General features: G+C 64.8%; 58 protein-coding genes, 1 other RNA gene and 1 pseudogene (2 of these 60 only partly in view). 16 read left to right on the top strand and 44 right to left on the bottom strand.

Annotated features, from left to right (window positions below; genetic code table 11):
* The 17 genes from ASC45_RS11850 to nth all read right to left on the bottom strand — a co-directional run.
* Window positions 1-574, bottom strand: partial view of a nucleotidyl transferase AbiEii/AbiGii toxin family protein gene (locus ASC45_RS11850; RefSeq protein ID WP_072243051.1) — the 5' portion only. The gene continues 341 nt to the left of window position 1, outside the view; the window shows 574 of its 915 coding nt (coding positions 1-574); its start codon is at window positions 572-574; the stop codon falls past the left edge of the window.
* Entirely contained in the window at window positions 571-1,170 is a 600-nt protein-coding gene (locus ASC45_RS11845) for a type IV toxin-antitoxin system AbiEi family antitoxin domain-containing protein (protein WP_055451243.1), read from the bottom strand. The genes ASC45_RS11850 and ASC45_RS11845 overlap by 4 nt, the downstream gene beginning before the upstream one ends.
* Before the next feature lie 348 nt (window positions 1,171-1,518).
* Window positions 1,519-1,878: a transfer-messenger RNA gene (ssrA, locus tag ASC45_RS15550) on the bottom strand.
* 46 nt (window positions 1,879-1,924) lie between these two features.
* A complete protein-coding gene (locus tag ASC45_RS11840) occupies window positions 1,925-2,593 on the bottom strand; it encodes an HAD family hydrolase (RefSeq protein ID WP_055451242.1) in 669 nt (222 codons plus the stop codon).
* Entirely contained in the window at window positions 2,590-3,303 is a 714-nt protein-coding gene (gene ubiG, locus ASC45_RS11835; RefSeq protein WP_055451241.1) for a bifunctional 2-polyprenyl-6-hydroxyphenol methylase/3-demethylubiquinol 3-O-methyltransferase UbiG, read from the bottom strand. The genes ASC45_RS11840 and ubiG overlap by 4 nt, the downstream gene beginning before the upstream one ends.
* 26 nt (window positions 3,304-3,329) lie before the next feature.
* Entirely contained in the window at window positions 3,330-4,088 is a 759-nt protein-coding gene (locus ASC45_RS11830; RefSeq protein WP_055451240.1) for a YdcF family protein, read from the bottom strand.
* A 5-nt stretch (window positions 4,089-4,093) separates the two neighbouring features.
* Window positions 4,094-5,257, bottom strand: a complete 1,164-nt coding sequence (locus ASC45_RS11825; RefSeq protein ID WP_055451239.1) for a glycosyltransferase family 4 protein — start codon at window positions 5,255-5,257, stop codon at window positions 4,094-4,096.
* Window positions 5,254-6,102 (bottom strand): polysaccharide deacetylase family protein, encoded by an 849-nt coding sequence (locus ASC45_RS11820; protein WP_055451238.1) that lies wholly within the window; start codon window positions 6,100-6,102, stop codon window positions 5,254-5,256. The genes ASC45_RS11825 and ASC45_RS11820 overlap by 4 nt, the downstream gene beginning before the upstream one ends.
* A gap of 3 nt (window positions 6,103-6,105) precedes the next feature.
* Window positions 6,106-7,272 carry a glycosyltransferase gene (locus ASC45_RS11815; protein WP_245610047.1) on the bottom strand — a complete coding sequence of 389 codons (1,167 nt, stop codon included), beginning with the start codon at window positions 7,270-7,272 and terminating at the stop codon, window positions 6,106-6,108.
* Window positions 7,256-8,788: an O-antigen ligase family protein gene (locus ASC45_RS11810; protein WP_055451236.1), complete on the bottom strand. Its 1,533-nt coding sequence runs from the start codon at window positions 8,786-8,788 to the stop codon at window positions 7,256-7,258. The genes ASC45_RS11815 and ASC45_RS11810 overlap by 17 nt, the downstream gene beginning before the upstream one ends.
* Before the next feature lie 74 nt (window positions 8,789-8,862).
* Window positions 8,863-9,669: a polysaccharide deacetylase family protein gene (locus ASC45_RS11805; RefSeq protein ID WP_055451235.1), complete on the bottom strand. Its 807-nt coding sequence runs from the start codon at window positions 9,667-9,669 to the stop codon at window positions 8,863-8,865.
* Window positions 9,666-10,796 carry a glycosyltransferase family 2 protein gene (locus tag ASC45_RS11800; RefSeq protein ID WP_055451234.1) on the bottom strand — a complete coding sequence of 377 codons (1,131 nt, stop codon included), beginning with the start codon at window positions 10,794-10,796 and terminating at the stop codon, window positions 9,666-9,668. Before ASC45_RS11800 ends, ASC45_RS11805 begins: the two co-directional genes overlap by 4 nt.
* A complete protein-coding gene (locus ASC45_RS11795; protein WP_055451233.1) occupies window positions 10,793-11,704 on the bottom strand; it encodes an alpha/beta fold hydrolase in 912 nt (303 codons plus the stop codon). The genes ASC45_RS11800 and ASC45_RS11795 overlap by 4 nt, the downstream gene beginning before the upstream one ends.
* A complete protein-coding gene (locus ASC45_RS11790; RefSeq protein ID WP_245610046.1) occupies window positions 11,697-12,509 on the bottom strand; it encodes a serine aminopeptidase domain-containing protein in 813 nt (270 codons plus the stop codon). Before ASC45_RS11790 ends, ASC45_RS11795 begins: the two co-directional genes overlap by 8 nt.
* 5 nt (window positions 12,510-12,514) lie before the next feature.
* On the bottom strand, window positions 12,515-13,306 hold the full coding sequence (locus ASC45_RS11785) for a 4'-phosphopantetheinyl transferase family protein (protein WP_055451231.1): 792 nt from the start codon (window positions 13,304-13,306) through the stop codon (window positions 12,515-12,517).
* 273 nt (window positions 13,307-13,579) lie between these two features.
* Window positions 13,580-14,479, bottom strand: a complete 900-nt coding sequence (locus ASC45_RS11780; RefSeq protein WP_055451230.1) for a cobalamin-binding protein — start codon at window positions 14,477-14,479, stop codon at window positions 13,580-13,582.
* Entirely contained in the window at window positions 14,476-15,117 is a 642-nt protein-coding gene (gene nth, locus ASC45_RS11775; protein ID WP_055451229.1) for an endonuclease III, read from the bottom strand. Before nth ends, ASC45_RS11780 begins: the two co-directional genes overlap by 4 nt.
* Before the next feature lie 134 nt (window positions 15,118-15,251).
* Here nth and smc point away from each other — a divergent pair, with 134 nt between their 5' ends.
* From smc to ASC45_RS11755, 4 genes are read left to right on the top strand one after another with little or no spacing between them, the layout of a single operon-like run.
* A complete protein-coding gene (smc, locus tag ASC45_RS11770; RefSeq protein WP_055451228.1) occupies window positions 15,252-18,779 on the top strand; it encodes a chromosome segregation protein SMC in 3,528 nt (1,175 codons plus the stop codon).
* A gap of 31 nt (window positions 18,780-18,810) precedes the next feature.
* Complete coding sequence (locus tag ASC45_RS11765) at window positions 18,811-19,866, top strand: cell division protein ZipA C-terminal FtsZ-binding domain-containing protein (protein WP_055451227.1); 1,056 nt, start codon at window positions 18,811-18,813, stop codon at window positions 19,864-19,866.
* Between the two features lie 16 nt (window positions 19,867-19,882).
* Window positions 19,883-21,952: an NAD-dependent DNA ligase LigA gene (ligA, locus tag ASC45_RS11760; RefSeq protein WP_055451226.1), complete on the top strand. Its 2,070-nt coding sequence runs from the start codon at window positions 19,883-19,885 to the stop codon at window positions 21,950-21,952.
* Window positions 21,945-22,907, top strand: a complete 963-nt coding sequence (locus ASC45_RS11755; protein WP_055451225.1) for an ROK family protein — start codon at window positions 21,945-21,947, stop codon at window positions 22,905-22,907. The genes ligA and ASC45_RS11755 overlap by 8 nt, the downstream gene beginning before the upstream one ends.
* On the opposite strand, the gene msrB is transcribed toward ASC45_RS11755, so the two are convergent.
* Window positions 22,877-23,293: a peptide-methionine (R)-S-oxide reductase MsrB gene (msrB, locus tag ASC45_RS11750; protein ID WP_425427628.1), complete on the bottom strand. Its 417-nt coding sequence runs from the start codon at window positions 23,291-23,293 to the stop codon at window positions 22,877-22,879. The two genes, ASC45_RS11755 and msrB, sit on opposite strands and share 31 nt — an antisense overlap.
* A gap of 26 nt (window positions 23,294-23,319) precedes the next feature.
* Window positions 23,320-24,846: a protein adenylyltransferase SelO gene (locus tag ASC45_RS11745; protein WP_055451263.1), complete on the bottom strand. Its 1,527-nt coding sequence runs from the start codon at window positions 24,844-24,846 to the stop codon at window positions 23,320-23,322.
* Window positions 24,847-24,903: 57 nt separating this feature from the next.
* Between ASC45_RS11745 and ASC45_RS11740 the strand changes: the two are divergent.
* From ASC45_RS11740 to ASC45_RS11720, 5 genes and pseudogenes are all read left to right on the top strand, one after another.
* A pseudogene (locus ASC45_RS11740) lies at window positions 24,904-25,389 on the top strand (methylated-DNA--[protein]-cysteine S-methyltransferase); the annotation flags it as partial.
* Window positions 25,390-25,486: 97 nt separating this feature from the next.
* On the top strand, window positions 25,487-26,440 hold the full coding sequence (gene xerD, locus ASC45_RS11735) for a site-specific tyrosine recombinase XerD (protein WP_055451223.1): 954 nt from the start codon (window positions 25,487-25,489) through the stop codon (window positions 26,438-26,440).
* A gap of 15 nt (window positions 26,441-26,455) precedes the next feature.
* Window positions 26,456-27,052, top strand: coding sequence for a MarC family protein (locus tag ASC45_RS11730; protein WP_055451222.1), 597 nt, complete (start codon window positions 26,456-26,458; stop codon window positions 27,050-27,052).
* A 71-nt stretch (window positions 27,053-27,123) separates the two neighbouring features.
* A complete protein-coding gene (locus ASC45_RS11725; protein WP_055451262.1) occupies window positions 27,124-27,624 on the top strand; it encodes a Crp/Fnr family transcriptional regulator in 501 nt (166 codons plus the stop codon).
* A gap of 16 nt (window positions 27,625-27,640) precedes the next feature.
* Window positions 27,641-28,174, top strand: coding sequence for a DUF924 family protein (locus tag ASC45_RS11720; RefSeq protein ID WP_055451221.1), 534 nt, complete (start codon window positions 27,641-27,643; stop codon window positions 28,172-28,174).
* Between the two features lie 181 nt (window positions 28,175-28,355).
* On the opposite strand, the gene ASC45_RS11715 is transcribed toward ASC45_RS11720, so the two are convergent.
* The 3 genes from ASC45_RS11715 to ASC45_RS11705 are packed head-to-tail and all read right to left on the bottom strand — an operon-like array spanning window position 28,356 to window position 30,601.
* Entirely contained in the window at window positions 28,356-29,174 is an 819-nt protein-coding gene (locus ASC45_RS11715) for a ferritin-like domain-containing protein (protein ID WP_055451220.1), read from the bottom strand.
* The gene (locus ASC45_RS11710; RefSeq protein WP_055451219.1) at window positions 29,171-30,076 is read right to left on the bottom strand and encodes an SPFH domain-containing protein; all 906 of its coding nucleotides are present in this window, start codon (window positions 30,074-30,076) and stop codon (window positions 29,171-29,173) included. Before ASC45_RS11710 ends, ASC45_RS11715 begins: the two co-directional genes overlap by 4 nt.
* 39 nt (window positions 30,077-30,115) lie before the next feature.
* A complete protein-coding gene (locus tag ASC45_RS11705; protein WP_055451218.1) occupies window positions 30,116-30,601 on the bottom strand; it encodes an NfeD family protein in 486 nt (161 codons plus the stop codon).
* A gap of 92 nt (window positions 30,602-30,693) precedes the next feature.
* On the opposite strand from ASC45_RS11705, the gene ASC45_RS11700 reads away from it, so the two are divergent.
* Window positions 30,694-32,958: an arginine/lysine/ornithine decarboxylase gene (locus ASC45_RS11700; protein ID WP_055451217.1), complete on the top strand. Its 2,265-nt coding sequence runs from the start codon at window positions 30,694-30,696 to the stop codon at window positions 32,956-32,958.
* A 149-nt stretch (window positions 32,959-33,107) separates the two neighbouring features.
* On the opposite strand, the gene ASC45_RS11695 is transcribed toward ASC45_RS11700, so the two are convergent.
* From ASC45_RS11695 to mltG, 6 genes are read right to left on the bottom strand one after another with little or no spacing between them, the layout of a single operon-like run.
* Window positions 33,108-33,782: an ankyrin repeat domain-containing protein gene (locus ASC45_RS11695; protein WP_055451216.1), complete on the bottom strand. Its 675-nt coding sequence runs from the start codon at window positions 33,780-33,782 to the stop codon at window positions 33,108-33,110.
* Window positions 33,783-33,816: 34 nt separating this feature from the next.
* A complete protein-coding gene (locus ASC45_RS11690) occupies window positions 33,817-34,599 on the bottom strand; it encodes a TatD family hydrolase (protein WP_055451215.1) in 783 nt (260 codons plus the stop codon).
* A gap of 11 nt (window positions 34,600-34,610) precedes the next feature.
* A complete protein-coding gene (locus tag ASC45_RS11685) occupies window positions 34,611-34,985 on the bottom strand; it encodes a PilZ domain-containing protein (RefSeq protein ID WP_055451214.1) in 375 nt (124 codons plus the stop codon).
* A gap of 3 nt (window positions 34,986-34,988) precedes the next feature.
* Window positions 34,989-35,996, bottom strand: coding sequence for a hypothetical protein (locus tag ASC45_RS11680; protein ID WP_055451213.1), 1,008 nt, complete (start codon window positions 35,994-35,996; stop codon window positions 34,989-34,991).
* On the bottom strand, window positions 35,993-36,640 hold the full coding sequence (gene tmk, locus ASC45_RS11675) for a dTMP kinase (RefSeq protein WP_055451212.1): 648 nt from the start codon (window positions 36,638-36,640) through the stop codon (window positions 35,993-35,995). Before tmk ends, ASC45_RS11680 begins: the two co-directional genes overlap by 4 nt.
* Window positions 36,637-37,638, bottom strand: coding sequence for an endolytic transglycosylase MltG (gene mltG, locus ASC45_RS11670; protein ID WP_174514720.1), 1,002 nt, complete (start codon window positions 37,636-37,638; stop codon window positions 36,637-36,639). The genes tmk and mltG overlap by 4 nt, the downstream gene beginning before the upstream one ends.
* A gap of 80 nt (window positions 37,639-37,718) precedes the next feature.
* Here mltG and ygfZ point away from each other — a divergent pair, with 80 nt between their 5' ends.
* Window positions 37,719-38,663: a CAF17-like 4Fe-4S cluster assembly/insertion protein YgfZ gene (gene ygfZ / locus ASC45_RS11665; protein WP_055451210.1), complete on the top strand. Its 945-nt coding sequence runs from the start codon at window positions 37,719-37,721 to the stop codon at window positions 38,661-38,663.
* Between the two features lie 7 nt (window positions 38,664-38,670).
* Here ygfZ and ASC45_RS11660 read toward each other — a convergent pair whose 3' ends face one another.
* From ASC45_RS11660 to ASC45_RS11635, 6 genes are read right to left on the bottom strand one after another with little or no spacing between them, the layout of a single operon-like run.
* Window positions 38,671-39,648, bottom strand: a complete 978-nt coding sequence (locus ASC45_RS11660; protein ID WP_055451261.1) for an alpha/beta hydrolase — start codon at window positions 39,646-39,648, stop codon at window positions 38,671-38,673.
* Window positions 39,636-40,502, bottom strand: a complete 867-nt coding sequence (locus ASC45_RS11655; protein WP_055451209.1) for a CoA transferase — start codon at window positions 40,500-40,502, stop codon at window positions 39,636-39,638. Before ASC45_RS11655 ends, ASC45_RS11660 begins: the two co-directional genes overlap by 13 nt.
* A gap of 11 nt (window positions 40,503-40,513) precedes the next feature.
* Window positions 40,514-40,912 (bottom strand): RNA-binding S4 domain-containing protein, encoded by a 399-nt coding sequence (locus tag ASC45_RS11650; RefSeq protein ID WP_055451208.1) that lies wholly within the window; start codon window positions 40,910-40,912, stop codon window positions 40,514-40,516.
* A 2-nt stretch (window positions 40,913-40,914) separates the two neighbouring features.
* Window positions 40,915-41,913, bottom strand: a complete 999-nt coding sequence (locus ASC45_RS11645) for an LLM class flavin-dependent oxidoreductase (RefSeq protein WP_055451207.1) — start codon at window positions 41,911-41,913, stop codon at window positions 40,915-40,917.
* Between the two features lie 43 nt (window positions 41,914-41,956).
* A complete protein-coding gene (locus tag ASC45_RS11640) occupies window positions 41,957-42,325 on the bottom strand; it encodes a RidA family protein (protein ID WP_055451206.1) in 369 nt (122 codons plus the stop codon).
* A gap of 39 nt (window positions 42,326-42,364) precedes the next feature.
* Window positions 42,365-42,832: a winged helix-turn-helix transcriptional regulator gene (locus tag ASC45_RS11635; protein ID WP_055451205.1), complete on the bottom strand. Its 468-nt coding sequence runs from the start codon at window positions 42,830-42,832 to the stop codon at window positions 42,365-42,367.
* Between the two features lie 72 nt (window positions 42,833-42,904).
* On the opposite strand from ASC45_RS11635, the gene ASC45_RS11630 reads away from it, so the two are divergent.
* The gene (locus ASC45_RS11630) at window positions 42,905-44,254 is read left to right on the top strand and encodes a D-amino acid dehydrogenase (RefSeq protein ID WP_342665704.1); all 1,350 of its coding nucleotides are present in this window, start codon (window positions 42,905-42,907) and stop codon (window positions 44,252-44,254) included.
* Between the two features lie 7 nt (window positions 44,255-44,261).
* Here ASC45_RS11630 and ftsH read toward each other — a convergent pair whose 3' ends face one another.
* Window positions 44,262-46,100 (bottom strand): ATP-dependent zinc metalloprotease FtsH, encoded by a 1,839-nt coding sequence (gene ftsH, locus ASC45_RS11625; RefSeq protein WP_055451260.1) that lies wholly within the window; start codon window positions 46,098-46,100, stop codon window positions 44,262-44,264.
* Between the two features lie 508 nt (window positions 46,101-46,608).
* Between ftsH and ASC45_RS11620 the strand changes: the two genes are divergently transcribed.
* Both ASC45_RS11620 and ASC45_RS11615 read left to right on the top strand, forming a co-directional pair.
* Window positions 46,609-47,850, top strand: coding sequence for a molybdopterin-dependent oxidoreductase (locus ASC45_RS11620; protein ID WP_055451203.1), 1,242 nt, complete (start codon window positions 46,609-46,611; stop codon window positions 47,848-47,850).
* Window positions 47,851-47,864: 14 nt separating this feature from the next.
* On the top strand, window positions 47,865-48,209 hold the full coding sequence (locus ASC45_RS11615; RefSeq protein ID WP_055451202.1) for a hypothetical protein: 345 nt from the start codon (window positions 47,865-47,867) through the stop codon (window positions 48,207-48,209).
* 75 nt (window positions 48,210-48,284) lie between these two features.
* On the opposite strand, the gene ASC45_RS11610 is transcribed toward ASC45_RS11615, so the two are convergent.
* The 9 genes from ASC45_RS11610 to ASC45_RS15545 all read right to left on the bottom strand — a co-directional run bounded on the left by ASC45_RS11610 (window position 48,285) and on the right by ASC45_RS15545 (window position 54,340).
* The gene (locus ASC45_RS11610; RefSeq protein WP_055451201.1) at window positions 48,285-48,647 is read right to left on the bottom strand and encodes a c-type cytochrome; all 363 of its coding nucleotides are present in this window, start codon (window positions 48,645-48,647) and stop codon (window positions 48,285-48,287) included.
* Window positions 48,648-48,658: 11 nt separating this feature from the next.
* A complete protein-coding gene (locus ASC45_RS11605) occupies window positions 48,659-49,003 on the bottom strand; it encodes a c-type cytochrome (protein ID WP_055451200.1) in 345 nt (114 codons plus the stop codon).
* Between the two features lie 224 nt (window positions 49,004-49,227).
* Window positions 49,228-49,746, bottom strand: coding sequence for a hypothetical protein (locus ASC45_RS11600; RefSeq protein ID WP_055451199.1), 519 nt, complete (start codon window positions 49,744-49,746; stop codon window positions 49,228-49,230).
* Between the two features lie 102 nt (window positions 49,747-49,848).
* Complete coding sequence (locus tag ASC45_RS11595) at window positions 49,849-50,601, bottom strand: cytochrome c oxidase assembly protein (RefSeq protein WP_055451198.1); 753 nt, start codon at window positions 50,599-50,601, stop codon at window positions 49,849-49,851.
* Window positions 50,601-51,266: an SCO family protein gene (locus ASC45_RS11590; protein ID WP_082454383.1), complete on the bottom strand. Its 666-nt coding sequence runs from the start codon at window positions 51,264-51,266 to the stop codon at window positions 50,601-50,603. Before ASC45_RS11590 ends, ASC45_RS11595 begins: the two co-directional genes overlap by 1 nt.
* Before the next feature lie 4 nt (window positions 51,267-51,270).
* Window positions 51,271-52,974, bottom strand: coding sequence for a cbb3-type cytochrome c oxidase subunit I (locus ASC45_RS11585; RefSeq protein ID WP_055451197.1), 1,704 nt, complete (start codon window positions 52,972-52,974; stop codon window positions 51,271-51,273).
* Window positions 52,971-53,507, bottom strand: coding sequence for a cytochrome c oxidase subunit II (locus ASC45_RS11580; protein WP_055451196.1), 537 nt, complete (start codon window positions 53,505-53,507; stop codon window positions 52,971-52,973). Before ASC45_RS11580 ends, ASC45_RS11585 begins: the two co-directional genes overlap by 4 nt.
* Before the next feature lie 8 nt (window positions 53,508-53,515).
* Window positions 53,516-53,710: a hypothetical protein gene (locus tag ASC45_RS11575; protein ID WP_055451195.1), complete on the bottom strand. Its 195-nt coding sequence runs from the start codon at window positions 53,708-53,710 to the stop codon at window positions 53,516-53,518.
* A gap of 84 nt (window positions 53,711-53,794) precedes the next feature.
* Window positions 53,795-54,340 (bottom strand): group III truncated hemoglobin, encoded by a 546-nt coding sequence (locus ASC45_RS15545; protein ID WP_211263363.1) that lies wholly within the window; start codon window positions 54,338-54,340, stop codon window positions 53,795-53,797.
* 67 nt (window positions 54,341-54,407) lie between these two features.
* Between ASC45_RS15545 and ASC45_RS11565 the strand changes: the two genes are divergently transcribed.
* Together ASC45_RS11565 and ASC45_RS11560 are read left to right on the top strand one after the other, a co-directional pair.
* Window positions 54,408-54,872, top strand: coding sequence for an RrF2 family transcriptional regulator (locus ASC45_RS11565; protein ID WP_055451193.1), 465 nt, complete (start codon window positions 54,408-54,410; stop codon window positions 54,870-54,872).
* An 11-nt stretch (window positions 54,873-54,883) separates the two neighbouring features.
* Window positions 54,884-54,952: the 5' end (the start) of a DUF2214 family protein gene (locus tag ASC45_RS11560; RefSeq protein ID WP_055451258.1), read on the top strand. Its footprint extends 390 nt past the window's final position; 69 of the gene's 459 nt are visible here — the first part of the coding sequence; it begins with the start codon at window positions 54,884-54,886; its stop codon lies beyond the right edge, outside the window.

Below are 54,952 nucleotides of genomic sequence, written 5' to 3'. Positions count from 1 at the left end.
TGTTGGCGATACCCAGCGAGGCCAACGCCTCCAGCTTTTCTGCCACCACGGTGTAGCGCGGATAGACGCGCAGTTTCGGTGCCGCGAACTCCGACAGCATCACGGGGTACTGGACATCTTCCGGCCCTGGTGTGACGGCATCGCCGAAACCGATGTCGACCTGAATCGGGCAGCGTGCTCCATCGATCAGTCCGAGCAAGGTGACGCGCACGCCGGCGTAGTTGGCCTCCTTGCGGATCTCCGCCGCTTGAACGGTGTCCGGTCGAAACGTAACACCGTCGTCAGTCTCCATCGCGCAGACTTCCTTGAAGACGGCCTCCAGGTGCGGCAACTCGGCCGAACCAAAACCCAGAAAGTCCGCATCCCGCGTCGGCCGGTGCGGGATGTCGAACCACAAGTCGAACAGCAGTGCGCCTTTCAGCAGGAACTGGTCGGCATGGGGCGAGACGCTGAGCCGGTACAGCAGCCGCTCAAGGGCGTAGCGGGTCAAGACCAGATTGAAGTCTTGGCGGGTCTCGCGGGCGCGGGTGAGCAGGCGAGCCCGCACCGAAGCGGCCGTGTTGCGCTGGTTCATGACAGGCTTTCCATGTAGGAGCGCATCACATTGGCCACTCGGCAAAGCGATGCATAGCGCCAGAGTTCGTCCATGCTCACGCGCTTGGCTCGCCAGGCTTCCTGCAGGGCTTCCATCGCGACATCAAGGCCGATCTTGTTGCGGAACTTGAAGCAGTCGGCCACGGTCCGGGCGACGTTGGTCACGCGCACGGTCACGCCATCGATCTGGTGCTCTTCAATCCCATCGGTCAGCGCAGCGCCGGAGAAGCGCACGATGCGCAGCGGCGGATAGTCCATCTTCGGTGCACGCGCCTTGTTGGGAATCGCCAGCCAGACCTCGAATGGCGACTGCGTGGTGAGGTCGTGCACCCGCAGTGCTGACAGCAGGCAGACGATGGCTTGCGGGTGTTTGCGGGCCACCTCGGCCAGCGTGCCATGCTCGGATACGCTGCGATCGGGACGGGCATACAGACCGCGACCCACGCGGACGAGCAGGCCCTGCCGAACCAGCCGCGTGAGGGCGACACTGGGCAGACCCAGCGCGTCGAGATCTCGCGGGCGTATGAGGCCGCGCTGGGCGGCGAGATCGAGAATGGTCTGGTGTGAAGTTTCCATGCCACCATGATGTTGCATTACGTCGGTAGTTGTCAATATATACCGACAAAACACAACCAATGCGGTTTCCTTTGCTCCACGATGCTGCAATCCAACCGCTTGATTCGTCCGCGCGTAACTCTTTGATCTGTATGGCGCTGACTTATGGCCTTTGCGGACTTCGGGCCAGTTCCGGGGAGCGAGGCCGGAGCGAGGAATGGCCAGGAGAGAGTGGAATGTGGCCCGGAACGGGCTGATCGGCTGATCGGTGCAGTCCGCAGGCTTCCGCAGGAACCTCCAAGAACACGCGGGAACCGGTGCGATCGGGCAAGAAAAAACCCCAACCGAGAACGGTTGGGGTTTCATTATTGGTGGAGCCGGGGGGAATTGAACCCCCGTCCGCAAATACTCCACAGCAGGATCTACGTGCTTAGTAACGCCTTTTGGTTTTAACCCCTATGACGCGGGTGTACGCGCTTCATTTGGGGCGATCCACTGAGTTTAGGGCTGAATCGCGTGGCGAAATTCAACTCGAGCCAATGTGTATGACCTCGCAGGTGTTGCCACCCCGGCCCATCGGCCAACCGTTGCGAGGCTCACCGGTATTAAGCGGCGAGGGCGTACGAAGAATCGTTCGCAGTTACTTAGTTTCCAGTGTTTTATCGAGCGTACTGGGGCTCGGCATGCACCTGTCTGCTTTGCTATCCACGTCGAAACCGGGTCGGCCCCATGGAGTACTCATTGTACGGCGACACCCGGTTGAGTGCCGCTATGTTCAGGATATGAAGTCAAGAGTCAGGAAATCAAGGGGGTGGTGAATGATGGCGTCTGCGCCCCAATCGTTGGGAGAGCTTGGGCCGCAGTAGCCGTAAGCGGCGGCGATGGATCGCATGCCTGCGGCCTGGGCCGATTGAATGTCGCGGAGATCGTCACCCACATAGACACAATCGGCTGGCTCGACGTTCAGCGCGGCAGCGGCGTGCAAAAGGGGGTCAGGCGCGGGTTTGGGTTTTGCCGCGGTGTCGCCACTGACAATGCAGCCGGGGGGCGCTGGCCACGGGAGTTGCGCGACGAGAGGTTGCGTGTAGGTACTGAGCTTGTTGGTGACGATGCCCCAGGGCAGGGCACGCTCATGGAGTTGTTCGAGCAACGCGAAAACGCCATCGAACAGATCGGTTTCGACGCGTATGGCCTCGAGGTAATACGCCAGGAAGTCGTCTTTTAGCTGGTTGTAGCGCGCATCGCCGGGCGCAACCTGCATGCCGACGCCCAGCAGACCGCGCGCGCCGTGCGAGGCCATGGGGCGCAAGGCATCGAGGGGCATGGGGGGCAGGCCGTGATCGGCTCGCACCCGGTTGAGCGCCGCGGCCAGATCGGGGGCAGTATCGGCCAATGTGCCGTCGAGGTCGAACAGACAGGCCCGCACGGGGCGTCCGCTCTTCATTGCGCGGGGCGGCGCAAGGCCATGAGGTAGTTGACGCTGGGATCTTGTGTGATGCGGAACTTCTGGGAGAGGGGTTGGTATTCGAGCCCCGCGATATCGGCCACTTCCAGCCCGTAGCGACGGCCCATGGCGGCCAGTTCCGAGGGTTGAAGGAATTTGGCGAAGTCGTGCGTGCCTTTGGGCAGCAGCTTCATGATGTATTCCGCGCCAAGGATGGCGAAGAGGTAGGACTTGGCGTTGCGGTTGAGGGTAGACAGGAAAACCCATCCGCCCGGGCGAACGAGGGTGGCGCTGGCCTGAACGATGGAGGCCGGATCGGGCACGTGTTCGAGCATTTCCATGCAGGTCACGACGTCGAATTGCGCGGGCGCCTCCTCCGCGTATCGCTCTGCGCTCACAAGCCTGTAATCGATCTCGAGTTGGGCATCCAGCGCATGCAGGCGTGCAACCTGCAGCGAGGCATCGGCCAGGTCGATGCCGGTCACTCTGGCACCGGCACGCGCCATCGATTCCGAGAGAATGCCACCGCCGCAGCCGATGTCCACGACCGATTTGCCGTGCAGATCGACGTGGTCGCGAATCCACTGCAGTCGGTGCGGATTGAGTTGGTGCAGGGGACGGAACTCGCCGTTTTCGTCCCACCAGCGGTGGGCGAGGGCGCTGAATTTATCGATTTCTTCGGGGGCGACGTTGTGATCGATCGGGTTCATGGACGGCATGGGCCAAGGCGTGGCCCTCACTGAAACTTGACGAGCCTGTAGTAGAGCATTCCCAGTAATTCGTGCACCACGCGCGAGGTCTTCTCCAGGGCGCTGATCTGCGGCGTCAGCATGTCCAGGGGTTGGATGGGAAGCGCCTCGAAGTCTACCGGCCAGGCGCAGATCGCCACGCCTTCGTGGGCAAAGGCCATCAACGCACGGGGCATGTGGTCTGCAGACGTGATGAGGTAGCGACGCGCGGGAGGTGTGTGCAATAGTCGGTCTCGCAGATTCACCGCCGTCTGAAAGGTGGTGCGAGAGGCGGTGTCCAGCGTGATGCGCTGGCGGGGAAAGCCCATTTGTTCGGCCAGCGCGCCCATAAGGTTGGCTTCGCGCACGGCCTTGCCCCAGCCGCCGGAGATCAGAAGGGAACTGTCTGGCGTGCGCTGCGCGAGTTGGACTGCGGCAATGAGGCGTTTGAGGCTGGCTGTCTTCAGGGCGGTGTAGTCCTGCGCATCGGGTGGGTTGCCGTCAACGCCACCGGCGAGTACCACAAACACGGCGCCCGGCGGAGGAGCAGGGCAGGTTTGAGCCTGACGTGCGCGCTGTTCGAGCGCGCCCAGCGCGAGGTTGGCGAACAGCGGCATGCTGGACAGCACGAACAGCACGGTGATGGCATAGGTCAGCCATCTCAGACCCAGCGGCGGACGCCGCCAGGTCACCAGCGCGGAAAGCACGACCAGGCCGAAAGCCGTCAGCCCTACCGGCGAAAACAGCAGTTCGAGGGTGAGTTTCAAGGGCGTCAGGAAAGCGCAACCGAGGCTGCAGCGGAGGCGGGCAGTCGGGCCCAGTCGAGGTAAACCTTCTCGTCACCTTCGACCCAGACCTGACGCGAGAACAGACGCTCGGCTCGCTGCCGAGCAGCTCGGCTCATGGCCGCAACGGTGTCGCGGTCGCAGAGGGTGAGCATTTTCGCGTTCAGGTCGTCCACGTCGGCTGAGGTGAAAAGCAGGCCGGTGACACCATCATCGACGACTTCGCCGCAGCCGCCGATGCGCGGCGCGATCACGCAGCGGCCAGCGGCCATGGCCTCGCGGGCCGAGAGCGGAAACGATTCGCGCGTGGAAGACAAAACGAATACGTCGAGCAGAGCGAGATGCGAGGGAATGTCGCGCTGCATGCCGGCGAAGATCACCGTGTCTTGAAGACCGAGGCGCTCGACCTGCGCCTTGGTCTGATCGAGCAGCGGCCCGTCACCGACGATGAGCAGACGCGCCTCGGGCTGACGCTGCACGACCTTGGAAAACGCCTCGACCAGGTAGTTGTGACCCTTTTCTTCGGACAGACGGGCGACGATGCCGAAGATCAGGTGCCTGCCGGGTTCCAACCCGTACTGCCGGGCGAAATCGGCGGTTCGAGTGGCGGTGGCAAAGCGGTCGAGGTCGATGCCGCTGTGGATGACGGTGGACTGCTTCGCGGGCAGGCCGTGCGCCAGCAGGCGGTTGCGCTCGTAGTTCGACTCGAAAATGATGAAGTCCGCGCTCTTTCGGAGGATGCGGCCCGCCCACTTGAAATTCTTGGGGTTGTGAATATTGTGGATGGTGGTGACGATGGGCACCCGGCGCCCTGTGGCGGCCACGCGGTAGCCATAGGGCGTGACGCGCAGTGCCGCATAGGCCACCATGGAGGAGCGCACCGATTGCGGCGCGACCAGCTCGATGCCTTCGCGCCTGACGACTTCGCGCAATTGCCTAAGCGCCCGCATGAACTGGGAGGGCGAGCTGAAGTGGAAATCGATGTCCACATGAATGGCGCCCTTGCCGATCAGTTCGTTCAGCAGCACGCCGTCGGTGGTGGCGACATAGACAATATGGCCTTTGGCGGTGAGGTCTTCGGTCAGGGTCAGGACATCGGACTGCACACCACCGATGCCGAACGGCTCGGTCATCAGATACAGAATCTTCATAGCTTCGTGGCCTCGTAGGAGGTGCTGGGTTTGAGATGCTTTTGCGCAAAGCGGCGGGTGCGCCGGGCATGGAGCAGCTGGTGAATCGGATCGAAGGCCCCGGCGAGCTTCAGGCGGAACTGGGCCTCGTCGTCACGGTCGGTGATTTCGGTGCGCCTGAGCTGGAACAGATCGGCGTTTGCGTGGTTGACACCGGGCGCGACACTGACCGCCGCCGCATAGCCCGCCTGTCGCACCAGCGCCAGTTCGCGCGGGCCAAGGTCGCCTGATGGATAGCAGAAAAACGGCACCGGCGCTTGGATCTGCGCGGCGATTTCGGCCCGGCTCAGCTCGATCTCTTGCTGCGCGAGTGAGTCGCTGATGGTGGGCAGGTAAGGATGGGTGCGGGTATGCGAGCCGATGCTGATGCCTGGGGTTCGTGCCAGGCGGCGCACTTCGTCCCAGTCGAGATGCAGCCGCTGCTCACCAATGTCGCCATAGCGCGGATGGCTGAGCGCCTTATCGCAGAACTGGGTGGTGACAAAAATGGTGGCCGGAATGCGATGGCGCTCCAAAATGGGCGCGGCTGCGGTGAGATTGTCGAGATAGCCATCGTCGAACGTGACGGCGAACATGGGCTCGCGCAGAGGCCCGGCACGAAGGGTGCGCAACCCTTCCTCGAGGCTGACGACCTTGTGCGCGGCCAGTTGCTGCATTTGCCGCTCGAAGCGCTCGGGCGATACGGTGAGCTGGTCGTAGGCTGGCAGCCGGGCGACCCGGTGATACATGAGGATGCGAAGCCCCGGGCTGAGCGCATTGCGCAGCTTGGCATAGGGGAGTAGCGCGGTGGCAAGGAGGCGACGCATGACTTACTCCGCCGAGGCGACCCGAGCCGGTCGTGGGGATGTCGGCAGCCCCAGAGCCTGCTGGTGAAGCCGGTTGTAGGCCTCTGCGGTGCGCGAGACGTCGAATCGGGCGATGACCGTCTCACGCGCGCGCTCCCCCAACCGGCGGCGCAGGGCTGCATCGTGCAGCAGGTTTTCGAGGCGGCGGGCAAACTCCGGTACGTCGCGCGCATCGACTAGCAGGCCGTTGTCGCCATCGACGACGACATCGGGGATGCCGCCCACACGGGTACACAGCACCGCCTTGGAACTGGCCATGGCTTCGAGCAGAGCGATGGGCAAGCCCTCCCAGTGAGACGACATCACGAACACGTCCATCGCCGCGACCAGCCGGGGAACGTCGGTGCGCATGCCGGTGAAGATCACGCAGTTCTGCAACCCGAGGTCTTTGACCTGCTGTTTGAGCGCATCTAGCAGGTCGCCCGTGCCGACTACCAGACAATACAGCGTGCCGTCGCGCACCTGCGGGAGTTGGGTCAGCGCTTGAAACAGGTCGCCATGCGCCTTCTGCTCGTGCAGCCTGCCGACGATGCCGATGAGCAGCCTGTCCTCCGGCAGCCCGAATTCGGCGCGCACACCTGCACCCGAAAAACTCGAGAACTTCTGCAGATCGATGCCATTGGGAATGGAGACCAGCTTGCGCTGCGGAATGCCGTCGCGCGTGGCCAGCGTTTGCGTGACCTCCTCGCTGCAGCCAACCACCGCAGTGCTCAGGCGGGCGAACAGCCGGTCGATCAGCTTGCGGCCCGCGCCTTTCCAGGGATTGACGATGTTGTGCACCGTCGAGAACACCGCAGGAACCCCAGCCAACCTTGCCGCAAGACGGCCATAGGTGTCGGCGGTGAACAGGTGCGTATGCACCACCGCCGCCTTCTCCCGTTTCAGCCAGGAGGCGACTCGAAACACCAGACCCAGATCGAATTTACCCTTGCGCCCGAAAATCACCACGGGCACACCCAGGCGCTCGAACTCCTGCTCCAGAGGGCCGCCCTTGATGAGGCAGACGATCGCATAGCGGTAGCCCGGAATACGCAAGCGCACTAGATCGACCAGGAGCATCTCCGCACCATCGCGGGGCAGCTCGTCGATCATGTGGACGATGAGGGGAGGGCTTTCAGCGTGGCTTGGCATGGGTCTTGTACGGGGAAAGGGCTGCATTGTTGGGACGGATCAAATGCGCAATGGCGGCGATGTAGATCCAGAGATAAATGTCCACCGCAGTATCGATGACGTGGGTTCCAAACATATTCACGCCGACAAGACCAGCCACCAGCGTAATGCCGCCAAGGCCGATGATGCGGTCGATATCCACCGTACCCGTGCGGTAGAGACCCCAGCCACGAAGCGCCAGCGCGCCGAGGATCAACAGCAGGGTGATGAGACTCGGCAATCCCATAGTAGACGCCGCGTAAAGAAACATGTTTTGATTATCGGTGGCGCCGCCCGTCGAGCCATCGTAAAAACCAGGAACGTAACTTGGAACGAGGCTGTGGAACTGATCGAACCCTTTGCCGAAAATGGGCGACTCCTTGGTCATCTCGATGGCTGCGTCCCACAGCAGGAAACGCGAATCGGCACTTTTGTCGATGGTCGATCCAGGCGCACGATCTTGATAGGTCTGATCCACCCGGGCTTTCATCGAATTGGGCACCAGAGAGGGAATGAAAAAATAGATCGAGCCGATGACGAGCAGCACCAGGACAAAGAATTTCTTGCTTTTCACGAAAGACAGTGTGAACAACTCCATCGCAAATGCGAGATAGGCACCGCGCGAGAATGCCGCAAGTAGCACTCGGAGCCCGATCAGAAGAATCGGCGCCATGCGCCAGGATTTCCATTTGGGAAAATAATAGGCGCCGTAAGCCAAAATGGGAGCCAGCGCGTAGATGGTTTGTGCAGCGAATTCGTTGGGCTGCCCGATGGGGCCCAAGAGCCTCGATTTTTCAATACTGCTGGCTCCGCGGCTGAACCACCATTCCTGGATGCCGTAGAGAAACACCACGGTGGCAGAAAACATCATGTAAACGATGAATCTGCGCGCCATGTTCTTGTCTTGAATCAGGTTAACCAGAAGAAAAAAGATGATGAACTGATCGAAAAATCCGCGAACCGATAGCAGATAATTCCAGATGAAATTGTGCAGGCCGATATGAAGAATCGCAGTAAATACGGAGATCACGCTGAACAAGAACCACAGACCGACAAGTCTTGTAAACGGATAAGGATTGAACAGTTTTCTGCGATTCTTGAAGCTGTGAATCATCCAGAACGCAATCAGAAATAATTCGAGAAGATTGGTGCCGTTGACGCCGGGCGCAACCAGAAAAGGATAGAGCTTGCTCAACGGGTAATAAATCGCCACCAGAGCCAGAAGTGGCTCTGGGCCTTTGCGCAATTGCACCAGAAGCAGAATTCCGAAAATCAGGGCAAAGCCGTAAAGGCCGATTTTTCCGGGATGCAGCTTGAAGACGACGATGCTCAATACAAACAGCGCCGGTACCGCGAGCAATCGGAGCGTCGAATAAAGCTCTTTCCCCGCCCAGTCTGCCGATTCGGTGGCATCCGAAACCGGGGGCGGGGTCGTCGGCACCCTGCGGTTGCTCACGACGCCGGGCTTTTGTCGGGGATGCGGGGTTGTTACGCTCATTGGACGACCCTCCTCGCTACGCTCGACTCCCCGAGGGAGTGGAGCGCCACCTTCGGGCGGCCGTGGAGTGGCGCTCATGGCTGTTGGCGGGGCACGCCTTTGACCCGGGCATAGAGTTGGTGATAGGCGGCATTGCCGATCAGTAGCTTGGCCAGGGTTTTCGCTTGTGACAAGGTCCGGGCACGCAAGAGGGTGAAGGCATCGGCTCGGGCGTAGGCCAGAACGGTGGCGTCGGAGGTGCTGTCACGAATGGCCAGACGCGGCAGTACGTCAGCGTGGAGCGAATTCTGCGGACTCAGTACGCCGATGTCCGAGCCGTGGAGCAACGGATAGCCCGCGTCATGTGCCATGCGCAGGCAGCGGTCGTCGTAGCGTCCGCCGGGGAAGGACATCTGCCGAATTGCCGTCTGAAGCTCTTGCGTAAGTCTGGAGTGCGATTGCCGCAGTTCTGCCTGCAGCGCGGCATCGGGCAGATCGCTGAGAAAACGGTGGGTCTGGCCGTGGCCGCCCACGACCATGTCGTTGCGGGCTAGTTCACGCACCTGATCCCAGGTGCAGAATCCCGGCCTCTGGCCGATGAAGTCGGTGGTGACGAAGAACAGTGCGCTGAGCCCGCGTTTTTTCAGCAGAGGCAAGGCGAGTTCGGCGTTGCTGGCGTAGCCGTCGTCAAAGGTGAGCAAAACCCCTGTGGGCGTGGCAGCACCAGGACGCTCGAGCTCTAGCGGATGCACTACCGGAATGCCAGCGGCAAGGATCAGGTCGAGTTGACGGGCGAAGGCCTCGGTCGAGATGGCGTAGGGGCGGTCGATCGGGTCGATCGCCAGACGCTGGGCCTCGGAAGCGTACAGCCCGTGATACATCAGGATGCTCAGCCGCTTCATGTCTTTTCCCATTTCGCGTCGGCACGACCCTGCACGAATCGCAGCAAGGCCAGCATGGCCGCGGCATTCATGTCGACAAAGACCTGCGCAAAGCTGACGAATTTGTTGCGGCGCAGCGTCGGCGCCCAGTAGCCAGCTGCAGCCAGTAGATAAAACGCCACCTGGGCCAGAAAGGCCAGACGATAGAACGGCGCCGAGAGCAGGGCGCTGGTCAGAAGGGTGATGACGAGGGCGTAGGGCACGACAAGACGGAACACCTTGTGCGACAGAAACTGGAACCATACCGGGTTCTGCGCCGGGTTGAACAGCCAAAAATTTCTCGAAAAGGTCTGGAAATTGCCCGTCAGCGTCCGGATTTTGCGTTTTTGCTCCGCGGATGACTCGGTCTGCAGCACATCGTAGACATGGGCCTGCGGCTCCAGCAGCGTGCGCTTGCCCATGCGGGTGATGCGCATGGGGATCTCGAAATCGTCGAGGATGGTGTCGGGCGGAATCGGCGAAAAGTCGCGGGTGCGAATCGCGTAGAGCGCACCGGTGGCGCCGACGGTGGAGTGAAATCGGCTTTCCGCCTTGCGGATCGCCTTTTCGTAGCGCCAGTACAGACCGATGTTCTGTCCGGCCTGGGTACTGCTGGGACGATGCACGAGTTCCCCGCTGACCGCGCCCACGGCGGGGTCGCAAAAATCGGACAGCAGCCTGCGCACCGAACCGGGTTCGAGATCCTGTCGCACATCGCAGAACACCACAAATTCAGTCTGAACCTGAGCGAGAGCGAGATTGAGCGCATAGGCCTTGCCCTGGCGCTGCGGATAGCTCAGCACCCGCACCCCTGCGAGCTGGCCCAGCACCTCCGTGGTGGCGTCGGTCGAGCCGTCGGAGACGACCAGAATGTTGATCTTGTCCTGCGGATAGTCGAGCGCACGCAGATTGGCGATCTTGCCCGGCAGGCGCGCCGCCTCGTTGTAGCCTGCCATCACCACGGTGAGGCAAGGCAGAGCATCGTCGGTCAGCAGCGGGCAGGAAACCTGCGGCCGCCGCCGTGCGAGCAGGCCGATCAGCGCGGGGTAGCCGACGTAGGTGTAGAGGATGAACAGGGCTGCGCCCCAGAAAAGGATGAGCAGAATCATGACGAAGGCGCGACGGCAGGCGAAACGGGAGCGAGTTGGAGCAGGCCGCCCCGCACGGCCTCGACCCACTGCTGCTGCGCAACCCGGGTGGTCACCGCATGGTCGATGTCGTGCAGATGGGCGAAGAGCAGGCGGGCATGGTCGACCCCGCGCAGGCCCAGGGTCTGGCGCAACTGATCGGCATAGTTGACGGCGCTGAAGTCGGTGCCGGCGCTGAGCACCATGACGCCGACGCCGCGCTCGGCCAGGGCGAGCAGACCGCGTCCCAGGGTGAGACGGTCGATGCTCTGGTCGTCGTCAGATTCGGCGCCGCCCGAGGGAGATGGGGCCGTTGGCCTGCTGCGCGTCAGCCGCCCGACGATCTTGTGGCCGACCGCGCCAACGCCTCGAAGACCTAGCTGCAACCATTTCCACCAAGCGCGCGGGCCGAAGCCATGGCGCATCAGCCGCAGGCCCAGGTAACGCAGCACGCTCCAGGGCGTGGCGTAGCTCAGCGCGTCGTACAGCACGATGACGCTCACGCGGGGATCGACCTGGGCGCTCCAGTAACTGGGCAGGGCGCCGGAGCAAAAGCCCACCAGGGCGAAGTGCTGCGCGCCGGTGTGGTTTTGAAGCAGATCCATGGCGGCGCGCAGGTCGGCGACAACCTGCTCCTTGTACGACAACTGCCCGTCGGCGCGCAGGCTGTCGCCCATGCCGTGGAGATCGAAACGCAGGCTGGCCACACCGTCTGCGGCAAGCGCCCGCGCGAGCTTGACATTGACACGGTGTGCGCCGACGCGGTGGATCACCCCGGCATTGAACAGCAGCACGCCAATGGGCGGATTCGACGAGGTTTGCGCGCTGGGAAAGGTGACGGTTCCCAGCAAGTCGTCGTGCGCACCAAAGGTCAAAGTGGTCTCACGCATATTCGGCGGGGGCGAGGTGGTCGATCAGATCGCGGATCCAGTGCATCGGCACGATCGCCGTTGCGGCGGCGTTGTCGGTGGCCCAGTCGATGCGCGATTGGGCGTCGATGATGTCGACACGGTCCGAGCGCAGCCCGGCCGCATCGAGCAGGCGTTGCGCTGCCGTCGGGTCGGGTACCAGCAGGCGCAGGGCCGCGGCCGGGGCCTGCAAGCAGCCGGGCGAGATGGCCTCGATCTGTGCACGCGCCTGCGGGCTCAGAAAGAAACCCAGCGCCTCGGACTCGGGCGTGGGCAGCAGGGTCTGGCGCAGGCGGGCACTCAGGGGCCAGCGCGCGCCATAGCCTCGGTTGAGCGCTTCGAGGCTGGACGCCGCCAGACCGCTCAGATAGGCCCGGCCATCGAGCACCGGCTCGATAAGCATGAGCAGGCGAGGCGGCAAGGGCGCGCGACGGGCCAGATCGAGGGCAACATTGGCGCCCAGACGCAGACCGACGGCCGACCACTCCGGCGCATGGCTGCGGCGCAGCAGTTCCATCAAGGCGGCTTGGGCGTCGCCCACGCTGCCGAAAAAATCCCATTCCTCGTCGGAGCCGGCCGAGTCTCCGCTACCGTAATAGTCGAAGCGCAACACGTGATAGCCGGCGGCGGCCAGACGGTCGCTCATCACCCGGTAAAGCCGGTGAGCGCGAATGCCTTCCTGGCCGAACGGGTTGCAGAGCAGCACCGCATGTTGCCTCGGGGCGGCCGACCCCGTGGGTTCGAGGTAGATGCCGACCAGCTCACGACCGCCGTTGAGGATGCGCACGGGGATCAATCGGGCCTCCCGGAGGCTGTGGCCTGACGGTAAAGCACCTTGCCGAAACCTCCTAGGGTGGCGAGCGCGGCGGCATGGCCGGACGGACTCGGCAGCGGGGACACATCGATGAAATCGTCGGCCTCGTCGGCGATCACGCGCTGGCGAGCCGGCATCATGCCCACATGCAGGGTCTTGGGTTCGAGCGCCAGGCCGAGGCCGAGCGCCTTCATGCACGCCTCCTTGCGCGTCCAGCAGGAGAAAAAGACGGCGGTCTGCTGCCTGGGAGGGAGTTGCGCGAGTTCGTCCAGTTCTCCCTCGGTCAGCACGCCCGCGGCAAGCGCGCTGTCGGGCAGGTCGGGCCGGATGGCTTCGATGTCCACGCCCACCGGCATACCGTTGCTCACCGCGAGCAAGGCCTTGTCGAGGCTGTGACTGAGGTTGAAACAGAGGGAGACATCGTCTCTTCTTCCGATCAGCGCGGGCTTGCCGTGAGGGCCGAAGATAAAGGTCAGGTCTTGTGGGGCACGGCCGAGATAGCGGCCGAGAATCTGCCGCATCCAGCCATGCGCGGCGATGTAGCGCGTCTGGTCGATGGCGAAAACGAAGCGCCGGGCGCGCTCCTGCTCGCCAGAGTCGAGCAGATCGAAGGCGTGGGCCGGCGGGTGACGCAGATCGAGCTCCCAGATGTGCACGTCGCGCAACTGCGGACGCGCCAGCGGTGCCGCGGCTTCTCGCGGCCGGGGCGTACCCCCCGGGCGCATGGCTTGGCGTAGCTGTTGCGACAAAGGCGGGGACAAGGTTTTCACGCGGGCAGGTCTCCGACCATGCGCCGAAAACGCGCCTGGAGGCCAGCGGCGCGGTCGGCGAGGTGTCGGGAAAAGTGTTTCAGTTGCATGGCCCGACATGATGCGTGCGCTATTGCTGAAGGGGCAATCCCGTCAAGCGGGGGCAAATGGACTCCGCAGATGGCCGACAAGCCTCTGATCGAGACGACACGACGATCATAGGCAAGCCCGTCACAATCGCTGTGACAACTTCCTCACATTTCCTTGCAGAACCTGCCAGACGGGCTCCAAGGCTCAGTGCGAGGTCGATCTGCGGGCGGTGGCGATGGCGGAGCAGAGTTGCTGGACGCCGTCGAGCACATTCACGCCCATGCGCGGCAGCGCATCCGGGGAGAGCGCCACCAGTTGATCGTGCCTTACCGCGCTGATCTGCGGAAATCGCTTCCAGGCCTTGAGCCATTGCTCGCCCCTCGGGCTGGCCGTGACGATGATCTGCGGATCGGCTTCGACGACGGCCTCGGCGCCGATGGTGGGTGCAAGGACGGACAAATGGCCGAACACGTTGCGCCCCCCGCATGCGCTGATGGCCTGGCTGATGATCTGCTGGCCACCGACCGTGATCAGAGGTTTTTCCCAGACCTCGTAAAACACCCGCACGGTTGGCTTGCGGTCGGCGTAGCGCTGGCGGATCGCTTTCAGCCGACGATCGAAATCAAAGACCCAGCGCTCGGCCTGTCGCGAGGTTCCGGCCAGAATGCCGATGCGGCTGACCGTGGCCGCCAGCGATTCGAAAGTGTTGGTCTGACTCCAGAAAACGGGAATGCCCAGCGCCTTCAGCCGTGCGGCCTCGCGCGGCGGTGTGCCCGATGCCCAGGCCAGAATGAGATCGGGTTTGAGACGAACGATGGCTTCGAGGTTCAGTGCGAAGGCGTCGCCGACGATGGGCAGCTTGCGCGCCCAGGGCACGTCGGATGCACCTTGGATCGTTCCCACGACCTGACGGCTCGCCCCGGCGGCGGAGCTGAGTTCGAGCACTTGCGGCGACAGCGCGACGATGCGCCTAGCCGGGGAGGGCAGGCTGATGCTCTGCCCGGTATCGTCGGTGACCTGCACCGGCGCCGCCAGCACGACCGATGCAGCCATCCAGAGCGCCGCGGCAAGCGCAAGTAACAAGACCTGGCGCAGCGTGCTCATTGCGGCGCCGCCGTCTTGGGCTTGAATGCGCACAGGTCGGCCACGCTGCAGCGCCAGCACTCCGGCTTGCGCGCCTTGCAGACATAGCGTCCGTGCAGAATCAGCCAATGATGCGCGTGCAGGCGATAGTCCGGCGGTATCACCTTGGCAAGCCGGGTCTCCACTTCCAGCGGCGTCTTGCCGGGCGCCAGTCCCAGGCGGTTCGCCACGCGGAAGATGTGCGTGTCCACCGCGATGGTGTCCTGCCCGAACGCCACATTGAGCACCACATTGGCCGTCTTGCGCCCCACGCCGGGCAGGGCCTCCAAGGCCTCGCGTGTTTGCGGCACCTCGCCGCCGTACTGGTCAATCAGGATGCGGCAGGTGGCGATGATGTTCTTGGCCTTGGTCTTGTACAGGCCTATGGTGCGGATGGCCTCGCGCAGCCGGTCTTCGCCCAGGTCGAGCAGCGCCTGCGGGGTGTTGGCTACCGCGAACAGCGGCCTTGTCGCCTTGTTGACGCTGACATCGGTGGCCTGCGCAGACAGCATGACGGCGATCAACAACTCGAAGGGCGTGTTGTATTCAAGCTCGGTGCGCGGCTGCGGGTTGGCCGCGGCGAAACGCTCGAAAAGGGTTTTGATCTGGGCTGGCTTCATGCAGCACGATGATAGGCGCCCGCCTGGGACACTCTTCGGGCGAAACCGCGGTGACACAATGGGGCGATGGTATGATTCCCTCTTGCCGTGAGAAGCGTAAAGTCTTAGTTAAATCAAATAGTTAGACAGCATAGATGCGTTTGACCTCTCTTCGCCTGGCCGGGTTCAAGTCGTTTGCCGAACCTGTGACGCTGCCGTTTCCCGGTCGCATCAGTGGCATCGTCGGGCCCAACGGTTGCGGAAAATCGAACGTGATCGACGCGGTGAGGTGGGTGCTGGGCGAGAGCAAGGCGAGCGAACTGCGCGGCGAATCCATGCAGGACGTCATCTTCAATGGCAGCGGCCAGCGCAAGGCGGCCAGCCGTTGCAGCGTGGAAATGGTGTTCGACAACAGCGATCACCGCATTGGCGGGCAGTGGGGCCAGTTCACCGAAATCGCCATCAAGCGCGTGCTCACCCGCGACGGCACGTCGAGCTATTTCATCAACAACCAAGCCGTGCGCCGCCGCGACGTGCACGACATTTTTCTCGGCACCGGCCTGGGGCCGCGCTCCTACGCCATCATCGGTCAGGGCACCATCACCCGCATTCTGGAGTCGCGTCCGGAAGATCTGCGCATGATGCTCGAAGAAGCCGCCGGCGTGTCCAAGTACAAAGAGCGCCGCCGCGAAACCGAGAACCGCCTGCAGGACACCCGCGAGAACCTCACCCGCGTGCAGGACATCCTGCGCGAACTCGGCAGCAACCTTGGGCGGCTGGAACAACAGGCCGAAGTCGCCACCCGCTATCAGGGCTTGCAGGCCGACGCGACCCGGGTGCAACACCAGCTCTGGCTGCTGCGCCAAGACGAGGCGCAGGCCAAACGCCAGCAGATCACCCTGGCCGGCGGCGAGGCGATGAATGCGCTGGAGGCCCGCATCGCCGAGCAGCGTGGCATCGAGGCGGAAATCGAGGCTCTGCGTCAGGCGCAGTTCGCCAGCAGCGACGCGCTCAACCGAGCGCAGGCGACGTTTTACGCCGCGCAGTCGCGCGTCAGCCAGCTCGAAGCCGAGATCCGTTTCGTGTTCGAAGGGCGACAGCGTGCCCAAGAGGCGCTGCAGGGCATCGACGCGCAGGTGCAGGAATGGCAACAGCGGCACGATGCCGCCGTGGAGCAGGCCACCCATACGGCCGAGCGTCTGGCCGATGCCGAGATTCAGGCCGAAGTGGCGCAGGCCCGCGCGCAGGAACATGGCGAAACCCTGCCCGCGCTCGAAGCCGCGCTGAGCGAGGCGCAGTTGCGCGCCGCCGACGAGCGCGCCCAAGCCGTGGGCGCGCAGCAGGCGCTGCAGGCCGAGGCCGAACGGCAGCGCAGCCTGAGCCAGCAGCTCCAGCAGTTGCAGCAGCGCGCCGAGCGGCTGCGCGCCGAACAGCGCACGGTGGTCGCGCCCGACAGCCTGCGCCTGGCCGATCTGAAACGCCAGCAGGAGAGCCTGACTGAAGAGCTCGACGCCACGCGTGCGCAGCGCGAACATCTCGAAGACGCCCTGCCCGAATGGCAGCAGGCGCGGCAGGAGGCGCAGCAGGCCCAGCAGGCCGCCGCGGCGCAACTCGCCGCCACGAGTGCGCGCATTGCCGCGCTCAAGGCCCTGCAGGAGCGGGTGCTCACCGAGGGCAAGCTGCGTCCCTGGCTGGCCAAGCATGGGCTCGACGGCCTGTCGCCGCTCTGGTCGCGCCTGCAGGTCGAAACCGGGCTGGAAACCGCGCTCGAAGCCGTATTGCGCGAGCGTCTGTCCGCCCTTGAGCTGCGGCAGCTCGACATGGCCGCAGGCTTCGGCGGCGATGTGCCGCCGGCCAAGCTGGCGTTCTATTCAGCGGCGGTGCAGGCGCCGGGCGCCGTGGCATCTGCCGCTGCACCCGAGGGCTACCGCCCCTTGCGTGAAGGCGTGCGCAGCGGCGATGCGGCGCTGTCCGGCCTGCTCGACGACTGGCTGGGCACGGTGTTTCTCGCGCCTACTCTGCAGCAGGCGCTGGCGCTGCGGGCGGGTCTGCCACCGCAGACTCTGCTGGTAACCCGCGAAGGGCACGCCGTGTCGCGCCAGAGCGTGAGCTTCTACGCCCCCGACTCGGAGCAGTCGGGCGTGCTCGCCCGCCAACAGGAAATCGACAACCTCGAGCGCCAGATCAAGGCCGAGCAGCTCATCGCCGAGCAAAGCCGGACGCAGCTTCACCAGGCCGAGCACGAACTCGGGCAGGCGCAGGAGCAGCTCGCCGCGTTGCAGCGTCGCCAGCAGCAGGACACGCAGCAACTCCATACCGTGCAGGTCGAATTGCTCAAGCTCACCCAGCAGGCCGAGCAGAGCGCCGCGCGCCACGGCCAAATCGAAGCCGATCTGGCGGACATCGACGCCCAGACGGAAGAACTGCTGGCGCAGCAGACCGAGAGCGAAGCCCGGTTCGAGACGCTAGATGCCCGCTTGGCCGACCAGCAGCAGCTTCAGGCCGACCTCGACACGGTGGTGATCGACGCCCAGCAGGCGCTGGCCGATGCCCGCGCGCAGCAGCGCCAGCTCGAATCGCAGGCGAGCGAGGCCGGCTATGCGGTGCGCAGCCTGCAGCAGAAACTTGCCGATCTGCAGCGCGAAGCGCAGACGGCTCAGGCGCAACTCGCCCGTCAGCACAGCGCCCGCGAGGCGGCGCAGGCCGAACTGGCACGGCTCAATGAACAAAGCGCCCAGACCGGGCTGCAGACCGCGCTGGCCGAGCAGGAGAGCGCGCAGGCCGTCTTGGGCGCGCGGCGCAGCGAGGCCGACGACATCGCCCAGCAACTGCGCCTGCGCGAGGAGGCCCGGCTCACCCTCGACCGCGACCTCGACCCGCTGCGCCAGCGCATTACCGAGCTGCAGCTCAAGGAGCAGGAATTCCGACTGCAGGCCGAGCAGTTCGCCCAGCAGCTCGCCGACGCGCAGGCCGACATCGACGCGGTGCGCGCCAGTCTGCCCGAAGACGTGCAGGCTGCAGCGCTTGGGCGCGAATTCGACCGGCTGCAGCGCGACATCGCGGCGCTGGGCGCGGTCAATCTGGCCGCGCTCGACGAGCTCGGTCAGGCGCGCGAGCGCAAGCAGTTTCTCGACGCGCAGCACGACGATCTGCAAACCGCCATCACCACCCTCGAAGACGCCATCCGCAAGATCGACGCCGAAACCCGCGACATGCTGGCCACCACCTTCGAGCAGATCAACGACCACTTCGGCCGCATGTTTCCGCTGCTGTTCGGCGGCGGCAACGCTCGGCTCATCATCACCGGCGAGGAAATACTCGACGCCGGGGTGCAGGTCATGGCGCAGCCGCCGGGCAAGAAGAACAGCTCGATTCACCTGCTCTCCGGCGGCGAAAAGGCGCTGGTCGCCATTGCCCTGGTGTTTGCCATCTTCCAGCTCAACCCGGCGCCTTTCTGTCTGCTCGACGAGGTGGACGCGCCGCTGGACGACGCCAACACAGAGCGCTACGCCCGGCTGGTCAAGGACATGTCGGCCAGCACCCAGTTTCTTTTCATCTCGCACAACAAGATCGCCATGGAAATGGCCGACCAGCTCATCGGCGTGACCATGCAGGAGCAGGGCGTCTCACGTACCGTTGCCGTGGAAATGGACGCGGCGCTACGCTTCGCCCAGGCCGCCTGAGCCCTCACATCACACCCCGAAGGATTCCTGGATGGGACAGTTGCAAACCGCCCTGATCGTCATCGGCGCCATTATCATTGCCGCCGTCGTCGCCTACAACACCTGGCAATCGAGCAAGTTCAAGCGCCAGCGTGCAACCCCGGGCGACGATGTGCAGACCGCCATCGAGCCCGCCGGGCTCGACACCCTGCAGATCGCCACCGACAGTCCCATGGTGGAGCCAGTCTCGCTGGGGCCGGACGTCGGCCCGCGTCCCCGGCTGGTGCCGCTGCAGATCGACCCGCTGATTGACGCCATCGCCAGCTATCAGCTCGAACCGGTGCGCTCCGGCGACGTGCTGCTGCCGCGCCTGCCCAAGACCGCGCGGGCCGGCGCCAAGCGCATGTTGTTCGAGGGCCGTCACGCCGAAACCGGCAAGTGGGAGCCATTGCAGGCTCAGGGGCAGTACGCCGAGTTGCAGGCTGCCGTGCAGTTGTGCAACCGGGCCGGGCCGATCAATGCCATCGAGTTTTCCGAGTTCATCGCCAAATGCCACGAGCTCGGCGACGCGCTCGGGGTGGCGCCCGACCTGCCCGACATGGCCGAGGCGCTGGATCAGGCCCGTTCGCTCGACGCATTCGCCAACGACAACGATGCCCAGCTCTCCATCACCCTGCGCGCCCGCAGCGTGCCGTGGGGGATGGACTTCTTGCGTCAGCGCGCCCAAGCGGTGGGCTTCGTGCCCGGGGCCGAAGCCGGGCGCATGGTCCTGCTCTATCAGGACGTCGAACAGACGCCCACGCCGCTGGTTCATCTGCAGTTCGATGCCCGCGCCGATTTATCGGACGGCGCCGCCGCCGTGAGCCACGCCACGCTGCTGCTCGAAGTGCCGCAGGCGCCGGCCGCGCAAAAGCCCTTCAGCCGCATGCGCCAGGTCGCCCGCGAACTCGCCACCGCCCTCGACGCCGCCGTGGTCGACGACAACAACGCGCCGCTGTCCGACGCCGCGCTCGATCACATCGAAAAGCAGCTCGACATGCTGTACGAGGTGCTCGATCAGCACGGCCTGCCCGCGGGTTCCGCCGCTGCGCAGCGGCTGTTTTCGTGACGCGCCGACCAGCCCGATGCCTCCACCCGATCTGTTCGCGCAGCCCGCCGAGCGCGCCGCGCAACTGCGCGCCGATTTGGCGCGCTACGACCATGCCTATTACGTGCTCGACGCGCCGCTGGTGCCCGACGCCGACTACGACGCGCTGTTCCAGGAGCTCCAGCGGCTGGAAGAGGAACACCCCGAGCTGCGCACGGCCGATTCGCCCACCCAGCGCGTAGGCGGCTCGCCGCTGCCGGCTTTCGCCCCGGTGCGGCATGCCGTGCCCATGCTGTCGATCCAGACCGAGACCGACACGACGCTGCAGGGCGCCGTCGCCTTCGACCTGCGGGTGCGCAACAAGCTCGGTCTCGGCCCCGACGATCCGCCCGTGACCTACGCGGCGGAGCTCAAGTTCGACGGCCTGGCTATCAGCTTGCGCTACGAGCGCGGCGTGCTGGTGCAGGCCGCCACGCGCGGCGATGGCGAAACCGGCGAAGACGTCACGCAGAACGTGAGAACCATCCGCAGCGTGCCGCTGCAACTCAGGGGCAACCCGCCGGAAGTGCTCGAAATTCGCGGCGAGGCGCTGATGAAACGTGCCGACTTCGAACGCTACAACGCCCGCCAGCGCGAGCATGGCCTGCCCACCCTGGTCAACCCGCGCAACGGCGCGGCGGGTAGCATCCGCCAGCTCGACCCGAGGGTTGCCGCGCAGCGGCCGCTGGCCTTCTACGCCTACGGCTGGGGCGAGATCGTCGGCTGGTCCGACCAGCCCGACACCCACCATGCCATGCTCGACGCCTTCGAGGCTTTCGGCCTGCCGGTGGCGCCGCAGCGGGTGCATGGCGCAGGCCCGCAGACGCTCATCGACTTCCACGCCCGCATCGCCGCCGAGCGCGACAGCCTGCCCTTCGACATCGACGGCGTGGTCTACAAGGTCGACAGCCTAGCGTTGCAGCGCGAACTCGGCTTTCGCAACCGCGAGCCCGTCTGGGCCGTGGCGCACAAATACCCGGCGCAGGAGCGCAGCACCCGCGTGCTGGCCATCGATATCCAGGTGGGCCGCACCGGCAAGCTCACTCCGGTGGCCAAACTCGAGCCGGTGTTCGTCGGCGGCGTGACCGTCACCAACGCCACCCTGCACAACGAAGACGAGGTGAGGCGCAAGGACGTGCGGGTGGGTGACTCCGTCATCGTGCGCCGCGCCGGCGACGTGATTCCCGAAGTCGTCGGCGTCATCCTCGACGCCCGTCCGGCCGATGCTGGCGAACCGTTCGACCTCTACCAGCAACTCTGCGGCAAGTGCCCGGTGTGCGGTTCAGCCATCGTGCGTGAGGAGGGCGAGGCCGACTGGCGCTGCACCGGCGGTCTGTTCTGCGCGGCGCAGCGCAAACAGGCCATTCTTCACTACGCCAGCCGCCGCGCCATGGACATCGAGGGCCTGGGCGAAAAGCTGGTCGATCAGCTCGTTGACGGCGGCATCGTGCGCGTGCTGCCCGATCTTTACCGCCTCGGCCTGATGAAACTCGCCGCGCTCGACCGCATGGCCGAAAAAAGCGCGGCCAATCTGCTGCAGGCTCTTGAACGCAGCAAGTCCACGACCCTGGCCCGCTTCCTGTTCGCGCTGGGCATCCGGCATGTGGGTGAGGCCACCGCCAAGGATCTGGCCCGGCATTTCGGCAGTCTGGATGCCATTCTCGATGCGTCGCTGGAACAGTTGCTGGCGGTGCCCGATGTCGGACCGGCGGTGGCGCAGAGCATCCGCACCTTTTTCGACCAGCCGCACAACCGCGAGGTCGTCGAACAATTGCGCGCCTGCGGTGTGCACTGGGACGAGACCGCGCCCGATGTCGATGCGCCCAAGCCCTTGAGCGGCAAAACCCTGGTGCTCACCGGCACCCTGCCCACCCTCAGCCGCGAGCAGGCCAAGGCCCTCATCGAAGCGGCGGGCGGCAAGGTGGCGGGGTCGGTGTCGAAAAAGACCGATTTCGTCGTCGCCGGTGCCGAAGCGGGGAGCAAGCTGGCCAAGGCCGAGGAACTGGGGGTGACGGTGCTCGACGAGGCCGGGTTGCAGTCTCTGCTGGCGGGTACGTCGCATGGCTGAGCCCGCGCCGCTGATCGGCCTCGACCTCGGCGGCACCAAGATCGAAGTGGCGGTGCTCGATGGGCAGGGCCGTTTTCTGCTGCGCGAGCGCAGGCCCACGCCGCAGGGCGACTACGCCGCAACGCTGCGCGTCATGGGCGAACTGGTCGCCCAGGCCGATGCCCATCTGGCAGCCATGGGGGTCGGGCGCTTGCCGGTCGGCGTGGCGATACCGGGGTCGATTTCGCCGAACAGTGGGTTGATTCGCAACGCCAATTCCACGGTGCTCAACGGCAAACCCTTGCTGGCCGATCTCCAGGCGCTGCTGGCGCGGCCGGTGCGGCTGCACAACGACGCCAACTGTCTGGCCGTCAGCGAGGCCATCGACGGCGCAGGGCAGGGCGCGCGCCTGGTGTTCGCGGTCATCCTCGGTACGGGCGTGGGCGCGGGCATCGCCATCGGCGGACGCGACTGGCTGGGCTGCAATGCCGTGGCCGGCGAATGGGGGCACAACCCGCTGCCGTGGCCGCGAACAGCATCGGCCTGGGGCGAACTGCCCGGCCCGCGCTGCTGGTGCGGCCTTCAGGGTTGCATCGAAACCTGGTTGAGCGGCCCGGCTTTCGCCGCCGACCATGCCCTGCACACCGGGCAGCAGCTTGCGGCGCATGACATCACCGCGGCCATGCGCAGGGGCGATGCGGCGGCGCGCGCCAGTTTCATCCGCTATTGCGACCGCCTGGCGCGGGCGCTGGCGCATGTCATCAACCTGCTTGACCCGGAGGTCATCGTGCTGGGCGGCGGCATGAGCAATGTGGGCGAGCTTTACACCGAAGTGCCGCAGCGCTGGGGCGCGTGGGTGTTTTCAGATGAGGTGCGCACCCGGCTGCTGCCCGCGATGCACGGCGATTCGTCGGGAGTTCGCGGTGCAGCCTGGCTGTGGCGCGATCAGGCGACCCCGTTCTCGTCAGTCCCCTGACGCTCGGCAAAGTCGAGCGCGGCCGAATTGATGCAGTAGCGCAGCCCCGTGGGGTTGGGGCCGTCGGGGAAGACATGGCCGAGATGCGCGCCGCAATGGCTGCATTGCACCTCGGTACGCACCATGCCGTGGCTGGTGTCGCGCACCTCGCGGATGACGGCCTGGGCGGTAGGCTGCCAGAAGCTCGGCCAGCCGCTGCCCGACTCGTACTTGGTCTGCGAATCGAACAGCGGCGTACCGCAGCACACGCAGCGATACACGCCGTCGCCGTGGTAATTCCAATACAGCCCGGTGAACGGCGGCTCGGTGGCGCTGCAGCGCGTCACGCGGTACTGTTCTTCGGTGAGTTTGTCGCGCCAATGGGCATCGTTGGCGTCTTGGGGCATCGGCTTGGACATGATGTGTCTCCTTTTTAGGACGAGCAGGACAGGCAGGCGGGCGGCGCATGCTCGGGCGGTGGCTCGGTGTAGTGCGCGGGCGCTGCGTCGGCATCGAACGGGTTTTCCAGCGCCCGCAGCAGACGACGCACCTCGCTGAAATCGCCGGCCTCGGCCTGGGCGATGGCGTTTTGCGCCAGATGATGACGCAGCACGACGACGGGGTTGACCGCGTTCATTGCCACCGCGCGCTCGGCATCGCCGCGCGGCTCCAGGCGCAGGCGCGCACGGTAGCGCGCCACCCAGTCGGCCAGTCGCTGCGGTTCGCGCCGGGCCTGCTCGGTGAGTGCGGCGGGAATGGGCGCGCGCTCGTCGGCGGCAAGCCGGGCGAGATGGCGAAAGCTCAGCGTCCAGTCGCTGTGATTGGCTTGCAGGGTGTCGAGCAGATCCTGGAACAGATCGCCGTCGTCCGGCAAGAGCCGCGTGAGGCCGAGCTTGGCCGCAAGCTGGCGTTGCATGGCCTGCACATACTTCGGCCGGAAGCCGTTGATCACCTCCAGCGCCGACTCGGGGGCGTCGATCAGCGGCAGCAGCGCCTGACCCAGCGCCAGCAGGTTCCAGTGCGCGATCGCCGGTTGCCGCCCGTAGGCGTAACGCCCACCACGATCCGTCGTGTTGGGAGTGTGTAGCGGATCGTAGGCATCGAGAAAGGCGAAGGGGCCGTAGTCGATGGTCCAGCCGAGGATGGACATATTGTCGGTATTCATCACCCCGTGGATGAAGCCGACCGCCTGCCACTGCGCGATGAGTTGCGCGGTGCGGTCCACCACCCATTGCAGCAGCGCCAGGGCAGGCTGCGGAGCGTCGGCGCAGGCCGGGGCGTGGTGCGCGATCACCCAGTCGCACAACTGCCGCAGCTGGTCGGTCTGCCCGCTGTAGCTGAAATGCTCGAAGTGCCCGAAGCGCACGAAACTTGGCGACAGCCTTGTGACCATCGCCGCGGTTTCGATGCGCTCGCGCCGCACCGGACGGGTCGAACCCACCAGGCACAGTGCCCGCGTGGTCGGTATGCCCAGCGCCGCCATGGCCTCGGAGCACAGAAACTCTCGGATGGAGGAGCGCAGCACCGCCCAGCCGTCGCCCATGCGCGAATAGGGCGTGCGGCCACTGCCCTTGAACTGCACTTCCCAGCGCCCGTCGCCGTCGGCATCGGGCCAGTCGCCCAGCAGCAGGGCGCGGCCGTCGCCGAGCTGCCCGGCCCAGTTGCCGAACTGATGTCCCGCGTACACGGTGGCACGGCTGCCGCCGCTGATCTCCGCGACATGCCCGCCGAAGGCCAGTGCCCAGTCGTGCTCTTCGGCCGCATTGCGCGGCGGCGACAGCCCGACGAGGGCCGCGGCGCGGGCGCTGCTGGCGACCAGAACGGGGTCGGGCAGGGGACTGACCGCCACGGGCACGCTGAACGCATCGCCCAGCGTGGCGTAGGCATGCGCCAGGGGCGGCCAGGTCTGCCCCGTTCGCGCGGGGGCGGGCGTGTCCAGAGCGAGGGCGACAGGAGTCATACGCGAATTCTCGGAGAAAGCCGGTGCCCCGGCGGGCATCGGGGTATCCTTTCTGTCATGCAGCCTGCTAACAGCCTCTCTCTCGGCAATCCAGATGCGGTCATCGCCCTTCCGTTCGGTCGCATGGGGCTGTTCTGCAGCCAAGATGCCGTGCAGCATCTGGCCTACCTCCCGCCGGACACCGCCCTGGTGCCACCCGCTGGAGCGTTGTGCCGCGAACTGGCGGCGCAACTGCAGGCCTATGCCGAAGATCCCTCGCATGTCTTCGACCTTCCCCTGACGGCGGCGGGCACGCCCTACCAGCAAAGGGTGTGGGCGTTGCTGCGACTGATTCCGCCGGGCCGCACCCGCACCTACGGCGACGCCGCCGCAGAACTGCACAGCGCGGCGCGCGCCGTGGGGCAGGCCTGCGGCGCCAATCCGTTCGCGCCCATCGTGCCGTGCCATCGCATCGTGGCGCGAGGCGGTCTGGGCGGTTTTGCCCATTCCACCGCCGAGTCGGGGTATCTGCTGGGCGTCAAGCGCTGGCTGATTCAGCACGAGAGCCGCCTGGCGCTCGCTCACGGGACTACCCTCCTCGCTACGCTCGACTCCCCGAGGGAGTCGAGCGCCACCTTCGGGCGGCCGTGCGGTGGCGCTCATGGCTGAACCGCCGGTCCACCGCGACTGGCCGCCCGCGCCTCAAGCCTGCGCCTCGGTGATCGAGCGGTTTTGCGAAGCTCTCTGGCTGGAGGATGGTCTGTCGAGCAACACCCTGGCCGCGTACCGGCGCGATCTCACCCTGATGGCGCGCTGGCTGGCGTTTACGCATCGTCCACCGCTGGTCGATGCGGCCATGCGCGACGTTCAGGCCTATATCGCAGCTCGCTTCGCGCAGAGCAAGGCCACGTCGTCGAACCGCCGTCTGGTGGTGCTGCGCCGGTTTTACCGCTGGGCGCTGCGCGAACATCTGCGCAGCGACGATCCGACCCTGCAGCTCGACACCGCCCGCCAGCCACCACGCCGGCCCAAGACCCTGAGCGAGGCCCAGGTCGAGGCCCTGATCGTCGCCCCCGACGTGAACACCCCGCTGGGTTTGCGCGACCGCGCCATGCTCGAACTGCTATACGCCAGCGGCCTGCGCGTGAGCGAGCTGGTGGCGCTGCCCGTGGTGCGGCTTTCGCTCGATCAGGACGTGGTGCACATCGCGGGAAAGGGCGGCAAGGAGCGGTTGGTGCCTTTCGGCGCTGCGGCGCACGACTGGCTGCAACAGTATCTGCGCACTGCGCGGCATGAACTGCTGCAGGGGCGCGACAGTCCGTTTCTGTTCGTCACCGCCCGCAGCGGGCAGAGCGCCCGCGAAGCGGTCGGCATGACCCGGCAGATGTTCTGGATGCGCCTGAAGGTCTACGCGAGGCAGGCGGGCATCGACGTGCCCCTCTCGCCCCACACCCTGCGTCACGCCTTCGCCACGCATCTGCTCAATCACGGCGCCGATCTGCGTGTGGTGCAATTGCTGCTCGGTCATGCCGATATTTCGACCACGCAGATCTACACCCACATCGCGCGCGAGCGGCTCAAGGTGCTTCATACCCGCCACCACCCCCGCGCCTGAGACGTCCACCGCATCATGGCCCAAGACAACTTCTGGTCCGCCTTCGTCTTGCTGTTGCTGATTCTCGACCCGTTCGGCAATCTGCCTTTTTTTATCGCGGTCATGCGCAAGCTGCCTCCCAAGCGGCGCCTGCCCGTGGCGCTGCGCGAGATCGGCATTGCCTACGTCGTGCTGCTCGCCTTCATGTTCGGCGGACATGGGTTTCTCAAGCTGATGAACCTCAGCCAGCCGTCGATCGAAGTGGCCGGTGGCGTCATTCTGCTGCTGGTGGCGATCAAGATGATTTTTTCCACCACCTCCGAAATCTTCGGCGGCGAAGGCGGACGCGAGCCGCTGATCTTTCCGCTGGCCGTGCCGCTGCTCGCCGGACCGTCGGCGCTGGCCACGGTGCTGCTGCTAGCCTCGCGCCAGCCTGGCGAAATCTGGACCTGGGTGGGCGCGCTGAGTTCCGCTGTGGCGCTGACCGGCGGTCTGCTGCTGATGGCCGAGACCCTGCTCAAGTGGCTGGGCGACTCGGTGATGAACGCCGCCGAAAAGCTCATGGGCCTGATCCTCACCGCCATCGCCGTCAACATGCTGCTGTCGGGCATCCGCAGTTATTTTGGGCTTTGATGTTGCGCTATGAAAACGCAGGTGGCGTCGATACGATAGCGCTGCCGAATGTCTCCACGTCACAGATCACCATGGAACGACTGACCATCACTACGGAAGACCGCGAAGCCCTGGCGCATTTTCTCGGCCAATTGGTTGACACCAGCATCCTCACCCGCCGTGAAATTCACGACTTTCTCGATTACTGCGACCTGATGGCGCCGAAGAAGGGCGAGGTCATCGCCGACATCGGCCAGGTCGGCGAAAGCCTTTTCTTCGTGCTCGAAGGCCAGGGCTGCCTCATGGCGCAGTTGCCCGAGAGCGAGATGGAGGTCGGCAAGATCCAGCCCGGCGAGATGCTGGGCGAAATGAGCTTCTTCGACCGCAAGCCGCGCGAGGTTCGCCTGCGCGCCGGCGAAGACACCCGCCTGCTGCGCATCAGCCGCAAGATGTACGACCGCCTGCGCCTGGAGCGCCCGCTGCTGGCGGTGCTGCTGCTGGAAGTGGCCATCATCAGCCTCGACCACCTCTATCGCCGCACTTCCTCTGACATGGCGCAACTCAACCGCTACATCCACCGCACGGGGCGGTAAGCCGCGCTGCAAGCCGATGGATGAAGTCCTGCACTTCTGGTTCACCGAGAGCCAGCCTGAGCAGTGGTTCAGGGTCGATCCGGCCTTCGATGCTCTGATTCGCAGGCGCTTCAGCGCGCTGCACGAGAGGGCAAGCCGATGCGAGCTATGGGAGTGGCGCAGCGCGCCTGAAGGGCGTCTAGCCGAGATCATCGTGATCGATCAGTTTTCGCGCAATATGTTCCGCGGCACGCCTGCGGCCTTCGCCACCGACCCGCTGGCCCTGGCGCTGGCGCAAGAGGCCGTGGCCTGCGGCGCCGACCGGACACTGGAGCCGTCGCATCGGGCGTTTCTCTACATGCCCTACATGCACAGCGAATCGCGCGCGGTGCAGGTGGAAGCCGAGCGCCTGTTCCGCGAAAACGGCCGCCCCATCAACTACTCCTTCGCCCTGCGGCACAAGGCCATCATCGATCGATTTGGTCGCTACCCGCACCGAAACGCCATTCTTGGCCGAGTCTCGACCGACGAAGAGCTTGAGTTTCTGCGCCAGCCCGGTTCGTCGTTTTAACCCAGATTGTTCATGAGGGCACGGGATGATGGCGAGGCGGGTTGGGGATGGATTTGGCCCGGCGCGACAAGCCCATAGCCCAAGCTATGGGCGCGAAGCGCGGGGGCAAAGACGCCCAAATCGACCGCCAGCGCCCGTGCAGGCACGCAGTGCCGCCTAATGGACGATCTGGGTTTAATCCTTAGCGCGACATCCATTCCAGTTCCGCCGCGCTGAACCCCGCCTGCAACCGGGCCTCGCGATTGAACGGGGGCCTGGAGCGCGGCGCGCCGTATTGCTCGGCGAGGTCGTCATGGGCGGTCAATGGGTTCAGCCCCGCGCGGGCGCAGGCCCAGTGATACCAGCGGTTGCCGATGGTGACATGGCCGATTTCGTCGGCGAGGATGCGGTCGAGAATCTCGGCACCGCGCGCATCGTCGGCAGCGGCGAGCTTGGCGCGGATGCTCGGATTGACGTCCAGCCCACGGGCTTCGAGGGTGCGCGGCACCAACGCCATGCGGGCCAGCAGATCGCCGGCAGTTTTCTCGGCCATGTCCCATAGGCCGTTGTGCGCCGGAAAGTCGCCATAAGCGCCGCCCTGATCATGGAGATGCGCGCGCAGCAGGCTGAAATGCTCGGCCTCCTCGGCGGCGACGCCGATCCAGTCGCGGTAGAAATCTTCGGGCAGACCGGAGAATCGCCACACCGCGTCTAGCGCCAGATTGATGGCGTTGAACTCGATGTGGGCAATGGCGTGCAGCAGCGCGGCGTGGCCCTGCGGGTCGCGCGGGTTGCGTCGGGGCATCTGCTGCGCGGCGATCAGTTCGGGCCGGGCGGGGCGGCCGGGCAGGGCGGTGTGCCGCTCGGGCCGCAGGGTTCGACCAGGGTCGATCAACGCCCGACCGGTTCGGAGATCTTCACGCAGCGCAAGGGCCAGCTCAACCTTGGCGCTCGGATCGGGCTCGATCAGGGCGGCGAGCGCCTGCGCACGCGCGCATTGGGGTGCATCGCCCCTGCTCACTGCGTTTTCTTCAGCACCGTCATGGCCGAGGCGATCAGTCCTGCGGCCTGACTCATGTCGTTGGGAACGACCAGGGTGGTGCTCGATTTGGCCAGACCCGCATAGGCGTCGAGTCCCTGCTGCGCCACCTTGAGTTGCACCGCCTCGCTGCCACCGGGTTTCTGGATGGCGGCGGCCACGACTTCCAGCGCATGCGCCGTTGCATTGGCCACCGCTTCGATGGCCGCGGCTTCGCCCTGGGCCGTATTGATCGCGGCCTGCTTTTCCCCTTCGGAGCGGGCGATGAAAGCCTGGCGCTCACCTTCGGCGAGGTTGATCTGCTGCTGCCGCTCGCCTTCGGATTTGGCGATCACGGCCCGCTTTTCACGCTCGGCGGTGATCTGTCGCTGCATGGCATGCAGGATTTCGGTGGGCGGGGTGAGATCCTTGATTTCATAGCGCAGCACCTTGACACCCCAGGTGGCGGCGGCTTCGTCGAGGGCGTTGACCACGCTGTGATTGATGAACTCGCGCTCTTCGAAGGTCTTGTCCAGCTCCAGTTTGCCGACCACCGAGCGCAGCGTGGTCTGCGCCAACTGGGTGATGGCGACGATGTAGTTGGACGAGCCGTAACTCGCGCGCATGGCGTCGGTCACCTGAAAATACAGCACGCCGTCCACGGTGAGCTGGGTGTTGTCCTTGGTGATGCAGACCTGGCTGGGCACGTCGAGGGGAATCTCCTTGAGCGAATGCTTGTAGGCCACGCTGTCGATGAAGGGAATAATGATGTTCAGCCCCGGTTGCAGCGTGGAGTGATAGCGCCCGAGGCGCTCCAGAATCCAGGCGTTCTGCTGCGGCACGATCTTGATGCCGCGGCTGACGAACAGCACGGCGATGATGGCCAGGATGATGGCGATTTCCATGATGGCTCTCTGGGAAAAGGAAAGGGCAGGGGACGGAGGTCAGTGGGAGTTGTGCGGCACATGCAGGCCACCTGCCGCCGGTTCGGGCGGGGCGGACGCTGCGGGCAGCGGCTCGATCAGCAGCACATTGCCGTCCTGCCCGGCGATGCGGTGCGGGCCGGTGCACAGAGGGCCACGACGCGCAAGCCGGGCCGACCAGTCGGAGCCGCGGTAGTGCACCCGCGCCGCGCCGTCGGCAGACCAGCCGGTGACATCGACTGTGGCACCCAGATCGAGGTTGTCGTGCCGGGCCTCGATGCTGGTGCGCTTGCCGAAAGTGCGCCGCGACAGATAGAGCGCCACCACCGCGCCGCCGCCTACGACCGTGAAGGCCACCCAGTGCCACTGCGGATCCAGACCGGCGTGCGCGGCCAGTGCCCCGGCCACGGCACCGATGGCGAGCATGAGCAGGTAGAAGGTGCCGCTGAGCAGCTCCATGGCGACGAAGAAGCCGGCCAGAATCCACCAGGCGGTCGGGTTGTCCATCTTGCTTACTCCCTTCTCAAAGCAAGCGTGAAAGACGCTTCACGCAGATTTCCTACACTCTCGCACTTTATTCCTTCCGCGCCGGAGCCGTCATGCACTTTCGCTTTCCCATTGTCATCATCGACGAAGATTTTCGCTCGGAAAACTCCTCTGGTCTGGGCATTCGCGCGCTGGCTCAGGCCATCGAGAAGGAAGGCATGGAGGTGCTCGGCGTGACCAGCTACGGCGACCTCTCCAGCTTCGCGCAGCAGCAAAGCCGGGTCAGCGCCTTCATTCTCTCCATCGACGACGAGGAGTTCGCCACGGCGGAGGAGGGCGTCGAGGCTGCGGCGCTGCATTCGCTGCGGGCCTTCATCGAGGAAATTCGTTTCCGCAACGCCGAAATCCCCATCTATCTCTACGGCGAAACGCGCACCTCCGGGCATATCCCGAACGACATCCTGCGCGAGCTGCACGGCTTCATCCACATGTTCGAGGACACGCCCGAGTTCGTGGCGCGTCACATCATCCGCGAAGCGCGTGCGTACATGGAGTCGCTGGCGCCGCCGTTCTTCCGCGCGCTCACCGGCTACGCGGCCGATGGCTCTTACTCGTGGCATTGCCCGGGGCACTCGGGCGGCGTCGCCTTTCTGAAAAGCCCCGTGGGACAGATGTTCCACCAGTTCTTCGGTGAAAACCTGCTGCGTGCCGACGTGTGCAACGCGGTCGAAGAACTCGGCCAGTTGCTCGACCACACCGGCCCGGTGGCCGCGAGCGAGCGCAATGCGGCGCGCATCTTCCACGCCGACCATCTGTTTTTCGTCACCAACGGCACCTCCACCTCGAACAAGATGGTGTGGCACTCCACCGTGGCGCCGGGCGACGTGGTGGTGGTGGATCGCAACTGCCACAAGTCCATCCTGCACGCCATCATCATGACCGGGGCGCTGCCGGTCTTCCTCACGCCCACGCGCAATCACTACGGCATCATCGGGCCGATTCCGCTGGCCGAGTTCCAGCCCGACAACATCGCCCGCAAGATCGCGCAGAACCCGCTCACCGCGCATCTGGCAGGCAAGGTCAAGCCGCGGGTGCTCACCATCACCCAGTCCACCTACGACGGCGTGCTCTACAACGTCGATGCCATCAAGCAGATGCTCGACGGCCACATCGACACCTTGCATTTCGACGAAGCGTGGCTGCCGCACGCGGCGTTTCACGACTTCTACCGCGGCATGCACGCCATCGGCCCCAACCGCGAGCGCACCAAGGAAGCGATGGTGTTTTCCACGCAGTCCACGCACAAGCTGCTTGCGGGCCTGAGCCAGGCCTCGCAGATCCTGGTGCAGAACGCGCAGAACCAGCAGCTCGACTTCCACCGCTTCAACGAGGCTTACCTGATGCACAGTTCCACCTCGCCGCAGTACGCCATCATCGCCTCGTGCGATGTGGCCGCGGCCATGATGGAGCCGCCGGGCGGCACCGCGCTGGTCGAGGAAAGCATTCTCGAAGCCATGAACTTCCGCCGCGCCATGCGCAAGGTCGCAGCCGACTATGGCCAGGACTGGTGGTTCAAGGTCTGGGGGCCGGATGCACTGGCGGAAGAGGGCACCGGCGCACGCGACGACTGGCTGCTCAGGGCTGCCGACGATTGGCACGGCTTCGGCGCGGTGGCCGATGGCTTCAACATGCTCGACCCGATCAAGTCGACCATCGTCACGCCGGGGCTGAACATCAACGGCGACTTTGACGCCACCGGCATTCCTGCGGCCATCGTCACGCGATTCCTCGCCGAGCATGGCGTGATCGTCGAGAAGACCGGGCTTTACAGCTTTTTCATCATGTTCACCATCGGCATCACCAAGGGCCGTTGGAACACCCTGGTGACGGCGCTGCAGCAGTTCAAGGACGACTACGACCGCAACCAGCCGCTGTGGCGCATCCTGCCCGAGTTCGTGGCGCAGAACCCCAAATACGAACGCATCGGGCTGCGCGACCTGTGCCAGCAGATCCACGAGGCCTATCGGGAGAAAGACGTGGCGCGGCTGACCACTGAGATGTATCTCTCCGACCTGCAGCCGGCGATGACACCGACCGAGGCCTACGCCAAGATGGCGCACCGCGACATCGAGCGCGTGGAGATCGACCAGCTCGAGGGGCGCATCACCGCGGCGCTGGTCACGCCGTATCCGCCGGGCATTCCGCTGCTCATTCCGGGCGAGCGTTTCAACGCGCCCATCATGCGCTACCTGCAGTTCGCCCGCGACTTCAATCTTCGTTTTCCAGGATTTGCCACCGACGTGCACGGACTGGTGACGGAAACCGACACCAGCGGCAACAAACGCTATTACGTGGACTGCGTGCAGAACGCGACCTGAGATCCATGGCGACGACGGGGCGGGCGGCAACGCCGCCTTGTCTGGATTCCCAGCCGTTCATGGCTATGTACGTCAGTTAACATAATGCACATATGCTCGCTTTTAGTTGAGCCCGACGAGCGCAGTGACACGTCCTGACCAACTTCCCGCTACCAGCTTCCCTGCGGTCTATCCTTGCCCAGCGCCTTGACAATCATGTCGGCGATGTCCTTGTGGTGCATATTCGTGGCCAGTGTGAGCGCCGTGTAGCCCATGGCATTCTTCAACCTGGGATCGGCGCCTTCTTCGAGCAGCAGCTTCACCGTGCTGTCGTAGCCGAAATATGCGGCCATCATCAGCGGCGTCGAGCCATTTGGCGCTGCGGCATCAATGTAGGCGGAATGATCGAGCAGATATTTCACGATCTCGGTATGCCCACGGGTGGCCGCGTAGGACAACGGCGTCCACCCCGGTTTGTTGATCTCGGCGCCTTTGTCGACCATGAGTTTGACGATACCCAGGTCGCCCTGCAGGCAGGCAATCATCAGCGCGTTTTCGTCTGAGGGGTTGAGCTGATTGAGATGGATGTGCGGGTTCTCGATCAGCACCTTGGCGACCTTGAGCGCTTTGTAGCGCAACGCCAGGTAGAGCGCGGAATTGCCCTTGCTGTCCACCGCATTGGGATCGAAACCCTGCGCCAGCAGGCTTTGCACGGCGCCCACGTCGTCGATCTGGACGGCGCGAAAGAAATCGGTGTAGGCGCCGGCCTGCGCCCATCGCCCCGTGCCCACGGCGAGCATGGTAGCCGCGGCTGACTGCATGAAATGGCGCCGAAATTGATTCATACTCTACTTTAAATTTTGAACACAACTACCTGATTCATTGCAGAAATAGTCGTGTGAAGTTTTCGCTCGTCTGCGCCGCGAGTTCGACCTTGTCCTCGCCTCGCAGTTCGGCCAGGTAGTCGGCGACATAGGCGACAAAGGCGGGCTCGTTGGTCTTGCCGCGATGGGGCATGGGCGCCAGATACGGGCTGTCGGTTTCGATCAGCAGGCGGTCGGCGGGAATCTGGACGGCCACATCTCGCAGCGCCTGCGCGTTTTTGAACGTCACGATGCCCGCGATGGAAATGTAGAAGCCCAGATCGAGGGCGCGGCGTGCGACATCCCAGTTTTCGGTGAAGCAGTGCATCACCCCGCGCGCGCGGCCCTGCCCTTCATCGCGCAGAATGGCCAGGGTGTCATCGGCGCTGGCGCGGGTGTGGATGATCAGGGGCTTGTCGAGCTGCAGCGCGGCGCGGATGTGCACGCGAAACCGCTCGCGCTGCCATTCCATGTCGGCCACCGTGCGTTCGCCCAAGCGGTAGTAGTCGAGCCCGGTCTCACCGATGCCCACGACCCGGGGCAGAACGGCCCGCTGTGTCAGGTCTTCGACCGTGGGTTCGCGCGCGCCTTCGTTGTCCGGGTGCACGCCCACCGAAGCCCAGACGCCCGGATAACGCAGGGCGATGGCATGCACCTCGCCGAACTCTTCCAGCGTAGTGCAGATATTGAGCGCCCGCGTCACGCCCCGTTCCTGCATGTTCGCCAGCACCTCGTCCAGCCGTTCCTCCAGGCCCGGATAGGCGAGATGGCAATGCGAGTCGGTCAGTGCGGCGGTCATGGGCGGGGGATTCAGATGGTATTGGTCGGCTTGCCGCTGGCCTCGGCGGCGCCCAGGGCTTCCTCGATCTTCACCTTGAGTTGCCGGGCCTTGTCGTCGGCGGGAAAGCGTACGCCTATGCCCTGAGGGCGGTGATTGGCGGCGTTGGCCGGGTTGATCCACGCCACCTTGCCTTCGGCGGGATAGCGCTGCGGATCGTCGACGATGGTCAGCAGCAGGTAGACGCCCTCCCCCAGCCGATACTCGTGCGGCGTCGGGACGAAGATGCCACCCTCGGGAAAAAACGAAATGTACGACGCGTACAGCGCCGGTTTTTCCTTGATGGCGAGCTGAAGCACGCGGGGTTTGTTCGCTGCAGCGGCTGCGGGGCGGGGGGGCGTCGCCATGGATCAATCTCCTCGGGAGAAAAGCTGGGCGAATTTTAGGAGCAGTGCGTCGCTGGCGAGTGCCTGGTTCAGCGGAAACCCCGCGAGCCGTTGCTGGTCCGTCCAGATTTGCAGGGCATTGGCCAGCCTCAAGGCCGAGGTTCGACCCGCCAGCGTGGCAAGGGCCTGGGCCTTCTGCGGCAGGTAAAGCGGCGGCGCGCCCACCTGCACGCGTTGCAGGTCGGACGCGATTTTCAGCAAGGCCGAGACGCCAACGGCGGGATCGGGCGGGGGCGGCAGGCTCGACGACGACACCTTCTCGGCAGATGGCCGAGCCATGGCGTCGATCAGGCTCTCGGCCCATTCCAGGCCCGCGGCGGGGTTGGGCTGATAGACGGCGCCTTGCGACCAGGCGAGCACGGCTTCTTTCGCCCCGGCGCTGCCGATCTGCCCCAACTGCGCCTGGGCCTCTGCCGACCCGGGGCGAGGCAGAGCCACCAGCCGACAGCGGCTGCGCAGGGTGGGCAGTACCGCGTCGATGCGGTGCGCGCCGAGCAGAAAATGCACATCCTCCGGCGGCTCCTCCAGGGTCTTGAGAAGAGCGTTGGCCGCGGCGGGATTGAGCGCGTCGAGCGGATAGATGAGGGCCACTTTGGCCCGCCCGCGGTGACTGGTGGCTACCGCCCAATCATTCAGGCGCCGGATCTGCTCGATGCGGATGTCCTGACTGGCCGCCGACTTAGCATCCGACTTGGCCGCCGGCTCCTCGGCCAGATGGAGACCGAGCTGAGGCCACATCGCCTCGGGAGCGGCCACCAGAAAGTCCGGGTGAGTGCCGACAGCGAGCAAGGCGCAACTAGCACAGTGGCCGCAGGCCTGCTGCGCCGTCAGTGCTGGGGGCAGGCGGTCGGTCGCCGGTCCCGAAGCCGCAAGACTCAGCGGCGCTTCACAAAGCAGCGCCGCCGCTGCGCGCTGCAGCAAAGGCCATTTGCCATAACCTTGCGGAGCATGAATCAGCCAGGCTGAATTCATTTTGATTCAAACAGTTGAAGCGCTTTCTTCAAGTGCTGTGTGATGATGCCTTGCACCGCTTCGGGCGACTGGGTGCCATCGACGACGAGCCATCGGTCGGGCGACGCGGCGGCCTGCTGCAGATAGTTGGCGCGCACGCGGGCGAAAAAGTCCACGCTTTCCTGCTCGAACCTGTCACGCTGACGGGTCTGCGCCAGACGTTGCGCGGCCACCTCGGGAGGGACGTCGATGAGCACGATGACGTCGGGCAGCAGCCCCGGATGCACCCAGCGCGCCAGGGCTTCGAGCCTTTCGGCAGGAACGCCCTTGCCGCCACCTTGGTAGGCCAGGGTCGCCGCGGTGAAGCGGTCGCAGACCACGTCCGCGCCGCCCAGCAGCGAAGGCTCGATGACCCGCAGCACATGCTCCTGCCGCGCCGCGAACATCAGCAGGGCCTCGGTGGCCGGATGCATCGACTGGTGCAGCAACAGTTCGCGGATCTTTTCACCGATCTCGGTGCCGCCCGGCTCACGGGTCAGCACGACCTGACGGCCTGCGGCCCGCAGCACGTCGACCACGGCCTGCAGTTGCGTCGATTTACCGGCGCCGTCGATGCCTTCGAGCGAGACGAACAGGCCGGGGCGGTAGGGATTGAGTGCGCTCATGGTGTTTTGAGGATGTAACGGGCCACAGCGGCATTGTGCTCGGCCAGGGTGTCGGAGAACTGGCTCGACCCATTGCCGCGCGCGACGAAGTACAGCGCCTTGATGGGCGCCGGATGCAGCGCCGCATACAGCGAGGCCTCGCCGGGCAAGGCAATGGGCGTGGGCGGCAGGCCGTTGATGACGTAGGTGTTGTAGGCCGTCGGCGTCTGCAGGTCGCGCTTGGTCAGATTGCCCTGAAACCGCAGCCCCATGCCGTAGATCACCGTGGGGTCGCTCTGCAGCGGCATGCCGGCGCGCAGGCGGTTGATGAACACGGCGGCGATCTTGTCGCGGTCCGCGGCGTCGCCGGTTTCCTTCTCGATGAGCGAAGCCAGGATCAACGCCTGCTCCGGGGTTTTCAGCGGCAGGTCGGGCGCGCGCTGCGCCCACGCCGCAGCCAGGCGCTTTTGCATCGCCTGGTAGGCGCGGCGCAGCACGTCGATCTCCGACGATCCGCGGGCGTAGAGGTAGGTGTCGGGGAAAAACGCTCCTTCGGGCGGTATCTGTGGAGGGGCGCCGATGCGCTGCATGATCTGCTGTGGAGTCAGATCGCCGACGTCGTGCTGCAAGCCGGGCGCCGAGGCCAGGGTCTGCAGCATTTGCCTGAACGTCCAGCCCTCGGGAATGGTGACGGCCAGCAGGGTCTGATCGCCCCGCGCCATGCGCTCGAGCAGGCTCCAGGGTGATATGCCCGTGGTGATTTCGTAGCTGCCGGCCTTGAGCTCGGCGCCACGGCCGGTGATGCGGGCGAGCCAATAGAACAGGCGAGGCTGAAGGTCGGCGCCCTGTTCACGGATCTGTTTTGCAGCCGACAGCGCGGAGCTGCCCGGCTTGACCGAAAAATCGAGCGGACTCTCGCGCAGCGCGATGGGTTGGCTGGCCCACCAGGCCCCGGCGCCGATGAGCGCCAGCATCGCGACCAGGGCGAGGATCAGAAGTTTTTTGAGCAAGCGCACGATATTGGAATGAGGGCAGGCAGCGCGCCCGGTGCGGGAAACCTTCCTATAGTAGGGCCTGTCCTCCCCGCCTCTGCCTCTCCATGCCTCTGTCGTCCTGCTCCCTCGATTCGTTGTCGCTCCTGCTCGTTTCCGGGCCTCAAGGCGCCGATCTGCTGCACGCGCAGCTCAGTCAGGATTTCCAGCACTGGAAATCTGAAGACGCGCGGCTGGCGGCACTCCTCAACCCCCAGGGCCGCATGCTGGCGGACTTCATTGCGGTGAAAATCGGCCCGGAGCAGATCGCGCTTTTGCTCGACGCCTCGATTGCTGCTGCCGCGCTGCAGCGTCTGCGCATGTTTGTGCTGCGACTGAAATGCACGCTCAGCGACGCCAGCGTGCAATGGGCGCGCTACGGGCTGCTGGCCGAATCGGCCGAAGCCTATCCGCCCGATCTCGTCCCGCCCAACCAGCCCTGGTCGGTGCGCCAGATCGATGGCGGCGCCTTGCTGCTGCGCCTGCCTCAGGCTGACGCGAGTGTGCGCTGTCTGTTGCTCGCGGAAGTCGGGGAGCCGACGCAGGCCGCCCTGCACGCCCGGCTTGCAGCGCTGCCGCCCCTTTCCCCGTCCGACTGGGCGCTTGCGAACATCCGCGCCGGGCTGCCGCATCTGGTGGCGGCCACGCAGCAGATGTTCGTGCCGCAGATGCTCAATTTCGAGCTGATCGGCGGGGTGAGCTTCAAGAAGGGCTGCTATCCCGGGCAGGAGGTGGTGGCGCGCAGCCAGTACCGCGGCACGCTCAAGCGCCGCACCTATCTGGTCTCGAGCTCTTCGGCGATGCAACCCGCGCAGGAGGTGGTGCACAGCGCCGACCCTGGTCAGCCCTGTGGCGTGGTGGTCAACGCCGCAGCCGATGCTACGGGCACCTGGTGGGCCCTGGCGGAGCTGAAAATCGCCCTGACCGAACAACCCGGGCTGCACCTGGGCAGCATCGACGGCCCGGCCTTGCAGGTGAGCGCCCTGCCCTACACGCTCACGGTGCCGCAGTAACGCGCGCTCACGGCGGCGCGACGGCGCGCAAGGCCTGCGCCGCGGCCTCGACCGCCTGTTCGGCCTCGGGCAAGGCGCGGCTCATCTTGATGAAATCGTGGGTCACGCCCGGCCATTCTTGGGCCTGGACGGCAACGCCCGCCCGGCGCAACTGCGCGGCGTAGGCCAGGCCCTCGTCGCGCAGCGGGTCGCAGCCGGCCACCGCAATCCATGCGGCGGCGACCCCACGATGCTCGGCCGCGTGTTGCGGCGCGAAGCGCCAGTCGTCGGCATCTCGCGGGTCGCGCAGGTAGAGGTTGAAAAACCAGTCGATCTGGTCGCGTTCCAGCAGAAAGCCGTGGGCATAGCGCCGTTGCGAAGGCGTGTCGTGACCGCTGCCCATGCCCGGATAGAACAGCAGTTGCAGCGCCAGCGGCAGGTGCGCGTCGCGTGCGGCCAGGGCGCAGGCCGCGGCCAGGGTGCCTCCGGCGCTGTCACCGCCCACGGCCAGATGCTGTGTGTCCACGCCGAGCATGTCGCCATGCGCCGCCAGCCATTGCAGGGTGTCCCAACTGTCGTTGAACGCCACGGGAAAGCGGTGTTCGGGCGCAAGCCGGTAATCCAGCGACAACACCATCCAGCCGGAGCGCAGCGCCAACTGGCGGCACAGCGCATCGTGGGTAGCCGGACTGCCGACGACGAAACCGCCGCCGTGCAGATAAAGAAGTGCGGGCAGCGGCGCCTGCCAGTCCGCCGCGCGGGTGGCATAGCGACGCAGCGTCAGCCGCGTGCCGTCGCGGCTCGGGCAGTCGAGGTCATCGACGACGGGCAGTGCGGTCGGGGCGAAGTCGAGCAACTGGGCCATGCGCGCATAGCTGTCCCTGGCCTGTTGCGGCGTCTGCGTCCAGAATGGGGGCTGACCCGCGCGAGCGATGCGTTGCAGCAGCTCGCGCATGCGCTGCGTCAGCTCGGCCTCCGCGGGGCGCTCTGGCGTCAGGTCGTCCATGCCCATAGCGGCAGATCGTGCTGCCTGGTCAGTGCGTTCAGTTGCGCTGCGCTATGGGCCTTGCACCAGCGGGCGATCGAGCGCCGCGTCGTGCCTTGCGCCACCTGCGCCAATGCGCGCTGGAAATGCGGTTCGAGCGCGGCGATGGCCACCAAGCCGTCGGCGCAAACATAAACGCCATACTCGGGCAGTGCGCCACCGAGCAGCTCGCCCGCAACCGTCATGCCCAGCGCGCGCGGGACGGCGGCAAAACCGGCAGCGTCGGACAGGGCGATGTCGAGCTGCGCGCCCTGCCCTTGCAGCTTCGCCTGCAGCAGCGCAGCCAAGGCCGCTTCACAGACCAGCATGGCGCCCATCATGTCGGCCAGCAGCGTGGTGGGCAGGCGGGCCGAGTCGATCAGCCCCGCTTCGGCCTGAAACGTGAGGTCGTGGCCCGCAAGGTGAGCCTGAGCCCCTGGATAGCCGAAAATGAACACCGCACTCAGCCGAGGGTATCGCGCAGCCAGACTGCGCCGATCCAGCCCCAGTCGCTTGAGGGCCGCGGGCCTGAACGCGGTGAGCAGCAAGTCGCTTTGCTGCAAGACCTCCTGCAGCTCCGTCTGACCCTCTTGCGATTTCAGATCAAGGGTGCGCACCGGCACGCCCTTGTGCATCGCGCGGTACAGCGCGGGCGACATCTGCGCCATCGGGTCGCCGCCGGGCGGCTCGATTTTCACCACCTCGGCACCCAGCGCCTTCAGGCGCGCGGCTGCGGCCGGTCCGGGCAGATTCAGCGCCAGGGTGGCGATGCGAACGCCGAGCAGCGGCTTGAAACCGCGGGGGTGACGGGGATAGAGACGATCGGTGGCGGGCATGGTGGCGGAAGTCAATCGAGCGAGCGGTCGAGCATACGTTGCAGCTCTCGCCGGTCGAGCTTGCTGGGGCGTCCCTGGCGCGAGCCCTCTGGTTCGGGGCTCAGACGCCGAAGTTCGGCCTGTCGTTCGCGGGCCTGCCGGCTGCTCTCGGTCTCCCGGTACATGGCCTGCGCCAAGGGCGCAGACTGGCGCTGCAGACCGACCTGCCGTACTTCGACTTCCCGCCGCTCTCGCTCCAATTCGATGATCAGCACGTCGCCCACGCGCACCTCCTTGGCCGGCTTGGCCGCGTGCCCGTTCAGTTGGATGCGCCCCCGATCGCACTGGTCGGCGGCGAGGGCGCGCGTCTTGAACCAACGCGCAGCCCAAAGCCATTTGTCCAGGCGCTGTGATGCGGCTGCTTGGTTCATGCTCACAACAGGGCCCGGGCCGCGATGTCGAGCGAGCGCAGCCGCAACTCGGGATCGAATACATCGCTCACCAGCATGAACTCATCGGCCTGGGTCGATTCGGCCAGCGCGGCCAATCCGGCGCGCACCGTCTCGGGGCTGCCAATCACGGCGGCTGCCAGAAAGTCTTGCACCGCGGCGCGCTCCTGCGGATGGAGTTGCGCGAGATAGTCGGCCACGGGCGGCTGCAATCGGCCGCGCTGACCCGTGAGGATGCCCAGCACGCGCTGGTAAGTGCTGCTGGCGAGAAACTGCGCCTCCTCGTCCGTCGGCGCGGCGATCAGGGGCACACCCACGATGACATAGGGCCGCTTCAGGCTGGAGGATGACTGAAACTCCTCACGGTACAGCGCCAGAGCTTGATGCAGAAAGCGCGGCGCGAAGTGCGAGGCGAAGGCATAGGGCAAGCCGCGCTGCGCTGCCAGCCGTGCGGAAAACAGGCTGGAGCCCAGCAGGTAGATCGGCACCTGTGTTCCGGCCCCGGGCATGGCCACCAGACGCTGACCGGGCTCGGCCGGAGCGAGCAAGTGCTGAAGTTCGGCCACGTCGCGCGGGAAGTCTTCTTCACGCTCGACGCGGTCGCGCCGCAGCGCCCGCATGGTCAGCGGATCGGTGCCGGGGGCGCGACCGAGGCCCAGGTCGATGCGCCCCGGATAGAGCTCGGCCAGGGTGCCGAAGGCCTCCGCCACCATCAGCGGCGCATGGTTGGGCAGCATGACACCCCCGGAACCCACCCGAATGCGCTGTGTGCCTGCGGCCACATAGCCGACAAGTACCGCCGTGGCCGAACTCGCCACCCCAGCCAGATTGTGATGCTCGGCAAGCCAGTAGCGCTTGAAGCCCAGCGTCTCGGCATGTTGCGCGGTGCGCAGGGCAATGTGCAGAGCGTCAGCGACGGTGCCGTTTTCGCGCACGGCTACCAGATCGAGCAGGGATAAGGCGATGTTGTTCAGGGTGTGCATGACCGCATTTTGCGGCTGTTGCGCCTGCTTTGCAGGCCGGGACTCATGACGCGGAAGGAACCACCATCTGCCGGGCCACGACGACGATTTCGAGGCGCCAGCGCGGATCGGCCAGCGCCGCCTGCACGGTGGCGCGCGGCGGTGCATGACCGGGCGCCATCCAGGCATCCCAGACAGCGTTCATGCGCCCTATGTCGGCGATATTGGCGAGGAAGATCTGCACGCTGAGCAAATGGGCCTTGCTGCTGCCGCATTCGTGCAAAAGACGGTCGATATGGCCCAGCACTTCGCGGGTCTGATCTTCCAGATCGGCGTCGGGGTGCAGCTCGGGCACCTGACCGGCGAGGTACACCGTGCCGGCGCAAATGGCGGCCTCGCTCAGGCGCGGGCCAACGTGAAGTCGTTCAATCATGGGAAATTCTTGGAATGGAGCAGCGCATATCCGCCGTATTCATCGATCAGTCGGCAGGAACAGACTTTCCTTGATCTCTTCCATCACCACATAGCTGTGCGATTCGGCCGAGACGGGAAGCCGCTTGAGGATGTCGCCCAGCAGGTGACGGTATTCCTTCATGCCGCGCAGGCGGAATTTCACCAGATAGTCGAAGCTGCCCGAGACCAGGTGGCATTCCATCACGTCGGGCATGTGCAACAGCTCCTGCCGCACGCGGTCGAACACATCGCCCGACTTCGAGGCGAGCTTGATTTCGACAAACACCAGCAGACTCTTGCCCAGCGCCTCGGGGTTGACCCGGGCGTTGTAGCTGGTGATCACGCCGGCGCGCTCCATGCGCTTGACCCGCTCGGTACAGGGCGAAGCCGACAGCCCGACCTGGCTGGCCAGTTCGGTCATGGCGATGCGCCCTTCTCGCTGGAGGATGTCCAGAATGCGGCGGTCGATGCGATCGAGTTCGTACATGTCGCGGGCATGGGAAGAAAGTCGCTGCAGTCACGGTGATTTTCACTGCGTACAAGGCAAAAAACAAGCGAAATTTCTGCATATCCCCGACTACATTTCGCGCATCGAGCAAACCAAAGAGGCATTCCCATGAAAGTCATCGTTCTCGGCGCCGGGGTGATCGGCACCACCACGGCTTACTACCTCGCCAAGTCGGGCGCCGAGGTCACGGTCATCGACCGGCAGAACGCCTGCGCAATGGAGACCAGCTTCGCTAACGCCGGCCAGGTGTCTCCCGGCTATTCCACCCCCTGGGCCGCGCCTGGCATTCCGCTGAAGGCGCTGAAGTGGATGTTCCAACGTCATGCGCCGCTGGCGATCCGGCCCGATGGCAGCCTGTGGCAAGTGCGCTGGATGGCGCAAATGCTGCGCAACTGCACTGCCGAGCGTTACTCGGTCAACAAGGAACGCATGATGCGGCTGGCCGAATACAGCCGCGCCAGCCTGCAGGCGCTGCGCGCCGAGACCGGCATCGCCTACGAACAGCGCACCGGCGGCACCCTGCAAATTTTCCGCAGCCAGGCGCAGCTCGACGCGGTACAGCGCGACATCACCGTGCTGGAAGAATGCGGCGTACCCTACGAGGTGCTCGACCGCGATCAGCTCGCGCAGGTGGAACCTGGCCTGGCCCACGCCCGCGACCGGCTCGCCGGCGGGCTGCGTCTGCCGCACGACGAAACCGGCGATTGCCAGATGTTCACCACCCGCCTCGCCGACATGGCGCAGGCGCTGGGCGTGCAGTTTCAGTTCGGCCAGACGATTGCGGGTCTGTTGACCGACGGCCTGCGCATCACCGGCGTTCGCGTGGGCGACCGGGTGCTCACCGCAGATCGCTATGTGCTGGCGCTGGGCAGCTACACCCGCGACATGCTGGCGCCGCTGGGCCTGGATTTGCCGGTTTACCCGGTCAAGGGCTATTCGCTCACCGTGCCGCTGGTGGACGAATCGTTCGCGCCGCAGTCGACCGTGCTGGACGAGACCTACAAAATCGCCCTCACCCGCTTCGACAAGCGCATCCGCGTCGGCGGCATGGCCGAGCTGGGCGGATTCGATCTGCGCCTGAACCCGCGTCGGCGCGAAACCCTGGAGATGGTCACGCGCGACCTGTTCCCCGGCGGCGATCTGGCGTCGGCCACGTTCTGGACGGGACTACGCCCCATGACGCCCGACAGCACCCCCATCGTCGGCGCCACGCGCTACGGCAACCTGTTCCTCAACACCGGCCACGGCACCCTGGGCTGGACCATGGCCTGCGGCTCGGGTCGCGTGGTCAGCGACTTGGTGCTGCACCGACAGCCCGATATCAGCACCGCGGGGCTGGGCATCGACCGCTACGAGAGCGCGGCCCGCCCGCCCAAGGTGCTGCATTCGCATCCCGCGTAAGCTGCGCTCAGGCCGGGGCTGCAGCCCTGGCCTGAGATCCCTGCATCAGTTGCCTCAGCTCGGTCTCGGTCAGGGTTTCCTTTTCGAGTAGCAGGCGCGCGCCTTCATCGAGTACCGCGCGCTTTTGCTGCAGGATGTCGGTTGCCCGGTTGAACGCCACGTTCACCAGATCGCGCACCGCACAATCGATCTCGCGTGCGGTCTGCTCGCTGTATTCGTGCTGTGGAGGCAGCGCCGGGGTGCCGAGTACCGACTGCGGTGTTTCTTCCAGACTGACCCCGCCGAGCTTTTCCACCATGCCGTAGCGCGTGACCATGCTGCGCGCAATGTCGGTGACCTTGGCCAGATCGTCCGCCGCGCCGGTGGACCAGTGGCCGTAAATCAGATGCTCGGCGGCGCGGCCGCCCATGAGCACCGCCATCTTGTTTTCCAGTTCCTCGCGGGTCATCAGATAGCGGTCTTCGGTCGGCCGCTGGATGGTGTAACCGAGCGCGCCGATGCCACGCGGAATGATCGACACCTTATGCACCGCGTCGGTACCTGGCAGGCTCATCGCCACCAGCGCATGCCCCATTTCGTGGTGCGCGACGATGTCGCGCTCCTTCGCGTTGAGCAGGCGGTTCTTCTTCTCCAGCCCCGCGACGATGCGTTCGACCGCGCGGGTGAAATGCGCCAGGGTCACGGTCTGCGCGTTCTCGCGCGTGGCCATCAGCGCGGCCTCGTTCACCAGATTGGCCAGATCGGCGCCGGAAAACCCCGGCGTCAGCGCCGCGACCTGTTCCAGATCGACCGCGGGATCGAGGCGAATCTTGCGCACATGCACTTTGAGAATCTGCACCCGCCCGATCTTGTCGGGCCGCTCCACCAGCACCTGACGGTCGAATCGCCCGGCGCGCAGCAACGCAGGATCGAGAATTTCCGGCCGGTTGGTCGCCGCAAGAATCACCAGCGACGAAGTTGAATCGAAGCCGTCGAGTTCGACCAGCAACTGGTTGAGGGTCTGCTCCTTTTCGTCATGCCCGCCGCCAAACGGCGCGGCGGCGCGGGCGCGGCCCAGGGCGTCGAGTTCGTCGATGAAAATGATGGCCGGTGCCTTTTCCCGTGCCTGCTCGAACAGATCGCGCACCCGCGCCGCGCCGACACCGACGAACATTTCCACGAATTCCGAGCCGCTGATGGAGAAGAACGGCACCCCGGCCTCTCCCGCCACGGCACGCGCCAGCAAGGTCTTGCCCACGCCGGGCGGGCCCACCAGCAGCACGCCCTTGGGCGCGCGGGCGCCCAGGCGTCCATGCTCGGAGGGGTGTTTCAGGAAATCGACCACTTCTTCGAGTTCGGCCTTGGCTTCGTCTACCCCGGCCACGTCGGCAAAGGTCACGCCGGTGCGGTTTTCCATATAGACCTTGGCCCGGCTCTTGCCGATGGACATGAAACCGCCCATGCCCAGACCACCGGCCTTGTCGGCAAACTTGCGCACCAGAAAAAACCACACGCTGACAAAGATCAGTGCCGGCAACACCCATGACAGGATGTTCGACAGCCAGGTGTCGGTGTACTGCTGCGAATAGGTCACGCCATAACGCTGCAGTTCGCTGGCGAGTTGCGGCTCGACCTTGACCGCCACGACGATGCTCTTGCCATTCTCGTCGGGCGTTTTGAGCGTGCCGGTGATCGTCTGAGTTCCGATCACCACATCCTTGATACGCCCGTCCTTCAGATAAGTTTGAAAGGTGCTGTACGGCACCGTCTGCACATTGCTGTAAGACGACCACAGGCTCTGCACCAGGAACATCAAGGCGATGGCCAGCAGCCAGTAGCCCAGATGCACCTGGGCCTTGGGGTTCATCACCGGGCGGTTCTTGCCCGGTGGCGCAGGAAGGGAGCGTTGTTCTTCAGCCATGGTCACTTTCCGTTCACACGACACCGCCAAGCATAGCGGCTGCACATGGCAAAGCGGATGTTGGCGGGATCTGCGCCAGACGCATCTTGTGCAGCGGGAGTTGCCAAACTTTGAGCGCTCCTGCTGCAGGCGAAAATCGCGAGCAAATACAACATAATGAAATAGATGTCACACAAATTGTTTGGTCGTCGCATCGTTTTCAAAAAATCTATGTCATTACAAAAGAATATCGTGATGCACCGATGGTGATCGTCAATTTTCTCATGGATATTCATGGACTTATAAATGTCATATGTTTGTCCAGACATATCGGTCGTCCGACCCGCATCCATCGAATAAAGTGTTTTGATTCACTGATTCAATTCATTATTCAGACCCTCCTCGGCTGGTTATAAATCGCGGCAAGGCGCGACGAAATGCAACGCGTCTGTCCATCACACCAAGGAGGCATGGCATGAATCAGACCGATCACACCCCCGACCCGCTGGCACGGCGACTTTTCTTGCAGTCCGCTGCGGTCGGCCTGGGCGCCTTGGCGTTCGCACGCACCAGCCTGGCGGCCAGCACCATTGAATTGCCGCTGCCAGACGGCGCCGATACCCGCAGGCTGACCACGTCTTTCCCCGGCAAGGGGGAGATGATCCTGCAGCGCACCCGCCCCCCGCTGTTGGAGACACCCTGGTCGGTGTACGACAAGGGCGTTTTCACGCCGGTCGATCAGTTCTATGTGCGCTGGCACTGGGCGGACATTCCCACGACCATGAGCCCGCACACCCACAAGGTCCGCATCAGCGGCCATGTGGACAAGGTGCTGGAGTTCACCGTGTTCGACCTGATGAAGCATTTCAAGCATGTCGAACTGGCGGCCGTCAATCAGTGCTCCGGCAATTCCCGAGGCTATTTCCAGCCACGGGTGCCCGGCGGCGAATGGAGCAACGGCGCGATGGGCAATGCCCGCTGGGTGGGCGTGCGGCTCAAGGACGTACTCGATGCCGCGGGGGTCAAGGCGGGCGCGGTACAGGTGCAGTTCGAGGGTTCCGAGCGCCCGGTCATCCCGACGGCGCCGAATCTGAAAAAGTCGCTGTCGGTCGATCACGCGCGGGACGGCGACGTGATGATCGCCTGGGAGATGAACGGCCAGTCCTTGCCGCTTCTCAACGGTTTCCCCTTCCGTCTCGTGGTGCCGGGCTGGTACGCGACCTACTGGACCAAGATGTTGCAGCATGTGCGCGTGCTCAACGAGGAAGACACCAATTTCTGGATGAAGCCGGCCTACACCATCCCCGACAACTGGCCACAAGCCAATATGACGCCGGGCGAAAAGGACGTGAAGTTCGTGCCCATCAACCGCATGGTGCCGCGATCCTTCGTCACCAATCTGAAGAGCGGCGCGTCAGTCGGCGCTGGACGTCCGGAACTGGTGCGCGGCATTGCCTTCGGTGGCGACACCGGGGTCAAGGCGGTCGATGTCTCAATCGACGGTGGCAAGACCTGGATGCCGACCGAACTCGGGCGTGACTACGGCAAGTTCAGCTTCCGCCAGTGGAATACGCATCTCAAGTTCGCCAAGGGCGACCAGACCGTGATGGTTCGGTGCACCAATACCGACGGCCTGCAGCAGCCGATGACGCCCAACTGGAATCCCGGTGGCTTCATGCGCAACGTCGTCGAATCCACCAAGCTGATGGCCGTTTGACAGGGAGAACACACATGACTCAAAACAAGACCGCCGCAGCGCTGCGCGCCCTGGGCGCCGCGCTGATTCTCGGCACCTTCGGCGCGCTACCCGCACACGCGCTCACCCTCAAGACTCAGTCCATCACGCTGCCCAGCAGCACCCGCGTGTTCCCAGGCGATGGCCCGGGCGCCAAGGCCGCCAACACCTACTGTCTGATGTGCCACTCGGCGGGCATGGTGATGAATCAGCCCGATCTGCCCAAGGCCGCCTGGCTGGTGGAAGTCAACAAGATGAAGAACGTGTTCAAGGCGCCGATTCCTGACGATCAGGTTCCGGTGATCGCGGACTACCTCGAAAGCATCAAGGGCAAGAAGTAAAGGGGCATGATTGCCGCAGGTCGGGTACCGCCTGCGGCGCGCCTCTCGCAACAAGTCGGTTTTGCCACCGTGGCGTCAATGCATTTCGTCGCGGATGTACAGATCGCCCTTGAGGCTGGCGATGTAGGCGGCGATGTCCTCCAAATCCTGCCGGTTGTACTGCGCGACGATGCCGCCCATGATGGGGTTGTTGCGGCCGTACAGCGGCGTCTGGTGTTTGGTCTGATATTGCTGCAGGGCGTGGAACAGATAGCTCTGGTATTGCCCGGCCAGCTTGGGGTAGTTGGGGGCGATGGGCTTATCCAGGCCAGCGCCGTGGCAGGCGATGCAGCCGCCCTTGTTGACCAGGTCTTCGCCCTTTTTGATATCGGCGGCATGAGCGGCGGTGCTGATGACCGGCAGCGCAGCCACGAGGAGTGCGGCAAACAGTCGTTTCATGGGGGGTCTCCTCATTTCATTTTCTGGTTTTTGGCTACGGCGTAATACGCCGAGAGATTGGCGATCTGCTGCGGGGTCAGGATGTCGGCCACGGCCTTCATGGTCGGATTGCGACGCACGCCGCTGCGGTAGTCGGCAAGACACTGCGCGATATAGGCGGCGCTCTGACCGTTGAGCATGGGCGCGCGGTAAACCTCGGGAAATTCGGTCTTGAAACCGCCGCGCACGTTGTGGCAGCCTTCGCACATGGCGCTTTCATACTGGCCTGCGGAGGCGTTGCCGACGACGGTTTGCGCCTGCGCGGCTGCGCAAAAGAAAAGAGTCAACGCAATCACGCTGATGGATCGTTGGTTCATGGGTCATCCTATGGGTGTGTGCAAACAAGATGGAGAAGAAGGCAAACGCTGCTTCGTCCCGGAGTTCTGTCGAGCTTGAGAATGGCGGGCTGTGAAGCGGCCGTGCGCCATCCTGGGAAAAGCGGCCTCGTCTTCGGCCGCCAAGTCGGACGGGCCTCTTTCTGGCGCGCGCGACAGCGCCACTGCGGCGCGTGGCGGCCGCAGGAAAAGCGGTCGGGGGAAATTCAGCTCGCTGCGAGGAACAGCGGCTCGGAGGACTGCACGCGTTGCTTGAGGTCTTGCGGCCAGGTCTGACTCCACTGGCCTGGGGAGCTGAGGTTGAAATAGGCGTCGATCTCGGCCGCAAGGAACGACCGGCCGCTGCGCAATACCGCCAGCCGATAGCGATCGGCCTGCGGGTTGGTCCGGCAGACGGCGTAGATCACCCGGCATACCTGCGCGTCGCTGCATAACCGCATGCGCTGATAGGCCGACAGAGACCAATAAAGTGCGTATGCGGCGGCCAACGTCATCGCGATCAGGGCAAGATCGCCCACCAGCGCCCAACCACCGGACGCGCTCGGGCTCTGCGCCGAGGCATGCATGTGCGCCATCCCGAGGGCGATCAGACCATGTGCCAACACGATGGCGATGACCGCATACGCGGCGAAGATGCACAGGCGCAGATCGCGGCAGGCACGGCGCACTTGCTGCAAGGTCGGCGGCTGTTCCGACTCGATTCGAATCGATGGAATGATGAGCATCGCACGCCCTCCTCGAAAACAGTGGCAAGGATAGGGTGCGGAGCCGCCGCTGCGGATCAGGGTTTATCCGGCATACGGGCGTTAGGCTCGGAAGGCACGAGTTCATCGGATCGGGCCTGGCCGGTGTGTTGCAGCACTTGCGGGCATGATCAACAGCCAGGCCGCGCGCAACTGCATCGGCAGCCCTGCGGCGAACATCACCAGTCCGGCGTAATGCTGATCGTCGAGCGGGCTGAGGTTCCATAGACACAGCACGTCCAGGTAGGGTGTGTAGAGCACGCGACCGCTCCACACCCAGACCGCGGCGATGATCATCATCGGCAGGCTGCCCAGCCAGCCGTAGAGGCCGGCGATCCAGCGTTGGCTCAGACTGCTGCTGCCAGCCATCAACTGTGCCCAGAACATCAGGCCGGTGATGAGCAGCAACAGACCGATCGGGCCGGAAAACAGCGCATCGGCAAGGGCCGTGTTGAACACCCCGGGCAGATTCACCCCGAGGGTGATCACGACGAACACGGTGAAGGTCACCCACGGGTCGAGCAGCCAGACGCTCCACCGCGCGTGCGGCGCCGCATGCCAGGCCGCCCGCGCCTGGGGTGGGAAACCCGCCAGCAGCAAGGGCGAGACGCCCTGCCCCAGGGTCATCAGCGCCAGGGTATAGCCAGTCATCGACGCCAGCGGGTTGTGCAATCCCCAGGCGGCTGCCAGGGTGAGCGCGCAGCCCGCAATAAACGCCAGAATGCGCCACCAGGCCCAGCGGCCGCGTGTGGCGGCCACGACGTACACGGCAAACATCGCCCCGAGCAGAGCGATCCACCCCGCCCAGACCAGCAGTGGCCAGCCGTTTGGCGTCATCACGGCTCCAGCATGTGATGCAGATCCGCGGCCAGCCAGGCGGGGTTGACGAGCTGGCCGTAGCCGTAGCGCGCGACCAGCCTGCCGTCTGGATCGACGAGCGTGACGGCCGCTGTATGGTCGATCCAATACGAGCCGTCAGCGGTATCGACCCGATGCCAGGTAACGCCCCATTGCCGCGCCGATGCGCTGACCTCGGCAGGCGAACCGCGCAGGCCGATGGCGTCGGGCAGGAAAGCATCGAGGTAGGCGCGCAGCGCCGGGAGGGTGTCGCGCGCAGGGTCGAGGCTGACGAAGACCACCCGCACGCGTTGCCGCATCGGCCCGAGGCGTTGCAGGCTGCGCGCCAGCGCGGCCAGGGTGAGCGGGCAGACATCCGGGCAATGGGTGTAGCCGAAAAACACCAGTACTGCGCGACCGCGCTGCTGCCGCCAGCTGAAGGGATGTCCCTGCGTGACGGCGAAGCCGGTGAACGCAGGTGCCGGTGTCGGTTGCAGAGGCGAGCCATGCAGCGCGCTGCCGTGCGGCTGCAGCCGCGACCACGCCCAGAGCACGCCGAGCAAGGCGATACAGACGACCGCGGCGCGCAGCGCCGAGGCCTTCCAGCCGCCGCGCCGAGGCGTTCGTCCGCTCCAGGCAGGGACCAGGTGTGCAGCATGGCTCATCCCATCACCAGAGCACGAAGCCTGGAGCGTGGATCGGATTCATCAACATCGGCCAGAACACCGGGATATAGACCGCCAGCGTGATGACGAAGGTAATCAAGGTCCACAGACCGAGTGGCTCGCAGACCTTGGTCAGCAGCGAGCCCTCCGAACCGGCGATGAACTCCGTGAACGGGATTTCGACCATCGCCTTGGCGTCTTTTTGCCCGAACAGCGTGCCGAAAAACACGATGTAGTACAAAACGGCCCCGAGCGCGGCAAGCGCGCCGCCGATGCCCACGATGACCAGCGCCGGATGCACCGCGCCGTAGAGCTGCATGTATTGATCGTGCGGCAACGCCGACACCCAGGCGCGGCGCGGCACGCCGTCCAACCCCGCCCAGTGTCCGGCCAGGCCCCAGGTCATCAGGCCGAGGAACCACAGCCAGACCCCGGCCAGCGCCAGCCCGGGTTTGTAGAGGCGCCTGCCCGTGAGGTGCGGCAGCAGCCAGAAGCTCACACCCATAAACACCAGCGTGGTCATGGTGCCGACGGTGAGGTGAAAGTGCGCCGGAATCCACAAGGTGTTGTGCACCACGTTGTCGAGCTGCCAACTCGCGTTGACGATGCCACCGGCGCCGCCGAAGATGAAGCTCACCAGCGCCAGCACCTGCGCCGCCACCGACGGGTCTTTCCACGGCAGCGCGTTCCACCAGCCCATCAGCCCCTTGCCGCCGCGGCGACGCCCGGCGTATTCGAGGCTGAGCGCGATGGTGAACGCGGTGATCAGGCTGGGAACGGCCACAGACAAGGTGAGCGCGGTGACGATGCCCTTCATCACCGGGGAAATGCCCGGGTCGGTGTATTGATGGTGCGTGCCCACAGGCAGCGAAAACACGAACAGCAGCAGGAACGCCAGCCGTGCCAACGGGTCTGACACCAGCTTGCCACCGGCCTGCCGCGGCAACAGCGCGTAAATCGAGATGTAGCCGGGCATCAGCCAGAAGTACACGATGGGGTGACCTGTCCACCAGAACAGCGTGCGTGCCAGCAGCGGGTCGATGGTGTGCACGATGCCCAGCGACCACGGGTCGAGCAGGAATACCGCCTCGGTGCCGGCGCCGAGTGCGGCGAGCAGCCACATCAGCAGCGTGGTCGCGCTCATATAGGTGACCAGCGGCGTGGGCCGCCCTGGGTTGGCCCGCTTCCAGCGCGAGCGCATCTCCAGCACGACGAACAGCGGCACGATGCTCGCCACCACGACCAAGGTGATGCCCAGGTAGAACCAGGCGCTGCCCTTGAGCGGCGGATACATGGTGTAGAGCACGCTCGACGAGTTGTCGAACATGCCGTAGGCCGCCATCAATGTGCCCAGAAGCATCAGCGCATAGGTGAACCACGCCAGCCCCATATTGGGCTTGAGCTTGAGCTCACGCGCCGGCAGATACATCAGCCAGCCGGAAATGGTGAAAAACGTGAACACATAGGCGTTGAGCACGCCGTGCATGGTCAGGCCCTGGTAGTAGGACTTGAGAAAGGGCTGCAGGTAGGGGTAGAGGTTGATGCCGGCGTAGTTCGTGCTCTGCAGCAGACCGATGGCGATACCCACGGCCAGCGCGACAAACCCGGTGACCCAGAAGGCCAGCAGCATCTTTTTCTCACCGGCGATCTCCCCCGCCGTGGGTACCGCCAGCCCGCGCGCGGTGTTGGGGTTCAGGACTGCGCTCATGATTGTTTCGCTCCGGTGATGACGATGGTGCCGATCATGGCCTGATGACCCGCGCCACAGTACTCGTTGCAGATGATGCGATAGGTGCCGGGCTTGTCGAAGGTGTAGCTGACATGGCCGACCACGCCCGGAATGGCGGTGAGGTTGATGCTGGTGCCCTGCACTTCAAATCCGTGGAGCACGTCGCCGCTGGTCACATAAAACGTGACATGCGCGCCCACGGGCAGCTTCAGCGGCGTGGCGGTGCCCGGCGTCCAGCTCCAGGCGCGTCCGATTTCATACACGTCATAGCTGTTCGGCCCGGTCTGCTTCACCCCTGAGCCCTGAAACTCGGCCAACTGCGCCGGGCTGTTGGGGTTGGAATAGAACTCGGTGGTCTTGGCCACGAGTCCGTAGTCGTGCACGACAAACCACACGGCCACAATGAAGAGCACGGCGATCAGCGCCAGTGCGATGAAAATCCACGCCCGCTCGTGTCTGTCGGCAACGTGGTGGAACTGATCCTCGAAGGCATCGGGTGTCGAAGTCGTCATGGCGGGCCTCAGGCGTGCAACGAGAAATAGGCCGCGACGAGGGTCCACAACCCGACGACGACCACGAACAGCGCGCCCACGATGACCCATGTCCCCATCGGACGGGCATAGTGCAGATCTGGCGCGGTCAAGTCCGCCTGAGCAACGGAGCGCCCTGCCGCATCAGTGACCGGCAGGGGCGAGTAGGGAAGTTCTTCTGTCATGGTGGGCTCTCCTCAGGGTGAGTGCGACAGATTGCCGCATGCCAAGCAAGATAAGTTTTGACTGATATTGCGACTTGCGATGGATCAAGCGCGTCCGACAGCGTTTGTGACGTCTGTAATCGGGTGTAAACCGTCGCTGCGAGCGTCGCACAGGCGGGTGCGCATCGTGGCGGCAATGCGTGTAGCGATGGTCAGCAGGTGATCTCGCGCCGAGGCGCTGAATTCTTCGCGCAAGGTTGCGTCGAACAAGGCAAGCCAGCGTTCGAAATGCTCGTCCCGCAACGCCAACGGCCGATGTGCGCTCAAAGCGTTGCGGTGATAACGCCCGGCCATCAGCGCGACCGAGGCCCAGAAATCGACCAGACGCGCTTCATGCGCCGGCCAGTCAGCGATATGCTGCGCGGCAAATATCGGCCCAAGTTCTGGATCAACACGCGCCCGCGCATAAAAACCCCGGACCAGACGCTCCAGCACGGCCTCATCGAGCCCGGTACGTTGGCGCAGCTCGCGCGCGAGTGCGGTGCGCCGGTCGTTCAGCTCAGGAACGGAAACGGCTGTCTCATGAATTTCATGGCGAGGACTGGGCCTATCGACTGGCACATGACCGCGCATCGCGTTAGCATCTCGCATGGCATTCCTTAAGTGGTTGAATTGATACCACTTTAAGGTGAGACTGGCATTCGAGGCAAGTGACAAATTGAAACTGACGCAATTCACCGATTACGGGCTTCGTGCCTTGATGGTGCTGGCATCCGGCCCTTACAGATCATTTAACAGCAAAGAGATAGCTGATCTTCTTGATATCTCGCGTGAACATTTGATCAAGGTGCTGCAGCGCCTATCGCAAGGCGGTTATGTCCACAGTCAGCGCGGCGCAAGCGGCGGTGTACGTCTGCAAAAACAGGCAAATGAAATACCTTTGGGGAATCTGGTGCGCTGGCTGGAGGAAGGCCAGGGCCTGGTGGAGTGTCTGCGTCCGGACGGTGGGCATTGCAACCTCACGCCCATGTGCCTGCTCAAGCCCTTGCTCAGCGACGCCACGGAAGCGTTTTACGCCCGACTCAACCAGTCCACCCTGGCCGACTGTCTGCACCCGCCGCTGCAGCATTTCGTCACCCGACAAGCCGCGCGCCCTGCCCTGATGCAGCTCAAATCCAATTGACCCAGCCCGCCATGCTCACCGACGCCCTGCTGCTGTACCTGCACCTCTCGGCCATGATCGGTCTGGTGGTGTTTCTGACA

The organism is Thiomonas bhubaneswarensis (assembly GCF_001418255.1).
In the GTDB taxonomy this organism is placed as follows: Bacteria; Pseudomonadota; Gammaproteobacteria; order Burkholderiales; family Burkholderiaceae_C; genus Thiomonas; species Thiomonas bhubaneswarensis.
The sequence above is the reverse complement of the archived record's forward strand: the minus strand, read 5'-3'. Positions and strand labels throughout refer to the sequence as shown.

Excerpts from the sequence above, each read along its gene's own strand:
- ASC45_RS11845 (WP_055451243.1), bottom strand. The coding sequence starts at position 1,170 with ATGGAAACTTCACACCAGACCATTCTCGATCTCGCCGCCCAGCGCGGC.
- ASC45_RS11840 (WP_055451242.1), bottom strand. The coding sequence starts at position 2,593 with ATGAAGAGCGGACGCCCCGTGCGGGCCTGTCTGTTCGACCTCGACGGC.
- ubiG (WP_055451241.1), bottom strand. The coding sequence starts at position 3,303 with ATGAACCCGATCGATCACAACGTCGCCCCCGAAGAAATCGATAAATTC.
- ASC45_RS11825 (WP_055451239.1), bottom strand. The coding sequence starts at position 5,257 with ATGAAGATTCTGTATCTGATGACCGAGCCGTTCGGCATCGGTGGTGTG.
- ASC45_RS11820 (WP_055451238.1), bottom strand. The coding sequence starts at position 6,102 with ATGCGTCGCCTCCTTGCCACCGCGCTACTCCCCTATGCCAAGCTGCGC.
- ASC45_RS11815 (WP_245610047.1), bottom strand. The coding sequence starts at position 7,272 with ATGCCAAGCCACGCTGAAAGCCCTCCCCTCATCGTCCACATGATCGAC.
- ASC45_RS11810 (WP_055451236.1), bottom strand. The coding sequence starts at position 8,788 with ATGAGCGTAACAACCCCGCATCCCCGACAAAAGCCCGGCGTCGTGAGC.
- ASC45_RS11805 (WP_055451235.1), bottom strand. The coding sequence starts at position 9,669 with ATGAAGCGGCTGAGCATCCTGATGTATCACGGGCTGTACGCTTCCGAG.
- ASC45_RS11800 (WP_055451234.1), bottom strand. The coding sequence starts at position 10,796 with ATGATTCTGCTCATCCTTTTCTGGGGCGCAGCCCTGTTCATCCTCTAC.
- ASC45_RS11795 (WP_055451233.1), bottom strand. The coding sequence starts at position 11,704 with ATGCGTGAGACCACTTTGACCTTTGGTGCGCACGACGACTTGCTGGGA.
- ASC45_RS11780 (WP_055451230.1), bottom strand. The coding sequence starts at position 14,479 with ATGAGCACGCTGCGCCAGGTCTTGTTACTTGCGCTTGCCGCGGCGCTC.
- nth (WP_055451229.1), bottom strand. The coding sequence starts at position 15,117 with ATGAAGCCAGCCCAGATCAAAACCCTTTTCGAGCGTTTCGCCGCGGCC.
- smc (WP_055451228.1), top strand. The coding sequence starts at position 15,252 with ATGCGTTTGACCTCTCTTCGCCTGGCCGGGTTCAAGTCGTTTGCCGAA.
- ASC45_RS11765 (WP_055451227.1), top strand. The coding sequence starts at position 18,811 with ATGGGACAGTTGCAAACCGCCCTGATCGTCATCGGCGCCATTATCATT.
- ligA (WP_055451226.1), top strand. The coding sequence starts at position 19,883 with ATGCCTCCACCCGATCTGTTCGCGCAGCCCGCCGAGCGCGCCGCGCAA.
- ASC45_RS11755 (WP_055451225.1), top strand. The coding sequence starts at position 21,945 with ATGGCTGAGCCCGCGCCGCTGATCGGCCTCGACCTCGGCGGCACCAAG.
- msrB (WP_425427628.1), bottom strand. The coding sequence starts at position 23,293 with ATGCCCCAAGACGCCAACGATGCCCATTGGCGCGACAAACTCACCGAA.
- ASC45_RS11745 (WP_055451263.1), bottom strand. The coding sequence starts at position 24,846 with ATGACTCCTGTCGCCCTCGCTCTGGACACGCCCGCCCCCGCGCGAACG.
- xerD (WP_055451223.1), top strand. The coding sequence starts at position 25,487 with ATGGCTGAACCGCCGGTCCACCGCGACTGGCCGCCCGCGCCTCAAGCC.
- ASC45_RS11730 (WP_055451222.1), top strand. The coding sequence starts at position 26,456 with ATGGCCCAAGACAACTTCTGGTCCGCCTTCGTCTTGCTGTTGCTGATT.
- ASC45_RS11725 (WP_055451262.1), top strand. The coding sequence starts at position 27,124 with ATGGAACGACTGACCATCACTACGGAAGACCGCGAAGCCCTGGCGCAT.
- ASC45_RS11720 (WP_055451221.1), top strand. The coding sequence starts at position 27,641 with ATGGATGAAGTCCTGCACTTCTGGTTCACCGAGAGCCAGCCTGAGCAG.
- ASC45_RS11710 (WP_055451219.1), bottom strand. The coding sequence starts at position 30,076 with ATGGAAATCGCCATCATCCTGGCCATCATCGCCGTGCTGTTCGTCAGC.
- ASC45_RS11705 (WP_055451218.1), bottom strand. The coding sequence starts at position 30,601 with ATGGACAACCCGACCGCCTGGTGGATTCTGGCCGGCTTCTTCGTCGCC.
- ASC45_RS11700 (WP_055451217.1), top strand. The coding sequence starts at position 30,694 with ATGCACTTTCGCTTTCCCATTGTCATCATCGACGAAGATTTTCGCTCG.
- ASC45_RS11695 (WP_055451216.1), bottom strand. The coding sequence starts at position 33,782 with ATGAATCAATTTCGGCGCCATTTCATGCAGTCAGCCGCGGCTACCATG.
- ASC45_RS11690 (WP_055451215.1), bottom strand. The coding sequence starts at position 34,599 with ATGACCGCCGCACTGACCGACTCGCATTGCCATCTCGCCTATCCGGGC.
- ASC45_RS11685 (WP_055451214.1), bottom strand. The coding sequence starts at position 34,985 with ATGGCGACGCCCCCCCGCCCCGCAGCCGCTGCAGCGAACAAACCCCGC.
- ASC45_RS11680 (WP_055451213.1), bottom strand. The coding sequence starts at position 35,996 with ATGAATTCAGCCTGGCTGATTCATGCTCCGCAAGGTTATGGCAAATGG.
- tmk (WP_055451212.1), bottom strand. The coding sequence starts at position 36,640 with ATGAGCGCACTCAATCCCTACCGCCCCGGCCTGTTCGTCTCGCTCGAA.
- ygfZ (WP_055451210.1), top strand. The coding sequence starts at position 37,719 with ATGCCTCTGTCGTCCTGCTCCCTCGATTCGTTGTCGCTCCTGCTCGTT.
- ASC45_RS11660 (WP_055451261.1), bottom strand. The coding sequence starts at position 39,648 with ATGGACGACCTGACGCCAGAGCGCCCCGCGGAGGCCGAGCTGACGCAG.
- ASC45_RS11655 (WP_055451209.1), bottom strand. The coding sequence starts at position 40,502 with ATGCCCGCCACCGATCGTCTCTATCCCCGTCACCCCCGCGGTTTCAAG.
- ASC45_RS11650 (WP_055451208.1), bottom strand. The coding sequence starts at position 40,912 with ATGAACCAAGCAGCCGCATCACAGCGCCTGGACAAATGGCTTTGGGCT.
- ASC45_RS11645 (WP_055451207.1), bottom strand. The coding sequence starts at position 41,913 with ATGCACACCCTGAACAACATCGCCTTATCCCTGCTCGATCTGGTAGCC.
- ASC45_RS11640 (WP_055451206.1), bottom strand. The coding sequence starts at position 42,325 with ATGATTGAACGACTTCACGTTGGCCCGCGCCTGAGCGAGGCCGCCATT.
- ASC45_RS11635 (WP_055451205.1), bottom strand. The coding sequence starts at position 42,832 with ATGTACGAACTCGATCGCATCGACCGCCGCATTCTGGACATCCTCCAG.
- ftsH (WP_055451260.1), bottom strand. The coding sequence starts at position 46,100 with ATGAACCCCAAGGCCCAGGTGCATCTGGGCTACTGGCTGCTGGCCATC.
- ASC45_RS11620 (WP_055451203.1), top strand. The coding sequence starts at position 46,609 with ATGAATCAGACCGATCACACCCCCGACCCGCTGGCACGGCGACTTTTC.
- ASC45_RS11615 (WP_055451202.1), top strand. The coding sequence starts at position 47,865 with ATGACTCAAAACAAGACCGCCGCAGCGCTGCGCGCCCTGGGCGCCGCG.
- ASC45_RS11610 (WP_055451201.1), bottom strand. The coding sequence starts at position 48,647 with ATGAAACGACTGTTTGCCGCACTCCTCGTGGCTGCGCTGCCGGTCATC.
- ASC45_RS11605 (WP_055451200.1), bottom strand. The coding sequence starts at position 49,003 with ATGAACCAACGATCCATCAGCGTGATTGCGTTGACTCTTTTCTTTTGC.
- ASC45_RS11600 (WP_055451199.1), bottom strand. The coding sequence starts at position 49,746 with ATGCTCATCATTCCATCGATTCGAATCGAGTCGGAACAGCCGCCGACC.
- ASC45_RS11595 (WP_055451198.1), bottom strand. The coding sequence starts at position 50,601 with ATGACGCCAAACGGCTGGCCACTGCTGGTCTGGGCGGGGTGGATCGCT.
- ASC45_RS11590 (WP_082454383.1), bottom strand. The coding sequence starts at position 51,266 with ATGAGCCATGCTGCACACCTGGTCCCTGCCTGGAGCGGACGAACGCCT.
- ASC45_RS11585 (WP_055451197.1), bottom strand. The coding sequence starts at position 52,974 with ATGAGCGCAGTCCTGAACCCCAACACCGCGCGCGGGCTGGCGGTACCC.
- ASC45_RS11580 (WP_055451196.1), bottom strand. The coding sequence starts at position 53,507 with ATGACGACTTCGACACCCGATGCCTTCGAGGATCAGTTCCACCACGTT.
- ASC45_RS11575 (WP_055451195.1), bottom strand. The coding sequence starts at position 53,710 with ATGACAGAAGAACTTCCCTACTCGCCCCTGCCGGTCACTGATGCGGCA.
- ASC45_RS15545 (WP_211263363.1), bottom strand. The coding sequence starts at position 54,340 with ATGCGAGATGCTAACGCGATGCGCGGTCATGTGCCAGTCGATAGGCCC.